The organism is Candidatus Woesearchaeota archaeon (genome assembly GCA_016188115.1).
Lineage (GTDB): Archaea > Nanobdellota > Nanobdellia > Woesearchaeales > GW2011-AR9 > JACPIK01.
In genome coordinates this window covers 975,380-1,033,050 of record JACPIK010000002.1, presented here as the reverse complement: position 1 = coordinate 1,033,050, position 57,671 = coordinate 975,380, and the positions used below count along the sequence as shown (strand labels likewise).

The 57,671-nt window shown below is 38.7% G+C and carries 59 protein-coding genes (2 of these 59 running past the window's edge); 29 read left to right on the top strand and 30 right to left on the bottom strand.

Annotated features, from left to right (window positions below; all coding sequences use genetic code 11):
* A protein-coding gene (locus tag HYV86_05495) for a diphthine--ammonia ligase (GenBank protein MBI2573290.1) crosses the window boundary here: on the top strand, positions 1-460 show its 3' portion. Its footprint begins 1,673 nt before the window's first position; the window shows 460 of its 2,133 coding nt (coding positions 1,674-2,133); the start codon falls outside the window, past its left edge; the stop codon is at positions 458-460.
* Between the two features lie 167 nt (positions 461-627).
* Here the strand turns inward: HYV86_05495 and HYV86_05490 are convergent, their stop codons facing one another.
* The 6 genes from HYV86_05490 to HYV86_05465 all read right to left on the bottom strand — a co-directional run bounded on the left by HYV86_05490 (position 628) and on the right by HYV86_05465 (position 11,100).
* Entirely contained in the window at positions 628-1,230 is a 603-nt protein-coding gene (locus tag HYV86_05490) for a hypothetical protein (GenBank protein MBI2573289.1), read from the bottom strand.
* Positions 1,231-1,293: 63 nt separating this feature from the next.
* The gene (locus HYV86_05485; protein MBI2573288.1) at positions 1,294-1,836 is read right to left on the bottom strand and encodes a hypothetical protein; all 543 of its coding nucleotides are present in this window, start codon (positions 1,834-1,836) and stop codon (positions 1,294-1,296) included.
* Between the two features lie 93 nt (positions 1,837-1,929).
* Positions 1,930-3,054, bottom strand: coding sequence for a hypothetical protein (locus HYV86_05480; GenBank protein MBI2573287.1), 1,125 nt, complete (start codon positions 3,052-3,054; stop codon positions 1,930-1,932).
* 40 nt (positions 3,055-3,094) lie between these two features.
* On the bottom strand, positions 3,095-3,640 hold the full coding sequence (locus HYV86_05475; protein ID MBI2573286.1) for a hypothetical protein: 546 nt from the start codon (positions 3,638-3,640) through the stop codon (positions 3,095-3,097).
* A gap of 29 nt (positions 3,641-3,669) precedes the next feature.
* On the bottom strand, positions 3,670-9,957 hold the full coding sequence (locus HYV86_05470; protein MBI2573285.1) for a carboxypeptidase regulatory-like domain-containing protein: 6,288 nt from the start codon (positions 9,955-9,957) through the stop codon (positions 3,670-3,672).
* 78 nt (positions 9,958-10,035) lie between these two features.
* Positions 10,036-11,100, bottom strand: a complete 1,065-nt coding sequence (locus HYV86_05465) for a hypothetical protein (GenBank protein ID MBI2573284.1) — start codon at positions 11,098-11,100, stop codon at positions 10,036-10,038.
* A gap of 361 nt (positions 11,101-11,461) precedes the next feature.
* On the opposite strand from HYV86_05465, the gene HYV86_05460 reads away from it, so the two are divergent.
* Together HYV86_05460 and HYV86_05455 are read left to right on the top strand one after the other, a co-directional pair.
* Positions 11,462-12,184, top strand: a complete 723-nt coding sequence (locus tag HYV86_05460; protein MBI2573283.1) for an AAA family ATPase — start codon at positions 11,462-11,464, stop codon at positions 12,182-12,184.
* The gene (locus tag HYV86_05455; GenBank protein MBI2573282.1) at positions 12,181-12,687 is read left to right on the top strand and encodes a hypothetical protein; all 507 of its coding nucleotides are present in this window, start codon (positions 12,181-12,183) and stop codon (positions 12,685-12,687) included. The genes HYV86_05460 and HYV86_05455 overlap by 4 nt, the downstream gene beginning before the upstream one ends.
* 165 nt (positions 12,688-12,852) lie before the next feature.
* Here the strand turns inward: HYV86_05455 and HYV86_05450 are convergent, their stop codons facing one another.
* Positions 12,853-13,554 (bottom strand): hypothetical protein, encoded by a 702-nt coding sequence (locus HYV86_05450; GenBank protein MBI2573281.1) that lies wholly within the window; start codon positions 13,552-13,554, stop codon positions 12,853-12,855.
* 96 nt (positions 13,555-13,650) lie between these two features.
* Between HYV86_05450 and HYV86_05445 the strand changes: the two genes are divergently transcribed.
* Together HYV86_05445 and HYV86_05440 are read left to right on the top strand one after the other, a co-directional pair.
* Positions 13,651-14,403: a hypothetical protein gene (locus HYV86_05445; protein MBI2573280.1), complete on the top strand. Its 753-nt coding sequence runs from the start codon at positions 13,651-13,653 to the stop codon at positions 14,401-14,403.
* A gap of 26 nt (positions 14,404-14,429) precedes the next feature.
* Positions 14,430-15,101 carry an HAD family phosphatase gene (locus tag HYV86_05440; protein ID MBI2573279.1) on the top strand — a complete coding sequence of 224 codons (672 nt, stop codon included), beginning with the start codon at positions 14,430-14,432 and terminating at the stop codon, positions 15,099-15,101.
* Here HYV86_05440 and HYV86_05435 read toward each other — a convergent pair.
* From HYV86_05435 to HYV86_05415, 5 genes are all read right to left on the bottom strand, one after another.
* Positions 15,098-15,439, bottom strand: coding sequence for an EamA family transporter (locus HYV86_05435; GenBank protein ID MBI2573278.1), 342 nt, complete (start codon positions 15,437-15,439; stop codon positions 15,098-15,100). The genes HYV86_05440 and HYV86_05435 overlap by 4 nt on opposite strands.
* The gene (locus HYV86_05430) at positions 15,432-15,785 is read right to left on the bottom strand and encodes an EamA/RhaT family transporter (GenBank protein ID MBI2573277.1); all 354 of its coding nucleotides are present in this window, start codon (positions 15,783-15,785) and stop codon (positions 15,432-15,434) included. Before HYV86_05430 ends, HYV86_05435 begins: the two co-directional genes overlap by 8 nt.
* Positions 15,786-15,811: 26 nt before the next feature.
* On the bottom strand, positions 15,812-17,401 hold the full coding sequence (locus HYV86_05425; GenBank protein MBI2573276.1) for a hypothetical protein: 1,590 nt from the start codon (positions 17,399-17,401) through the stop codon (positions 15,812-15,814).
* Positions 17,394-18,299, bottom strand: coding sequence for a hypothetical protein (locus HYV86_05420; protein MBI2573275.1), 906 nt, complete (start codon positions 18,297-18,299; stop codon positions 17,394-17,396). The genes HYV86_05425 and HYV86_05420 overlap by 8 nt, the downstream gene beginning before the upstream one ends.
* A 158-nt stretch (positions 18,300-18,457) precedes the next feature.
* Positions 18,458-18,928, bottom strand: a complete 471-nt coding sequence (locus tag HYV86_05415) for a hypothetical protein (protein MBI2573274.1) — start codon at positions 18,926-18,928, stop codon at positions 18,458-18,460.
* A 199-nt stretch (positions 18,929-19,127) separates the two neighbouring features.
* On the opposite strand from HYV86_05415, the gene HYV86_05410 reads away from it, so the two are divergent.
* The 6 genes from HYV86_05410 to HYV86_05385 all read left to right on the top strand — a co-directional run bounded on the left by HYV86_05410 (position 19,128) and on the right by HYV86_05385 (position 26,815).
* Entirely contained in the window at positions 19,128-20,816 is a 1,689-nt protein-coding gene (locus HYV86_05410; protein MBI2573273.1) for a CTP synthase, read from the top strand.
* Between the two features lie 2 nt (positions 20,817-20,818).
* Positions 20,819-21,685: a hypothetical protein gene (locus tag HYV86_05405; protein MBI2573272.1), complete on the top strand. Its 867-nt coding sequence runs from the start codon at positions 20,819-20,821 to the stop codon at positions 21,683-21,685.
* Positions 21,686-21,785: 100 nt separating this feature from the next.
* On the top strand, positions 21,786-22,724 hold the full coding sequence (locus HYV86_05400; GenBank protein ID MBI2573271.1) for an ABC transporter ATP-binding protein: 939 nt from the start codon (positions 21,786-21,788) through the stop codon (positions 22,722-22,724).
* A gap of 84 nt (positions 22,725-22,808) precedes the next feature.
* Positions 22,809-24,533 carry an ABC transporter permease gene (locus HYV86_05395; GenBank protein MBI2573270.1) on the top strand — a complete coding sequence of 575 codons (1,725 nt, stop codon included), beginning with the start codon at positions 22,809-22,811 and terminating at the stop codon, positions 24,531-24,533.
* 118 nt (positions 24,534-24,651) lie between these two features.
* The gene (locus HYV86_05390) at positions 24,652-25,137 is read left to right on the top strand and encodes an AAA family ATPase (GenBank protein MBI2573269.1); all 486 of its coding nucleotides are present in this window, start codon (positions 24,652-24,654) and stop codon (positions 25,135-25,137) included.
* 106 nt (positions 25,138-25,243) lie between these two features.
* Positions 25,244-26,815, top strand: a complete 1,572-nt coding sequence (locus HYV86_05385) for a LamG domain-containing protein (protein MBI2573268.1) — start codon at positions 25,244-25,246, stop codon at positions 26,813-26,815.
* 21 nt (positions 26,816-26,836) lie between these two features.
* Here HYV86_05385 and HYV86_05380 read toward each other — a convergent pair whose 3' ends face one another.
* Positions 26,837-27,883: a hypothetical protein gene (locus tag HYV86_05380; GenBank protein MBI2573267.1), complete on the bottom strand. Its 1,047-nt coding sequence runs from the start codon at positions 27,881-27,883 to the stop codon at positions 26,837-26,839.
* 163 nt (positions 27,884-28,046) lie between these two features.
* Between HYV86_05380 and HYV86_05375 the strand changes: the two genes are divergently transcribed.
* The 5 genes from HYV86_05375 (at position 28,047) to HYV86_05355 (ending at position 36,178) form a co-directional block, all read left to right on the top strand.
* Complete coding sequence (locus tag HYV86_05375; protein ID MBI2573266.1) at positions 28,047-29,153, top strand: peptide chain release factor aRF-1; 1,107 nt, start codon at positions 28,047-28,049, stop codon at positions 29,151-29,153.
* A 48-nt stretch (positions 29,154-29,201) separates the two neighbouring features.
* Positions 29,202-29,738: a hypothetical protein gene (locus tag HYV86_05370; protein ID MBI2573265.1), complete on the top strand. Its 537-nt coding sequence runs from the start codon at positions 29,202-29,204 to the stop codon at positions 29,736-29,738.
* 63 nt (positions 29,739-29,801) lie between these two features.
* Entirely contained in the window at positions 29,802-33,134 is a 3,333-nt protein-coding gene (locus HYV86_05365) for a hypothetical protein (protein ID MBI2573264.1), read from the top strand.
* 16 nt (positions 33,135-33,150) lie between these two features.
* Positions 33,151-33,585, top strand: coding sequence for a hypothetical protein (locus HYV86_05360; protein MBI2573263.1), 435 nt, complete (start codon positions 33,151-33,153; stop codon positions 33,583-33,585).
* 73 nt (positions 33,586-33,658) lie between these two features.
* Positions 33,659-36,178 carry a putative metal-binding motif-containing protein gene (locus HYV86_05355; protein MBI2573262.1) on the top strand — a complete coding sequence of 840 codons (2,520 nt, stop codon included), beginning with the start codon at positions 33,659-33,661 and terminating at the stop codon, positions 36,176-36,178.
* 91 nt (positions 36,179-36,269) lie between these two features.
* Here the strand turns inward: HYV86_05355 and HYV86_05350 are convergent, their stop codons facing one another.
* The 5 genes from HYV86_05350 to HYV86_05330 form a co-directional block, all read right to left on the bottom strand.
* The gene (locus HYV86_05350) at positions 36,270-36,941 is read right to left on the bottom strand and encodes a CADD family putative folate metabolism protein (protein ID MBI2573261.1); all 672 of its coding nucleotides are present in this window, start codon (positions 36,939-36,941) and stop codon (positions 36,270-36,272) included.
* 49 nt (positions 36,942-36,990) lie between these two features.
* Positions 36,991-37,521, bottom strand: coding sequence for a VOC family protein (locus tag HYV86_05345; GenBank protein ID MBI2573260.1), 531 nt, complete (start codon positions 37,519-37,521; stop codon positions 36,991-36,993).
* Between the two features lie 3 nt (positions 37,522-37,524).
* Entirely contained in the window at positions 37,525-38,010 is a 486-nt protein-coding gene (locus HYV86_05340) for a hypothetical protein (protein MBI2573259.1), read from the bottom strand.
* 61 nt (positions 38,011-38,071) lie between these two features.
* Positions 38,072-38,548: a hypothetical protein gene (locus tag HYV86_05335; GenBank protein MBI2573258.1), complete on the bottom strand. Its 477-nt coding sequence runs from the start codon at positions 38,546-38,548 to the stop codon at positions 38,072-38,074.
* Between the two features lie 12 nt (positions 38,549-38,560).
* Positions 38,561-38,911: a nascent polypeptide-associated complex protein gene (locus tag HYV86_05330; GenBank protein ID MBI2573257.1), complete on the bottom strand. Its 351-nt coding sequence runs from the start codon at positions 38,909-38,911 to the stop codon at positions 38,561-38,563.
* Between the two features lie 53 nt (positions 38,912-38,964).
* Here HYV86_05330 and HYV86_05325 point away from each other — a divergent pair, with 53 nt between their 5' ends.
* Both HYV86_05325 and HYV86_05320 read left to right on the top strand, forming a co-directional pair.
* Complete coding sequence (locus tag HYV86_05325; protein ID MBI2573256.1) at positions 38,965-39,834, top strand: hypothetical protein; 870 nt, start codon at positions 38,965-38,967, stop codon at positions 39,832-39,834.
* Positions 39,831-40,835 carry a hypothetical protein gene (locus HYV86_05320; protein ID MBI2573255.1) on the top strand — a complete coding sequence of 335 codons (1,005 nt, stop codon included), beginning with the start codon at positions 39,831-39,833 and terminating at the stop codon, positions 40,833-40,835. Before HYV86_05325 ends, HYV86_05320 begins: the two co-directional genes overlap by 4 nt.
* 14 nt (positions 40,836-40,849) lie before the next feature.
* Here HYV86_05320 and HYV86_05315 read toward each other — a convergent pair whose 3' ends face one another.
* The 3 genes from HYV86_05315 to HYV86_05305 form a co-directional block, all read right to left on the bottom strand.
* Positions 40,850-41,017 carry a preprotein translocase subunit Sec61beta gene (locus HYV86_05315; GenBank protein MBI2573254.1) on the bottom strand — a complete coding sequence of 56 codons (168 nt, stop codon included), beginning with the start codon at positions 41,015-41,017 and terminating at the stop codon, positions 40,850-40,852.
* 598 nt (positions 41,018-41,615) lie between these two features.
* On the bottom strand, positions 41,616-42,236 hold the full coding sequence (locus HYV86_05310; protein MBI2573253.1) for a hypothetical protein: 621 nt from the start codon (positions 42,234-42,236) through the stop codon (positions 41,616-41,618).
* A gap of 58 nt (positions 42,237-42,294) precedes the next feature.
* Entirely contained in the window at positions 42,295-42,981 is a 687-nt protein-coding gene (locus tag HYV86_05305) for a TraB/GumN family protein (GenBank protein MBI2573252.1), read from the bottom strand.
* A gap of 160 nt (positions 42,982-43,141) precedes the next feature.
* Here HYV86_05305 and HYV86_05300 point away from each other — a divergent pair, with 160 nt between their 5' ends.
* A complete protein-coding gene (locus HYV86_05300; protein MBI2573251.1) occupies positions 43,142-43,504 on the top strand; it encodes a hypothetical protein in 363 nt (120 codons plus the stop codon).
* An 18-nt stretch (positions 43,505-43,522) separates the two neighbouring features.
* Here HYV86_05300 and HYV86_05295 read toward each other — a convergent pair whose 3' ends face one another.
* Positions 43,523-44,806 (bottom strand): hypothetical protein, encoded by a 1,284-nt coding sequence (locus HYV86_05295; GenBank protein MBI2573250.1) that lies wholly within the window; start codon positions 44,804-44,806, stop codon positions 43,523-43,525.
* Between the two features lie 391 nt (positions 44,807-45,197).
* Between HYV86_05295 and HYV86_05290 the strand changes: the two genes are divergently transcribed.
* The 5 genes from HYV86_05290 to HYV86_05270 all read left to right on the top strand — a co-directional run bounded on the left by HYV86_05290 (position 45,198) and on the right by HYV86_05270 (position 48,758).
* Positions 45,198-45,473: a PRC-barrel domain-containing protein gene (locus tag HYV86_05290; GenBank protein MBI2573249.1), complete on the top strand. Its 276-nt coding sequence runs from the start codon at positions 45,198-45,200 to the stop codon at positions 45,471-45,473.
* A 69-nt stretch (positions 45,474-45,542) separates the two neighbouring features.
* The gene (locus HYV86_05285) at positions 45,543-46,667 is read left to right on the top strand and encodes a mechanosensitive ion channel family protein (protein ID MBI2573248.1); all 1,125 of its coding nucleotides are present in this window, start codon (positions 45,543-45,545) and stop codon (positions 46,665-46,667) included.
* A 21-nt stretch (positions 46,668-46,688) separates the two neighbouring features.
* A complete protein-coding gene (locus HYV86_05280; protein ID MBI2573247.1) occupies positions 46,689-46,868 on the top strand; it encodes a hypothetical protein in 180 nt (59 codons plus the stop codon).
* A 69-nt stretch (positions 46,869-46,937) separates the two neighbouring features.
* Positions 46,938-47,894, top strand: coding sequence for a replication factor C small subunit (locus HYV86_05275; GenBank protein MBI2573246.1), 957 nt, complete (start codon positions 46,938-46,940; stop codon positions 47,892-47,894).
* A 48-nt stretch (positions 47,895-47,942) separates the two neighbouring features.
* A complete protein-coding gene (locus HYV86_05270) occupies positions 47,943-48,758 on the top strand; it encodes an alpha/beta fold hydrolase (protein ID MBI2573245.1) in 816 nt (271 codons plus the stop codon).
* Here the strand turns inward: HYV86_05270 and HYV86_05265 are convergent.
* Both HYV86_05265 and HYV86_05260 read right to left on the bottom strand, forming a co-directional pair.
* Positions 48,755-49,654: a hypothetical protein gene (locus HYV86_05265; protein MBI2573244.1), complete on the bottom strand. Its 900-nt coding sequence runs from the start codon at positions 49,652-49,654 to the stop codon at positions 48,755-48,757. The genes HYV86_05270 and HYV86_05265 overlap by 4 nt on opposite strands.
* A 113-nt stretch (positions 49,655-49,767) precedes the next feature.
* A complete protein-coding gene (locus HYV86_05260; GenBank protein ID MBI2573243.1) occupies positions 49,768-50,727 on the bottom strand; it encodes a hypothetical protein in 960 nt (319 codons plus the stop codon).
* A gap of 143 nt (positions 50,728-50,870) precedes the next feature.
* Here HYV86_05260 and HYV86_05255 point away from each other — a divergent pair, with 143 nt between their 5' ends.
* Positions 50,871-51,149 (top strand): ferredoxin, encoded by a 279-nt coding sequence (locus tag HYV86_05255; protein MBI2573242.1) that lies wholly within the window; start codon positions 50,871-50,873, stop codon positions 51,147-51,149.
* Positions 51,150-51,184: 35 nt separating this feature from the next.
* On the opposite strand, the gene HYV86_05250 is transcribed toward HYV86_05255, so the two are convergent.
* Genes HYV86_05250 through HYV86_05230 form a run of 5 tightly spaced genes read right to left on the bottom strand, consistent with a single transcriptional unit; the run spans position 51,185 to position 55,579 of the window.
* A complete protein-coding gene (locus HYV86_05250; protein MBI2573241.1) occupies positions 51,185-51,466 on the bottom strand; it encodes a hypothetical protein in 282 nt (93 codons plus the stop codon).
* A 23-nt stretch (positions 51,467-51,489) separates the two neighbouring features.
* Positions 51,490-53,166, bottom strand: coding sequence for a M20/M25/M40 family metallo-hydrolase (locus tag HYV86_05245; protein ID MBI2573240.1), 1,677 nt, complete (start codon positions 53,164-53,166; stop codon positions 51,490-51,492).
* A gap of 51 nt (positions 53,167-53,217) precedes the next feature.
* Positions 53,218-54,225 (bottom strand): fibrillarin-like rRNA/tRNA 2'-O-methyltransferase, encoded by a 1,008-nt coding sequence (locus tag HYV86_05240; protein ID MBI2573239.1) that lies wholly within the window; start codon positions 54,223-54,225, stop codon positions 53,218-53,220.
* Positions 54,226-54,228: 3 nt separating this feature from the next.
* Positions 54,229-54,657, bottom strand: coding sequence for a hypothetical protein (locus HYV86_05235; GenBank protein ID MBI2573238.1), 429 nt, complete (start codon positions 54,655-54,657; stop codon positions 54,229-54,231).
* Positions 54,650-55,579 (bottom strand): NOP58 family protein, encoded by a 930-nt coding sequence (locus HYV86_05230; GenBank protein MBI2573237.1) that lies wholly within the window; start codon positions 55,577-55,579, stop codon positions 54,650-54,652. Before HYV86_05230 ends, HYV86_05235 begins: the two co-directional genes overlap by 8 nt.
* A gap of 52 nt (positions 55,580-55,631) precedes the next feature.
* Between HYV86_05230 and HYV86_05225 the strand changes: the two genes are divergently transcribed.
* Both HYV86_05225 and bcp read left to right on the top strand, forming a co-directional pair.
* Entirely contained in the window at positions 55,632-55,913 is a 282-nt protein-coding gene (locus HYV86_05225; protein ID MBI2573236.1) for a hypothetical protein, read from the top strand.
* A gap of 116 nt (positions 55,914-56,029) precedes the next feature.
* Complete coding sequence (gene bcp / locus HYV86_05220) at positions 56,030-56,503, top strand: thioredoxin-dependent thiol peroxidase (protein ID MBI2573235.1); 474 nt, start codon at positions 56,030-56,032, stop codon at positions 56,501-56,503.
* Positions 56,504-56,507: 4 nt separating this feature from the next.
* Here the strand turns inward: bcp and HYV86_05215 are convergent, their stop codons facing one another.
* Positions 56,508-56,729: a hypothetical protein gene (locus HYV86_05215; GenBank protein ID MBI2573234.1), complete on the bottom strand. Its 222-nt coding sequence runs from the start codon at positions 56,727-56,729 to the stop codon at positions 56,508-56,510.
* A gap of 120 nt (positions 56,730-56,849) precedes the next feature.
* On the opposite strand from HYV86_05215, the gene HYV86_05210 reads away from it, so the two are divergent.
* Both HYV86_05210 and HYV86_05205 read left to right on the top strand, forming a co-directional pair.
* On the top strand, positions 56,850-57,353 hold the full coding sequence (locus tag HYV86_05210) for a hypothetical protein (protein ID MBI2573233.1): 504 nt from the start codon (positions 56,850-56,852) through the stop codon (positions 57,351-57,353).
* A 248-nt stretch (positions 57,354-57,601) separates the two neighbouring features.
* Positions 57,602-57,671, top strand: partial view of a 50S ribosomal protein L3 gene (locus HYV86_05205; GenBank protein ID MBI2573232.1) — the start only. The gene runs 890 nt beyond the window's last position; only the first 70 of its 960 coding nucleotides appear in the window; its start codon is at positions 57,602-57,604; its stop codon lies off the right edge, out of view.

Below are 57,671 nucleotides of genomic sequence, written 5' to 3'. Positions count from 1 at the left end.
GCGTCTGGCACTTTTGCGGTCACAACAGGAGTATCACATTAAAGGTATCATCACAGGGGCTGTTTTTTCTACCTATCAACGCGACCGTATTGAGAGGATTTGTGAAGAACTTGGGCTTAAAGTGTTCTCGCCTTTATGGCATAAAAGTCAAGAGCAAGAGATGAATGAACTTTTTGACCATGGATTCACGTTCATGCTTACAGCAGTAGCTGCAGAGGGATTAGATGCTTCATGGTTGGGTCGACCTTTGATTCTATCTGATCTTTCTCGTCTTAAAAAACTTCAGGATAAAATCGGTCTTAACATGAACGGAGAAGGGGGAGAGTTTGAATCTTTAGTGCTTGATTGTCCACTTTTTGAGAGTCGAGTTGAAGTAGTTGATTTTCGTATTGAAACTTCTTCTTCATGTTCTGCTCGACTAGAAATCATATCTGCTCGTCTGGTTCCAAAGAAAAATTAGGAAAAAACGAAATTTTACAAAATTTCTCATTAATAGATTTTTGTGGATTTTTTGTGACGTGAGGATTATATAGAAATCCAACAAAATAATTCGGCAAATGTGTTGGATTTCTAATAGGAAACCAACCTACAGCACCGAAGAACTTAGTTGGTTTCCTATATTATGGATTAATCACAGATGTATAATTCAGCTTGAACAATACCTATGCCTTCTACTTGCAACGGAAATGGTTTTGAACTGTCACGGTCTTTTCCCGCACTACTTTTTGGACAACCTCCTCTTAGGGAGAGGATTGGATCTATTGGTGTGAAAACCTGTCTGCCTTCTGCTTGTATTACTGTTATTTTCATCTCATAGCGTTTATGCAAACTCTCTGGCGTTGCTTGTCCTAGTGATTGATCCAGTAGCGTGGTTACTGTTTGTTCGAAAAAGGCACAACTGTGTTGGGGTAGCCCATCTGCTCCTTGGCAATTATAATCAGAACTGCTTGGGGGACTGTGAAGAACACAATCTTCAAGTATTTTTTCTCCTAATGGCAATGGGACTCTATTTCGATCTGCAGCATCATAACAACTTTCATCAGTAATTGTGGTTTTTAAGATTGCGGCGAGGGTGCTTGTTGCCAACTCTTTACGTGTAAAAATCTTTTTATCGTCTGCGGTTTTAAGCGCAAAAATAGCCATAAAGATCATGCCTAATGAAATTAATAATACAATCACTACTAATCCAATGACTTCCATTTGTCCAAGTTTATGGGTTGTTCTTCTCATGGTGCAAGTATTTCTAATCTTTTCTAATTTGGTATTATTATTGTAATTATATTGTTGGATTATTTAGGAATATACTTCGACATGTACAATTCCAAAGCGATGCATACCTCGTTGGGTAGTTTCGTCACGTAGCGTCACGACGAAATCAGTTTTCTCTTTATTGACTGATGGTTCTTGTGTGTTAGGGTCAATTTTTATTTTGTTATAAATAGTCCATTGTTGAAATGTAGGAGGATTGCCTGTTCCAGGATACAATTCTTGTACGGTGATGGTGGCGTAACCAAACATTTGAAAATAGTAATTCATGTTGTTTTTTGTGATATCTTCAATGTGTTTGAGTTTAGGCACATCAAAACAGAATGTATCGGTCTCGGCGTTGCCTTTGGTGCATATTAATTCTGGTAAAAAGAGCGCGCGGGTTGTTACTTCGATAGCTTGACGTTGATCTAGCTCTCGTTCCTTTTCTTTTATTGCTCCTTCTTGATAGCGTGCATAAAAGACAATACCAAAAATAAGTAGAATTAAGAAGATTAAAAGAACTGCAATAGTTTCAGTCATATTTACTTGTCCACGTTTTGAGTTTATTCTTTGCTCTTGTTTTTCCATTTTTGTTTTCGTGTTTTTTTCTGATTATTGTTTTGAGCCTATCATTAAGTTTTGTTTTGAAATTTTAATTATTGATATTGTGTTTATTATTATCTAATAGAGTGTTAAACAACCATTTCGTGAAAGGATCGTATTTTGTTCCTGAATTTTTGCTGCATTGGTGATAAGTCCTCCAAAATCACAGGTTGGTTCCTGTTTACATTGAGATGCTGTATTTGCCATAAAATCAAGAGGCGCCTGGAGCGCTTTGAGAAATTCCAAACAAGGTAAAGTTGGATCTGCTGCTTGATAATACTGAATCATTTCTGCCAATTTTCCAGTATCTTGCTTTGAGTAAATCTGACTGACATATTCAAGACGTTCGAACGCTTTTTGCATATTACAACGATATAGTTCTTCACTTCCGGAGAAAATAGCTGCGTATTTTGTAGCGTCACGTTGAGATGCTACTGAGATAATTGACATCCCTTCAGGACGAGACCCTCTGCTTAAAACCCAAGTCTCGCCCTTTTTCTGATAGAATTTTACGTTGTTTGCTCCAAAGCTAACAGCGCTGACTCGATTATCAGCAAGGGATTTGATTTTAAGCGGAGGAGGCGTTGTGGGTATTGTTTTTCCATCTAGATCGATAAATCTTACTTGATAATTATTTTGAGGATCGGCAAGTGCATAGGCAGCAGGATCACTCAGAATTTGTTTGTTAATTTGGTTGCGCGGATCACTGTCTTTGGTTGCTTTATCAAATTCGTTGATGAATTCTATTGAAGAAGGTGTTGAGCCTATTACAAAATATTTGGTATTAGGAGAGGTTACAAATAAAAAGTCAATTACTTTGAATGGAAACTTATAAGGCAAGCTCCAAAGAATTAAACGAGGGGTTTGTAATTCATATGGTGAGAAAATTGGTGCAATCGCGGCATCTTCTTTGGCTATTGTATCTTTTATGGAATACGTTGTGACGCGTTCATCACACTCAAATTGAAGAGTATATTCTGTAAGACCACTGGTATCAATAGGAGTTTTGGTATTTTCTGATGCTTGCGCTCCGGTAAAAATGGAATCTAAAATGGTAATGACATCAAAACTGAGTTGCTGTTCTGCAGTAGCTTTTGATTTTACAATGAGTCCAGCGAAAAAAAGGAGAATTACTGCGCCGGCAATTGCTACATAAATCCAGTTAAATGTGATGGAAATTTCTCCTTTACGGTGGCGTGTCATGATGGTTTTGGTAAGTTATAGTTTAATTTCAAGCGTTAATTTAATTCTCGTGTGGAAGATAGGGTGAAACTTCAGTATGATCTCCTTTCCCTTCAAGAATGATCGAAAATGAGCCCCGTGTAATGGTTTGACAGAGAAAACCAGTGGGTTGGTCATCTTTGTCAAGTAAGCTAATCTGATGCACTTTTATAGGAATTGAGACTTGCGGGGTGAGAAAGACGTTTTGATCAATAGTGTCATAGGCAGTGTTACTTCCTTTTTCGTCTTGCGCTGTTTTCCACGCATCGCAGGCAATTTGGTTTTCTGCGCATAATCTATCTAATTGATCTTGATCATATCCTTCATAATCTAAATTAATAAAACAGATTTTTGTGAATTCTGAACCTGGGTTAAAATCTTCTTTACGAACTGAGCCGTATTCGGTATATATTTTTTTTATTGATCCTTCAAGATCGTTTTTGAATTGGACAAATTGAACTTGTTCACCACTATCCATGAAACTTACTATTGCTTTAAATCCAAAAATAGCAATTAATGCAAATGTAATAGCGGCAACGATAAAGACAAAGACTTGTCCGACACCCATGGCTTTTTTGTCGATTCTTATATTTATCATCATTTCTTTCTCTCTTTTGCTAGTTTTTGCAATTTACCAAATAGATCATTGGCTTCTTGTTTGCTGACTACTTGTCCGATATTTTTCTCTTTGGTTTGCTTTGCAATTTGCTCGATTTTGTTAAAGATATCTTTTTCTTCTTTGCGAAGTCCTGGTTTGATTTCGTCTTTGTGATCTACATAGGTTTGAGCAACTTTCTGTAATGCAGGAAGTGTAGCACTTTTACCTACTAGTTTTTCTATATGGGGTATTTGTTTTGAATTTTGGGAAAATGAATCAAAGACTCCTGCACGTTGACGTTCTTTGCTACGTTGTGAGCTTTGATATCGCATTTCTTGAAGTTTTGAACGAAGACCACCTAAGAGACCAGTTTCTGCTGTCGCTCCTGATGAAGTAGAGGTGGCATTACGTGATATATTTTCTACTTTTCCCGATCCAGTGGCACCGCCTTTTTTATAGAAATATATGAGGAATGCAGCAGAACTTATCATCATGACTAGTCCAATTATCATGAATACTAAAGGTAATGAATCAGTCTGTGTTGGTTCAGGAAGGATATCATCTATAATTGAAGGTTCCTCTTTTTCGGGGTTTTCTTCAAGGGGATTAGGAGGTATCACGTCGGCAATACAGGGATCACTTAGAGCAACAAACTCTTGATAATTGGTATATCCATCGTCATCGTAATCCTCAAGGTTATCTGAAATTCCGTTAGCGTCACTATCTTGTTCTTCTGCATTAAGAAGACATAGTTGCGAATTAAAACGTTTTTCCCAGGCATCAGGCAACTGATCGCTATCCGTGTCTGTTTTTGCTTGTTCTTCATCTACTTGTTCATCACTACACCCTTGCATGTCAACAATTGCTCCGGCTTGGGTTTGACTACAACGGTCGCATTGTGTTGTATCAATACGTCCATCTCCGTCGTTATCTATTAAGCTAATTTGGCGTGAAGATCGTACGCTGTTTCCTACATAGTCTTGAGCACTATAACAGATGTATCCTGGTTGCGTGAAAAGAACATTTTGTCCATTATAAGAAAGATTGGCAACACAATTGTTTGATGGACTTACTCCGTAGGTAAAGTTTCGGCAATCCTCACCAGGACATAATAGAGTTACTGTTGCACCATGGCATAATGTTGAATTTACTGCTACTTGTATATCGGGGGGTGTTGTGTCATCTACGCATACTGAATAATCAGCGGGAGTGATGGTAAAACCATTACTTTCAAAAGGTGGTCCACGATTTAGCGCTGCATCTGTTGCTTGTACTCGTACGCTGTATTTGTGATACGGTGTTAGGTTGGAGAGGGGAACATTAAACGGATTTATAGCAGGGATGGTAAGATTTGAGACTAAGATATGTGTAGGGGCAGGGAGAGTTGGATTAACCCGTGAAGAATTATTTATTCCAATCCCCCTATTCCCTGTTTGGTTGGTATTATTGTTTGTACTATTAGAATTATTTATGGGAGTAGGAGGAATAATTGTTTGACCTAGATCATAGATTTCGTACGTGTACTGTGTTAGATTTTCTTCTTGGCTATATACTTGAACTGCGATATCGGCTTGACCACAGGTGATGTTACCGTCACTAATATTGGTAATTGTAGGTGCAGTTTGATCAATGGTAAAACTCATGAGGTTTTCAACAACGTGATTTCCTGCCATAGTACAACGGATAGGATATTGGTAGTGTCCATCTTGAAGTCGTTCTAATGGAAGAGTATGGAGTAGTTTGCCGCCTGTTACACTAAATGGTAGATATTCAACATCTTGACGATATTCGCATAATGCATTCTTGGATGTTTCAACTTCGGCAAGTATAGTATTAAAATTAAAATATTCTCCAAAAGGAAAAATTCGCAAGATATTACCTAGTTGTGCATAATCAATTATTAATGGTACTGTTTGAGGTTCTGAGAGAGCATCAGCGCCGTTCTTACAAATCGTGGTAAGAGGAATGGTCGTACTTAATCCTTGAAAACGTATAGGGTAGGAAACATTGTGGTGAGTATCAAGTACTTTTTCATTACGCGCTGCTCCTGGAAAGAGATAGCGCATAGTTTCAAACGTGGTGATGCCTTCTCGATCATCAAATTTACAAATAGTTTGGTCATCAGTTCGCACAAAAAATGTTGTTTTTGCTCCTTCAAAGATAGGGTTAGGGAGGGCAATGGCTTCTTTAATTTGCGGTGCGGAAGGGTCATAGACAAGAGTCATTTTCTTTTGAGGGCTTATACGGTTGTGATCGTCTTCACATTGTACAAAGAGATCATATTGTCCCCCTTCTTGTGGGTAGGCTGCGGTTCCAGCAGAAATGGGGAATCGATCAAGACGATATTTCGATGCGCCTTCTGCTTGTAAAATTCGAACTGGTGGTATATCCTCATATTCAAAATCAGGTACAAAATCAAAACGACAACTCGTGCTTGGTAGGCGGGTGCTAAAACGCCATTCAAATTCAGGTTGGGAGCTTACTCCTATAATTTCTGATTTATAGGTATAGGGTTGAGGATTTTCAAGTGTAATACCAAATCCATCAATAGATGCAGTTCCACATTCAATTATTAATGGGAGATTGTTAGGTTGATCTTTAGCGTAATAACAAATAGTGGACGAGTTTTGTATTTTGAATGGGGTTGTGAATGTTTGATAGGTTGTAGGGTCAGCTCCTCGGCAGGAAAAATCTTTTTCTGGTCCTATGCAGTAGTGTAAACTAGCGCAAGGAAATCCATGGTCCTGCGTGCCACATGTTAAGCGTATGTCTGCCGAGGCAAAATAAATTCTTTCCCAGTTGTTTGCAACTATTTCTTCTTGTTCTCCATCTTCACCGATAAATAAAGTTGCTACGGGAGCAATTTGATCAATACTAAATGAGAAAATATCTTGGTATTCTTCTCCGGCTAATTGGTCTTGACAAGAGATTACAAAGTTTGTACTTTCATGGTAGCGTCCAGGATAATAAGGTGTGATATCAAGATCAGGAATAGTATGGCTTTTTCCATCTGGCGATGCAGTAAAATCAGTGATGTATTGGTATTGAGGAATACCATTGGACAGGGTGACAAAATGAAGTTGACAGACGGCAAGATCTTGCGTTCTTGCTTCGAATGTATGTTGTTTTGTTGCAAATAGACCTTGAGGGGAGATGATATCGATGCGCGTTTCGCGATCAAGGACAAATTCTTCACTTTGGTTAAATTGATTTTCATATTGATCTAAACATGATGCGGTTAGGTTATATCTCATTGCGTCAAGATTTTCAAATGTCGTTTCAATTCCAGTTTCTAAAAGGGGTTTTGAAGCAGTGATCAATTCACCTTGAGGAAGAAGGGGATCAAGTTCAAAGTTACATTGAATTGGTTCAGAAATATCTTCTAGATGAACTACTAGAGTTGATTTCGGAGGAGTTGCTGCTCTATTTTGAGGGTTAACTTGATTTTCTTCATCTTGGATGGAAGGTGTTTGAATTTGAGTTTTAAGTGTGAAATGGGGTTTCTTGATGTCCATAAAGAAAAAGAGTTCTTGCACATTTTCTTGGTTTTTGTAGATGTCTTTTGAGAAAAAGAGTAGTTTGAAATTTTGTGTTTGCGGAAGATTCTCAAGATCAAGATGTTCAAAAATATCGATTTGTTGAGTTTGTTCGAGTTTGCGATTGGTGAAAGTATGTTCTTGGAATTCTTCGAATGCAGTGCACGTATCGGGAAGATTTTCTTGTAATGGGTTTATACAAGTGTAGATCGAGCCAACAGCATTTTCATTATCTGTTATAGTGAGAGTAAAGTTATGGTCAGCAAGAGATACGGAAGGTGTGTTTTGATCGTTACTTTCTGCTATAGTAATAGGGGGAGTAATATCACGTTTGCATGCTGATCGTAATCCTCCACGTAAATCTTCACTGTTTGGTTCGTCACAGTCTCCTATGCCATCTCCATCTCCATCTTTCACACATTGGCCGTCTTCTTGATTGCCTAGCCACGTACAGCGATTCCATTTACATTGATCCTGTGAGAGAAGAAGGTTTGGTCCATTTTCACGTTGAGTGTTTTGCCCTCCCGTACATTCAAGAGGAGATTGATAAGTGTAACAATTTGCTGCGTCGGTTGGTTTTTCTCCACAGGTTTCACATGAGGTGAGGGCATTGCCGCTTTGCGCTGAATTAGAAAAACAACGACCTAATGCTGAGCAGACTTCTGCGGTGCAATAATAATTTTCAAATAAGACTGAAGATTGTAGTGCGGAGGGGTTAGTTGGTCCGCATAGCGAGCATTTGTCTGCTTTGTCATAATTTTCTTCTACGCAGTATCCTGCTCCGGTTTCTGGAGTGACTAATCCTGGGATGTTGAGGTTAGCATAGTCTAATAACGGTTGGGTATTTGATGCAGCGTCAACCCATTTACAAAGAGTGCCAAGGCAGTTATTTTGGACACATGCATCTTTACTTTGGTATTCAAAACAACTATCAATGTTAAGGCAGCTTTGACAGCTGTTAACAATACTTGACGATGAATCATAATAACAGAAGGTGGGTACTTGTTCACCTTGATCATCAGTGGTAGAATAACAACTTTCTTTAGTGTAATATAATCCGAAAGGGTCTCCTGATGCTAAACATTGAGCCTGACTGCGACAACTCGCTGTTCTTTCTCCTTCTCGAGCACAGAAATAGCGAACTCCGTTTTCAAGATCGTTAAATGTAGAACAATCTGTCGAATCTACTTGGTTCTCATCTGTACAAGTGTAACGAATCTCACGTTCATTTTCTGGACTGGAAGGATCATTGGCTAAACAGAATTGCGCCCACCCTGTTTGTGTATCATAACGATCTTCACAGAGCTTGTCTCCAAGAGTGATTTCGGTTGGTCTTGGGTTAAGAGATTGGTGAATTGGAGGAGGATAGTTTGCTACAATGGTATAGGTGTAGGCTGTTTGCCATTCAAGCGTTGAGTCATCATCAATAAAAATGCTGGCAGTTGCGGGCAGTACTTCGAATGCTTTTACTGTTTGATCAGGATTAATTCTCTTGAGTGTGTACCCAATTACTTCTTGACAGGGTTTTGACCAACTCAATCGTACTTTTTTCTCACCGGGGACATGTTGGGCATTAAAAATTTCAACATCTTTTTGTGGTGTAGCTCCATTTACTCCACATTCACTTGCTGTTTTTGTAAGAATTACATCATTGAGGACTTTAGGTTGGTTTTCAATGATAAATGGTTCACTCGTGTACTCATAATCTTGGAATCTGGCAATAAGAATATGTTCTCCTGGGTTTAGGCGGATCTCAAATCGTCCGTCTGGGTAGAGTGATTTTGCTCGAAAGATATTGTTGATAAAGATATCTGCGCCATAAAATGGCATTATTGTTCCATCTGGATTAACTTTACGAGTAACACCGCTGACAACTCGGTTGAGTTCAATTTCAAGTTGTAAAGTAATCTCGTCAGGTTGCTGACCTTCAACAATTGTGATCTGTTGTTGGGCTTGTCGGCGGTTAATTTTGGTAGCAGTGAGGGTGTAGGATCCGCTAGGAAGATTAGCAAATGAAAATTCTCCCTGCCGATCTGTTTGTATAGATACTGAAGTAGGTCCTTGAAGAAATACGGTTGCAGATTCTAATGGGGCATTAGGAGCATTAGCGTCACGCACAACCCCATGGATTACTCCTGTCCCGGCTTGTTGATCTTCTTGTACTGGTTCATTTGGTTGAGGCGCAGCTATATTTCCACATTGCGCGCGACATTCTTCTTCGTTTATTCCCGGTTGAAAGCGAGCTCCACTCATATCTCCCCAAAGTTGTAGAGCAGTGACGTCACAACTAAATTTGGTAGAAGTCATTTGACACGTTGGAGCATTGGCATTTCGAGGGTTATCAATTTGGCAGCATCCAAGACCGCATTGCCGGATCTCGTCTACTACTTGTTCTCCTTGTAAGGGGGAGGGTAAGTTGCTTGTGGCTTGGCTTGCTTGTACTTTACACAGGGCTAAAGGTTGAAATTCACAATCAACATTACATAAGATTTCTTCACAGGCTGGAACTTGATTGCAGCGTTGTCCTTCTACAAAAAAGGTGGTTATGTCATTACATCCTTCTGGTGCATTCTCTAGACAATCTTGTTGTGCTGTGGCAAAAGTTACGTCTTCTTGACAGAATAATCCTGAATCACTGGGGAAAATGTAACATCCTAATGCGTCGGCTTCGGGTGCGAGAGCAAGAGGTGAAACTAGGGCAAGAAAAATAGCTAGAACTATAACTACCATACCTCTTTTTTTTACGTTCATGGAACAGTAATAATGATTGTTTTATGATTTATAAACCTTCCGAGGTGAAAGAATTGTCTAAATTGTCTTTTTCGGCTGTTATTTTTGTTCTTTCTTTTTGCTTAATGAACGAAGTTGGTCAAAAGTATTAGGTTGGGAAGATGAAGTCTGCTTTTTTTGATGGGTTTTTACTAAACGATCAAGAGTTTTTAGTGGCCCAGATAGCTTTTTTTGAGGTGTTCCGAAAGCAAAGTATAATTGGGTTTTCTCTTTCTCTCTTTCTTGTTTGGGTGTGGGAAGTTTAGTTGTGGGGAAACTGGGATCAGGAAATTGAGCTGGAATAGACCATTTTAGATTGTTATCTTCCGTTTCTTCTTCATTTTCGGTTTTCGAAGTTGGTTGTAGGGTCTCAGATTTGATTTTTTTTTGTCGGAGACGACTAAATACAAAAAAAGCTATTCCCGCTAGGCTTATGACGATTAAGGGAATAATCACATTTGACGATGTCTTTTTTGATTTTTTAATTGAGTTTGATGAGTCTGCTGTTATGTTGTTATGTTCTTCTTGGGTAAGAGGTATGGCAGAGACACTTTCATCTTTGGTTTCTTCTTGTTTTCTATTTACTGTTTCTTTAGTTGTTGATACTTCTTCTGAGGGTAAATGCTCAAATGGGTTGGCACTTAATGCGCGCAGCGGGGCGCAATAATTCTCACAAGATGTTCGGTCCATTTGTGAATCGTAGTTAAATGCACTTGTTTGCCAGGTGGCAGCTTCTGTTTCACATAGACCTTTATTAGGAAGGAAAGTGCAGACGTTCCCTCCGTTATAATGAATCCGGCAGCACCCCGGAGTGCACCATGCATTTTGTTCTGATTCTATGATTGCGCCACTACTGCATTGATCTGCAAATAATTCTGTACAGGTTGTTTTACAAAGAATCCTCTCACATTGAGATTTGCTCTTACAAGGTGAGTCTGGTGAGAATACATCGTTAAGATTACAACTTTCAATACCCTCACATTCTTGTTGGGCTTGGGTTTCATCGAGATCTTGGCAGTAATAGGCACTTTCTGATTCCAGAAAACAACCGGTTGCTGCATACGTGAATGGAATGGCAATTATTGTTATTATCCAGACAAGACCTAAATTCCACCATGTTTTCATAAAAGGAGAAGAGATGTTGACCTTTATAAAAATCACCTGTGGTCTGTTCTTTTGGGCTCTCTAGAAAATGTCTCGCTCAGCCCCTCGCAGACCTGTTTTCTCGCTAGAAAATAGAATGTTTTTATGGAAAGCGAGGGCACAAGAAATCAAGCCCACAACAAAGAAACTACTTTGTTGGGGCACAAATGAGATCGCTATCTCATTTTGTGTAAAGACTTGATTTCTGTGCTGAAATCTGATAGTTTTCAAATTTCATGCATAGTTGTGGACAAAAGTGTCGGCTTCGCTGGCCACATGGCGACATTTTCTACTGGTCTGTTCTTGGGAAAACCTTATTAAACTTCATCTCTTATGTGGGGTTATGACTAAATTTATTGCTTTAGCTTCGGGAAAAGGGGGAGTCGGAAAAACAACTACAACCATTTCATTAGGGTACGCTTTAGAAAAGTTGGGGAAAGACGTTTTGATTGTCGATGGCAACTTAGTTACGCCTAATGTGGCAACTCATCTAGGTATGCCAAACCCTCAAGCGACGTTAAATAAGTTCTTACGTAAAGAAAAAGGCCTTAAAGACATTATTCATACTCATGAATCGGGGTTACGAATTATTCCTGCGTCGCCTTCGTTTGCGGAATTTCAAAAGACTAATGTGGGTCAACTTAATAAGCTCTTTTTTGCGTTGGATAATGTTGCGGATATTATTCTTATTGATGCACCAAGTGGTTTAGGGTATGATGTTGAACAAATTTTCAAAAATAGCGATGAAGTACTCGTTATTGTTAACCCTACTTTGCCTTCAGTAATGGATGCTCTTAAGACAATGCAGCTAGCCCAAGCTCATAATAATACTATCGCGGGTGTTATTCTTAATATGACACACAATGATCGTCATGAATTAAAACAACAACAAGTGGAAGAAATTCTTGGCCAAAAAGTGATTGCAAGGATATCTTTTCATAAGAAAGTACGTCGTGCATTGCATAAAGGCATGCCTCTTGCTGCTCTTTTCCCACGTTGTAAACCCTCTCGTGAGTTTAATACTGCAGCAAAATATTTAACATTTGAGTCTGAATCTACATTATGAAACTTCACACCAAACTAGCATTACGACAAAAAGGATGGAACTCTCGTGAAATTACTCGAGCGGAAGAAATTATTGCTCATGCAACACAAAAAAATATTGGTGTAAGTAAAGTGCTTTTTTGGAGCGCATTGATTCTTATTGTCATTGCGAATGCGGCAATTATTGCTGTGTTTATACCTTTTCTACTTTTCTTTCCATCTACTATTTTGTATGGATTGATTGCATTTTTAGGTTTGATGATGGGATTAGTGTATAATTTCTTGCTTAATGATATGGCGCATATTAACACAGGTCATCATATTCTTGCATTTTTATTGATTCCTACGTTAGGGGTTGCAAATATTTTTGCGATTACTTTTGCTGTTACACATTTATATCCTACTTTAGAAAGTAGTTATAATTCATGGATTCTGGGTGTTGTCTTTGCTGGCGCCTTTCTTGTGCCTTATCTGATAGGGCGGGTGCGGATGATGTTTAGATCAAGAAAAGCATTGGTTGAGTAGAAACTAAAAACTATTTTTTCACAAATTTCCATACCTGCCACTCAACTGCAAGAATTCGTAGGTATAAATACATTGAATTAACGTATCTTTATACTAAAATTGTAATGAGTAAAGAACTAGAGATGCTGGAGAAGAAAACGATTGGAGTTAGATGAAAAGAAGATCTTATTCAAACTTACACTCATCAACCACAACAGGCAAATGTTCTGGTCCAATATTAGAAACCATATACTCCCTGACAGTTTCAACCATTAAAGCCGCCCAAGGAATATGTTGTGCATGTTCCTCTGTAAAATTATACAAAATACCCTCTAACCGGTTTATCATCTTAGAAACACCATTGGCAGCAGCAAACTGACAGGTGAAAACATAATAGGGATCTCGTATAGGTCTTACACAGAGTAAACCTGCGTCTTCAAGTGTTTTGATTAATGCGGGGTCGGTATCTTGGGAGAGTGAATAGTGGATATCTGCTACTTTGAAAACTTCTTTTCCTTCACCGCGTAAATAACGTTGGCTCATATGAAATGGTAGATGGGCTTCTCTTACAGACTCGACAACCACTGTCTCCTCACGTTGATAATCCCAATGTTTTGTCACTTTTTCAAGCTCGACATATCCTTTATAATCAAATCGCGTAGCAGCGCTACGAAGTTTTTCCAAATCGCTAGAAGCGTTAACTCGTTGAGATAACCCGTATTTTTTGGTCATGTGATACAATGGTTCTCCCCGCCCTCGGCGCTCAAATGTTGCATCTTCAAAACCGATCTCTCGTGCAAGCTCTTTGAATGGTTCATTGTTATGTACTTTACCATCAATATGGAGATGGTACTCAGGAACAGGTTTTGAAATACGAAAATCATCCATGTCCGGTTGGTTTAACTTCTAAGATATAACAATTACTTCCCCTAAGGTGAGGAGTAATAAGAAAATTTTAAAAAGTAGCAGCATCTTAAACCAAAAATGGACATTTCAATCCTCAAAAAAGTAGGCTTTACTGACGGCGAAATCAAAATTTATCTCGCGCTGTTGGAACTTGGTGAGACGACGACGGGTCCTATCATTGATAAAGCACATATCTCCAGCTCAAAAGTCTATGAAATTCTCGAAAAGCTCACTCAAAAAGGACTTGTAAGTCATGTTCAGAAGTCAGGCATGAAATATTTTCAGCCATCATCTCCACAACGTCTGCTTGACTACATTCAGCAGGAAAAAAGAGCTTTTGAAGAATCAGAAAAAGAACTTGAAAAAATAATTCCTTTACTTGAACAAAGACAAAAATTATCACAAGAAGCCCAAACCTGTTCGGTGTACGAGGGTTTTGAAGGAATTAAGACAGTATTCAACCGCATACTTGAGACACTTAAGAAGGGAGAAGAGTATTATGTTTTTACCGTAGATGAAGAAATTACCTCCCCAGAACTAAAACTATTTTTTCTAAACTATCATCTCAAAAGAATTGAAAAAGGGATAAGAGTGAAACTTCTCTCAAAGATTATACATAAAAATAAAATAACTAAACTTTACCCTCAATACAAATTATCACAACGACGATTTATTGATCACGCTTTTCCCACAGGCGTGTTCATCTTCAAAGGTTATGTAATGCATTTTATTTATTCACCAACTCCTACACTTTTTGTCATCCAAAGTGAGCAGACTTATTCTAATTATGAACGATTCTTTGAAGAAATGTGGAATAAAGCAAAACCATAAAAACATTCATCTTCGTCCTATTTGTCATGGTTCGTGCTTTAATCTTTGATATGGATGGCGTGCTCATTAACTCTACCCCCTACAGCTGGGAAGCATTCCGCCTTGTTTTACAGGAAGAAAATATTCCTTTCTCAACAAAGGTTGCTGATGTGAAAGGTTATTTGGGAATGTCATTGCCTGATCTTGTCAAGGTCTGGAAACGAGATTTCAACATTACTATCCCCTATGATCTTAACACGCTATCGCAAAAGATAGGTAAAATTGAACTAGAATTGTTCAAACAAAATATCCGGCCTAATTCACATCTTCACGATCTTCTTCAACAAGCTAAAGATGCTAAAATTAAACGAGCTGTAGCTACTTCGAGTTTTCATTGGCGTACACAAAATATTCTTCGTCTGCTTAAGATCCATAATCAGTTTGATGCTATTGTCAATGCAGAAGATGTAGTTAAGCACAAACCTCATCCCGATGTATTTTTGAAAGCTGCAAGCAAAGTCCAAGAGCAACCGAAAGATTGCATTGTTTTTGAAGATGCGGTCTTTGGTATCCAAGCTGCTCGACGTGCTAAGATGAAATGCATTGCGATAAAAACTCCCTATTATACTCGCAAAGAATTGTCTGCTGCAGATAAGATTATTCAAAATTTCTCACAAATCAATCTATCAAAGATCAATAGCATTTTGTTTAAAAATTAACTTCCTATACCTACTAATAAAACACCGAGAAGAATTCCTCCTAAACCTATCCATTTTAACAGATTCATTTTTTCTTTCATTATGCTTACTGCAAGAACCGTACTAAAGAGATAGACCATGGCAGAGAGGGGAAAAGCTACACTTAATGGGGTTTCTCGCAATGCCAGAATATAAAGCACTGCTGACGCAACGTATAAGAAAATTCCTAGATCTACGCGCCAGCTTTTCCATAGTAAGTACCAAGGATACGAGCTTGCGCCTTTTTTGAGGAGAAATGCAGCTGTAGCGGCAATAGCTGATCCAACAGCAATCAGAATTACAGAGAATGTACTAACCATGTGGACTCACCTGTTCATGGGTACTGCCAATACTTAATAAAATTACAGAGATTATAATTGTACCTACCCCTGCTATTTTCCAGGCATTTAAGACGTCATTAGGAAAAACAATAACGGAGAGTATCGTTACCCAGATATATGAAGTTGCGAGAAGAGGATGAACAAAACTAAGATCGCCACTGCGTAACGCAAGGATCATTAACAATGCGCCAATACCATAAAATATGAAACCTACAAATAACCAAACATAATCTAAAGGGTCAGCACCGTATTTCCATAATAATTGTCCTAGAGAAGTACATAATGTACAAATTAACGCCAATATCAGAGCTGATTTTTGTCGCATAGGAGAGGAAATGTTCGGATTAGGATTTAATCATTAAGGATGATTTCAACTATAGCTGCATAGGCAGGACGCGCTACTAAAACTCCAAAAGATGCGCCAACGATGGTCATTAATGCAAATCCTTTAAGGAGTCCTGCTCCTGCGAAGAGTAGAGGAATTAAACCTGCGAAATTAACTAAATACGCACCAAAGACAATATACATTGCATTTTTAATCCTTGTTTTCCAATCAAGATCAACTGCTTCTTTACCTAATGTGCCGTCAGTAATGATAATGAGATGGTTCACGCCGCTGCCAATGACAATAATTATTCCCGCAATAGCAGCGAGATCTAAGTTTGTTCCGATTAGCGCAGAAAATCCAAGAATTAAAATTATTTCTGAGATTAACGTAAGCACCATTGGGACGACAACTTTGATTTTTCTATAGCGTATAATAATCACTGTAGAGACGGCTGCGAGCGCACAAAATCCTACAAAAAATACATTAGAGAGGAATTCTTTTCCGAGTGAGGGAGAGATGGTGTCGAGTTTGACAACACTAAGAGTGACGGGTAAACTTCCTGTGATGATAACAGTCTGGAGTTTTTTCATGTTTTCAAGAGTGTTGGTTATTGCTTCTTCTTGCGTTCGACCAATTCCTGAACCAGAAATTTGAATGTTAGTTACAGCGCGACCTTTGAGATCAGCGCCAATGCGTAGTGAATCTACTTGTGTATCATCAAGATATAATTTAAGATCTTCACTAAGATAACGTTGTCCGTTTTCTGTGATGAGAGGAAGCGACTTGGTTAAGTCAGATTGACGTTGTGCTGCTTCTGGGCTAAGGGTGATGCCAAAAAAGAATGAGCAAGCGTATCCATCGCCATTTCGAGCACAGCCACGGTTAGGATCAATTCCTGAACAATCAGCGCTGCGACAGACGTAAGTGATGTCTTTTTCACCACCTAGAAAGACGCTTTCATTGGCAATTTTTGCTTCAAATTTTCCTTGTTTTGATAATAATTCTTTTACTTCATCTTCTGTAACGCCCGCAATTTCTACAAGGATAAAATCATCTCCTCCTAGATCGCGTGCGGTGCGCACAACGACGTCGCTTAATCCATAGACATTGAGTCGTTCACGTAGACTTGCAGTGGTAATTTCAAGAGTGTCAGCAGAGACTTTTTCTGCAGGTTTTAATAAAACTCGTGTCCCTCCTTCAAGGTCTAATCCTTTGCGTAAATTTGAGGTAGGGGAGTCGTATACTTTGAGTCCTAAATCTATGTTGTTTCCTATTCTATTAGCAATTAGGGTATAGGTTTGTTTATTAGTCTCAATACGCACGGTGCTATTTTCAATGAGTTGTGTTTCTTGGGAATAATAATCAACTGCGGAAGTTATTTTCTCGCCATTTACAGAAATAATCCTTTCTTTTTGAAGAGGGGTGAGTTTCGCTGATGGGTTAGGCATACCTGCAAGAGCTGCCGATGAGTTCTGGTCAATACTACGAATCGTTGCGCCAGAATCCCAAAAGTGAGGAGTAAATCCTCCATTTAACGCAAGATAGGAACATAATAGGAAGAAAATGAGCATTAATACTCTCCAATTTGTGAATATTTTTTTGAACTTAACCATGGTGTTTCTTCTCGTGTTTTTCTCGATTTTCAATATGCCAACGGAATACTCCTACATTGAGAATCCAACTATTTATCATATCCACAAGCATGCCAATAAAGAGAATTAACATGATTTGGTGGACGGTTTCGTTGTTAACAAAAATTAATCCAACAAAGACAACAACTAATACAGTTATAGTCATGGTCATTCCAGTGCTAATTGCACTATAAATTTGATTCATGAATGCGCTGGCACGTTGTTTGATTACTTTAGAATTGATTAACATCTCTGTATCAACAGAATATCCTATTAACATCAAAAATGCAGCAACGCCACCTGTACCTAGTTTACTTCCAGTGAGGTTAAATATCGCGAGGGTAACAACAATATCAGAGAATGCAACTAAGATAACGGAGAGGGAAGGAACAAGCATACGAAAATAGATAAAGACGACAATAGCCATAAAGATAAAAGCGACCACTAATGCCCATGCTGTTTGGTAGAAGAAGCTTGAACCAAGTGAAGAATCAACAATTTCGATGCTATAATCTTCTTTACTCGTGCCTAACTGAGTACTTAATTGCGTGATGATTGGGTCAATTTGCGCTTTATCTTGCAGGTTTGTTTCGATGATTAACCCTAATATTGCATTTGTTGAAGATAATGTCCTGATGCTAATGTCTGCAGTTGGGAATTTTTCTTGTAATTGTGTTTCTAATTCAGGAAGAGATTGAGTAATTTGGTGGTTTAGGGTGATAGTTGAGCCCCCCTTTAGAGAAACACCTTTTTGGACAAAATCTCCTGTAGTTGAATATTGATAGCCAATTTGAGCTAATGCTAATATGAGTAGGAGGATGGGGATTATGAGAAGTACTTTGTATTTTGTTTCGTAGATATGCTTTAATTTATCTAACATATGTTCACATCATGTATTGTTTATTTGTTAATTAAGTTCACTTTGGATGGTGGTTTCTATTTAAAGGTTATGATGGCACAGAATAGGTTGGCGAGCAGCGGAAAGAAATAAAAAATAAAATGAAGAAATAAGATAATAAGTTTCTCATTGTCCTGATTTTAACTGTCTTGATTTTGTCGGAGAAATTTAGTGTGTTCGTCGTTATATTGATCATAATGATCTGAGCAGATGTGACGTCCTCCCCATGTTTTTGTAGCACGGATACTGCATCGGGGTTCTTCACATTCAATTTCTTCTTTTTCGCCAGAGCAACGGTGGAGAGAGATTTGATGTGGCTTTAAAGAAAGTTGAGAGATAAGATAGTTTTGAATATTAGCAATGTTGGGATTTAAATTATGACAGTTAATGATGACTTCTTTACGGCGAATATATGTTTCAAGGATGATTGTGCCATTGCTACTGGCGCAGAATCCAACTTGTCCTATTCCTTCGCGTTGGACTAGATGGGGGCTTTCTATCAACTTTTCTCCGATTTGTGTGCTGAAATTTTTGAGAAATAAACCTAAGGTGAGTTGGTCGGATAGTATTCCAGAGATACAAGGGCTAATTGTGAGAGTTATATGGTTCATGGTTTTTAATAGTATAATATCGGATGAAGTATAAAATGAGGTGTTCTATAAATTAGTTAGGGTAGATTGTGGTGAAATTGGTTAAGAAATGGTCAGAAAAAAATAGTGTCTGATGGTTTCTTTTCGTTTTTCTTTTACTTTCCATTTGCTCATTCTGCTTTACAATAAAATTTAAATAATGGGGTCTGGTCCTATGTCTATGCACAAACAAGATTCTATTGGTCCTGCCTATGTTTTTGTATCAGGCGGTGTTATTTCTGGTATTGGTAAAGGTGTCTGCGCAGCATCTCTTGCGCTTCTGCTTAAGAAACGAGGTTTTCGTGTTAGCAGCATTAAATGTGAGAATTATCTTAATGTTGATTCTGGGACAATTAATCCTATTGAGCATGGTGATCCGTTTTTGTGTAATGATGGGCTCGAAGCTGATATGGATCTGGGAACTTATGAACGATTTTTAGGCGATGAGATGGGTCATGCCAATTTCACAACCATGGGCCAGATCTATAAAACTGTTATTGATCGTGAGCGTTCGATGGGGTATGAAGGTGAAGATGTCGAAGCTATTCCTCACGTTTCTGATGAAATTATCCGTCGCATTAAAGAGGCTGGTAAAGATAAAGACATTGTTATTGTTGAGCTTGGTGGCACTGCAGGGGAATATCAAAATATGCTTTATTATGAAGCATGCAGAATCATGAAAGTTACGATGCCTGGCAAAGTCATTAATGTCCATGTATCATATCTTCCTCTCCCTCATCATCTTGGTGAACCTAAGACAAAACCTACACAGATGTCTGTAACGACGTTGATGAGTATGGGTATTCATCCTGAATTTTTAGTATTACGCGGTGAAGTAGGGTTAGACCAACGTCGTCGTTATATCTTAGGGTTACGTACGAGTATTCCTGGCGAGAATGTTATGGTTGCGCCTGATGTCGAAACTATTTATGAAGTTCCACTTCTCTTTGCTGAGCAAGAGTTTGATGCTAAGATTCTTCATCATTTAGGTTTGGTTGCTCATAAACAAGATCTTGCTGATTGGCGAAAACTTGTTGAGAATATTAAATGCAAAAAGGACAAGAGTATTACTATTGCTGTTGCGGGAAAATATCTTAGTAAGAATAAAGGGGACTATGAACTTGTTGATGTCTATAATTCTTTAATTGAATCGATTAAACACGCTGGCTGGAATACCAATGTCCAAACTAATATTAAGTTTGTTAGTACTTTAGAGATTGAGGATGTTGGCGCGGCTGCATGTCTACGCGACGTTGATGCGATTATTGTTCCCATTGGTTGGGGCAAACGCGGGGCAGAGGGAAAAATTCAAGCCGTCCAGTATGCTCGTGAAAATAAAATACCTTATCTGGGGTTATGTTATGGTATGCAACTTGCGTCAATTGAATTTGCGCGAAATGTGGTTGGTTTTAGTGATGCAGACACAGAGGAAAATGCGCCAAATTCTTCTCATAAGATCATTCATAGCATTCCGTTTAATCCGCAATATCAAACCATTAAAGGTGAAGGAACGTCGATGCGTCTTGGAGCATTTGATTGCATTGTCAAACCCGGAACATTAGCATATCAAGTGTATGATACACATCATGCTTGGAAGAATGGTCAGAAAGGGTTAATCTCTGAACGTCATCGTCATCGGTATGAGTTTAATAATGAATACCGCCGAGTGCTAGAAGAGAAAGGGTTTGTGATTTCGGGAACTTCGCCCGATGACTTTTTTGTAGAGATTATTGAGTTGCCTAAATCAATGCATCCGTATTTTATTGCAACCCAACCGCATCCTGAATATAAATCACAACCACTTAAACCACATCCGTTATTTGTGGAATTGGTAAATGCAGCTGTGGAGTATAAACAGAAACGGTGGTAACTATGGGTTTATTCTCACGTCCTGGTGTCGATGAGATCGTCGCACGAGTTTTTGATGGGAATGTAGAAGTAGAAGTAACTAAGCAGTATTTAGTGGGGGTATTTAGAGCTCACGCATTTTCTGGGGATTATACTCACAATCCACAAATCCCTTTTCGATCAGAAGTTCCAGAATATTTGTATCGACATCCTCCTGGATTAGATCGAAGTTATGAACCAGATCGCAGTTGGACTGTTCATACGCCGCTTCGTCTTGATGTGGCTTGCCTTGAAGCCATGATGGTATGGGAAGGTTATTTTAGAACTCTACAACTAGATCAAGAAAAGCATACGTTTGTAGCGTCACTTTCTACAATCAGAACAAGAACAGGGGTGGGTGGCTGGCAATTTGGTTATGAACCTAATATCATAGAAGAAGCAAATATCATGGAAGAGGCAGCGGCAATTGGTGATGGGGTTTATCATGTTGGGTCAGATTTTCAAAAAAGAAAATTATTAGAACCAGAAAGTTCTTTCAAACATGATTCCGATACTTCTCATTCTCTCACAACTTCATGGGAAAGATGGGGTCGTGAAGAGGAACTTTATCAGGCAGTTGCCGCGCGAGTCATTGAGTCTGTTCAGCAACGACTTCTTGTCACAGAGAGGGATCGTCAAATTCAAACGGGAAGACTTAATCTAGATCATCCTAAAGTGAATGAGTTACATTGGGTGGCTAATTCTCTTATTACAAATTTTATGGAAAGAGGAAGAGATCGTTATAGGGCAAGATTAAACAAAGAGCTTCAATCTCAAAGAATGGGTGTTAAACTTCTACCGGTAACATTATATGAACAGATTAGTGAAGTATCAGAACCAGATTCGGCTTGATAATTTCTTCCTGATTTTTGTCAATGGGCGTTAATAGGTCCTGTTTTTCGTATTTTTGCCCTCAATAACATTTATAAACGTCTTTTGTCTCGTACCAGTTGTGGAATTTATCCAAGTAAAAGGGGTGTCTAAAGAGTACGCTAAGAAGCCAGTGTTACATGATGTTTCACTCAATATTCAAGAAGGAGATATCATTGGTATTGTGGGGCAGTCTGGCAGTGGTAAGACGACGTTGCTCAATTTGATTTCTGGTTTTATTGAGCCTACACAAGGTGAAGTCGTTTATTTTTCGAAAGTAGATCAAAAACCAAAAAATTTACATGACAATTTCTTTAAGATTAAACGGCATATTGGTTTTACACCGCAGCATTCTTCGGTCTATTCTAAACTAAGTATTAAAGAAAATATTCTTCATTTTGGACATTTGTATGATATCCCTAAAGAGACATTGATTACGAATGCCAAGGCGTTATTGCAATTTACAGGACTTTATGATGATCGAGAGAAACTCGCAGAACATCTTTCAGGAGGAATGCGTAAACGCTTGGATATTTCCTGCAGTCTTATTCACAAACCGAAAATATTATTTTTAGACGAACCTACGGCAAATCTTGATCCGGTTACTGAAAGGGAAGTGGTTAAACTTATTCAGGAAGTAAACAAGCAGGGAGTAACAGTTATTATTGCTTCTCATCACCTTGAGAGTATAGAAAATATTTGCACAAAATTGGCAATTATCAAGAATGGTACGCTTCAGAGTTATGGGGAGATAGATGATTTACGAAAACCATTTTTGAAACCTAATCTTACTATTAATATCAGGACTGGTAAAGATAAAGAAAAAATTATAGCTCTTGTTAAGAAGTTACCCGTGAGTAAAATTATTGATCAAGGTGACCAATTAGTCTTGTATCCTCTTGATGATGAGAAGGCGATTGGTCTTTTAGTTAGCCGTCTTAAAGAAGAAGGGTTAATGATGAGTGATATCGATGTTCATCAGCCAAGTTTACGGGATATGTTTACTAAATTAACACAATAAATATTAGGAAAATTACATTGTTGATTTATAGGTCCTGAAAAATAGATCAAGAAAATAAAAAAATAGAAAAAAGAGAGTGAAGGAATGAATACGCTTTGGTTGCTAACAAAAAAGAACTTACAAGTCTTAGTACGAGCAAAGAGTTCTGCGTTGATTGTTATTTTTGCTCCCCTCTTAATTATTCTCTTACTTGGTCTTTCTTACAATACTGATGAGCAATATGCGGTAAAAATAGGGATCTATGCTTCTACGTTTAGTGATGATGTTCTTGCATTTACGAATCTGCTTGAAGAGCAAAATTTTACTGTAATTAAATACGAGTCTGAGATTGCGCCTTGTTTAGAAGATATAAAAAGTGGATATGTTCATACGTGTATTTCTCTTCCAGAGACGTTTAAAATAGAATCAAATACCCCTCGAGAAGTTACATTTTATATCGATCCTACTCGGATTAATTTAGTGTGGATGATTCAAGAAACTGTGGGTAAAAAATTCGAGTTACGGGGAAATGAGATTTCGCAGCAGTTAACCCAAGAAGTTTTGACAAGGGTTGAAGATTCTCGCAAACTTGTTACGCAAGAAAAAGCTGACCTCAACATGGTCAAAGAAAAAGCGAATGGGGCATCTAGTGCGACAAACCAAGCACAGCAAAATCTCAAAACCGTTGATCTTATCTTTACTCCGCATGAAGCTAATTCTGGATCTTTAGACCAACTCAAGAGTCAATTGGCAACGACAAGCAGTAAACTGGGTGAAATTTCGGTTCAAGTGAATAGGTTAAATATTACTAGTTCGGATAAAACAAGAATTACCTCTTTGGTTGGTGAGGCTGGTATTGCCGTTAATAGCAGTGTTTTGCTTATTGAAGGAAATGATACCGGTTCGCTTGCAGCGCTTATTAGTCAATTTGAGCAAGATATTGCTCTTGCAAAACAAAAAATCACCACTGCTTCAGAAAAAGTTCAACAGACATCTTCTAATCTTGATAGCAGCAAAACCTCAATGCAGGAGACTATTAGTGCGCTAGAAAGTGTTGCTACTGATCTAGTGGTAATAGAATCAAAACTTGCAGCGCAAAAAATTACTCAAGCAGAAACAATCACGTCTCCTCTGCGAACCCGTATTGAGAAAATAAGTCCTGATGGAACGTATTTGAGTTATCTCTTTCCGGCCATTTTGATTTTAGTTATTATGTTTAGTTCTCTGGCGTTGGGAACAACACTTGTTATGATTGAAAAAAATAGTCCAGCATATTTTCGTAATTTCTTCTTACCTATTCGTAAAGTTACTTTCATCACTTCTATCTATTTAACTAATTTAATTCTGACTGTTGTGCAAATTGTTGTTGTTTTAGGTATTGCGTTATTTTTCCTTCAAGATTCGTACACGGCATTTCCTTTAGTAGCGTTGATATTGTTTATTGCGGCATCAGTATTTACATTCATCGGCATGGTTGTAGGATATATGTTTAATTCTGAAGAAACAGCTATCCTCGCGTCGATCTCGGTAGGAAGTTTGTGTTTATTTGTTTCCGGTGTTATTCTTCCTTTGGAAGCAATTAACCCTTTGGTTGAGGAAGTGGTTTCGTTTAATCCGTTTGTGATTAGTGAAAAATTAGTTCGTGAAGTGTTTATCTTTCAAGCTCCGTTCACACAAATTTGGATGGATTTACTGGTCTTGTTAAGCTATGCGGTGTTGTTATTTTTAGCAATTCTGCTTATTGAATCATTGTTTCATGAGCATTTGGTAAGTCGATTTATGAAACATCATCATCCTAAACATAAAGAGGAAGAGAAGAAGGAGAATTAAATGGTGTTGCGTTTAGTTTGGGTCGGTTTGATGTGTTACGTTTTGAGAGAGATTTAATTTAGATATGTACTGTTGATCATCATTGTTGATATCATCATTAGGGTTTATAGGGTTTAATATGGCTTCCAAAAAAATCAAGAAAGGAAAGGTTAAGAATAATTTAGAAAAAAGTTCTACACAAAAATTGGTTATTATTACAGGAACACCCGGCACTGGGAAGTCTACTTTAGCTGCGCAGTTTGAGAAAAAAGGATACTTTCGTTTAGATTTACATGTGCATTATAAAGAGATTTCAACAGGGTATGATCGATCTAAACGCTGTTATGTCATTGATCCAAGAAAGTTTGAGGCATTGGTTAAGAAGGTTAGCAAAGAACATCTTAAAGTGGTTATTGATTCTCATATTTCTCATTTACTTTCTGCTAGTATGGTTGATTTATGCATTGTAATGGTGTGCCCTGATCTTGCCGTTTTGAAGAGACGTCTTGAGAAAAGGGGGTACCATAAAGCGAAGGTGCGAGAAAATCTGGATTGTGAGATTTTTCAGGTTTGTTTGGAAGAAGCACGAGAACGAGGGCATAAAATTAAGATAGTAAAGACTTAGTTTTCTATATTTCCTTTTTTAGTTAATTATTCGTTAATTAATATTCTATCTTGACAATGATCGTTTCCTAAAGTATTTTAAACTATATTTTTAATCTATAATCAATATGAAAAAAAAGGCGATGTGGGTAGTTTTAACTGTAGGTTTCGTCCTGTTTTCTATGCTTATCATGGCAGCTTCTCCTCTGATTACACAAATTTCTCTTACATCTACGAATCCTATCACGAATGACACTAATCAAAATATTTCTGCAGTCATTGTTACGAGCGATTCAGATTCTGATCCTGTTAAAGTAATTTATTCATGGTACAAAAACTCGAATACACTTACTTCTCTGATTATGCCCTTTGAAGGAGGAAGTACTACGACTTTTACTAAAGATTATTCTTCTTATCGTAATAATGGGTCAGTAATTAATGCTACCTGGAATAGCACAGGGGGATTTGATGGTTTTGGTGCTTATCGTTTTGATGGCAACAATGATTCTATTACTATCCTGGATGCAACGTCGCTGGATTTATCTGTGTTTACACTCACGAGCTGGGTTAATCCTACTGACAAGGGATATATTATTTCGAAATGGAAAGATGATATTGCAAATGAGTCTTATTACTTGAGTTATGGGGTTGCTGATATTATTCCTAATGAGAATGCGTACAATGCGACAGATGGCTGGACTAAGAGAAAAAATGGCAGTTGTGGTTTTGATTCTTCTTATATTTTTTCCAATAGTTCTTCTTTTTTTGGGGCAGAGCCGAGTTCTTTTAATGTTTTAGAGCAGAGTGATATGTATTCTTCAGCAGTTTGTCGTTATGGTTTTTTCCACGAGGTGGCTGTTCCTAATCCAGTCCCTGCGACTTTTAACTTATCTTTTTATTATCGCGCGGCGTCATCCACTTCTCTTAGCACGGTTACAAATGCTAATGTGGCAATTTATAGTTCCGATTGGTCTATCCCGATTATTGATTGGGAGTTGTGCAGTGGCGGCTCTTCTTGCGGCAATAAAAATTATAGCATTAATATTACGGGAAACATTTCTAGCTATGCAGGTCAAAATGTGAATGTGTGGTTTTATATTACCGATGCGTGGGCTACAGATTATAATCAGCAAATTTGGATTGATGATGTTACGTTTATTGCTCCTTATAATTTTGTGTTGGCGTTGCGTAATGATAGTAATAACAATCAAACGGTTTTAGTCACTAATTCATCTTATTTGCCTAATGCGTGGTATTTTTTGAGCGCAACGTATAATGGTTCGTATGCAGCACTTTATGTAAATGGGACAAAGATTGTGAACTCTACTTACTCTAGTGGCGTTACAGCATCTTCCACTCCTGTAACCATTGCAGACAGGATGCAATCTTCTCCCAAATATTTTTTTAATGGTGTTCTTGATGATTTTTCAATTTATAATCGAGTTCTTTCTGATTCGCAGATCTATGCTCTCTTTACAAATCAAACTAATGTTATCACGTCCGCTGAAACAGAAACAGGGGAATTATGGCACGTGGTTGCTACGGCAACGGATAATTCTAGCGAAGGAGATACTAATACGTCTAGTACTATGCTCATTGGCGGGTCTTCGGCAGTGCCAGAGTGGAATGATTATGCTCTTGTCTTAATTCTTCTTGTGAGTATTTGTGGTTATTTTTTACGAGTGCAGAAAGACATGTAACATTAACTGTGACCTGTGTGTTTATTTATACTGAAAATCAAGATCAAAAAGATCAGTAGTGTGTCGGTCAAGAGGCATTCTTACAATGTTTACCATTTTTTTAAGAAGATCTTGTATTCTGATTTGCGGTAAGTCACCCCATGCAGTTCTATAACTTGCACCATTCATTGTTAAACGGGATGTTGTTTCTTCATTTATCTCACTGCTTTTTTGAACACTAATTATGCCTGCTCCTCTTCCATGATTTTCCCGTCCAAGGCAGTATGCACCAAGCGGTTCAAATCCACTGATTCTGCCGTCATAGTGGGTTGGTTTACCTAAAAATCCCCAAGAGGAGAATGCTGATCCCTCTCGAGCAAACATGAAATATCCGTGCGGAATAGGGCCGTTGAGGTTTGCAACATTTTTTGGTGTGAGATCAAAATCCCAATCGTTATTGTTGTCTAACCATGAGAAATTAATATTGGTTCCTTTGTTATGCAACCAATATTGGATTTGACAAAATGCAGGACTAAAGTCTGCTTGGTTAAGACCCATTGTTACTCGAATTGTTGCTGCGCGATGATTTTGAGCGATAGTTCGTTCAACTGAACTATGAACTAAAGGAGCTCCTCCTTGATCATTTGGTACAACCGTAAAGCTATTATGGAACGGGCGAAAAGTGTATCCTGCTCGTTTGGTATCAAAAGGAGTAGTGTCAGCAAAACCAGAGATAAAAAGTTTATTCATCTCTTCTTGTCCCGGTTGTATTTCAGTTATTCGTTCTAGATCGTAAAAGAACGTACTCAAGTCAGTCAATTTTGAGTTAAATCTCATAGGTTTAGGAAGAACAAAACCGTGGGCATTTTGTGCTACAACATAGGGTATTCCTGCTTGTGTAGTGTATGAGGCTAGAGTTGCCTCTTGTCCTCCGGCGATTTTTATGAGTTGTTCAGGAGTGCGTTGCGCAGGAAGAGTTGCGCGTATAGCTTTATAATTTAAAAGAGGAGGATACACATAGAACTTTCGACCTGAGTCCATACTTGGGGCAGTGTCTCTGGTAAGAATTTGTTCTATTGGGGAGGGCATAGTTGTCCTAAATAACGGGGTTTTAAATATTTTACTCCTTTTGAAGAGCAACATAGTAGTGTTATGTTATTGTGAAGTGTTTGAGATGGGTTAGGGGCGGTTTGGTTGAAACTGGTCTCTGATTTTGAGAACTTTTATAAAAACGTCCAAGAATTGTTCTTCTATGGCTATTAGTGCTCAAGATAAGCTCAAAGTAAAGAAATTAATTCGTGAACTTAAAACTCATCGTGCTCCACATACTGAGTTAGTTTCGGTGTATGTTCCAGCAGGTTATGAACTCACAAAAATTACCCAACATTTAGGCGAGGAGTTAGGCACTGCGGCAAACATTAAATCAGCGACTACACGCAAAAATGTTCAAGGTGCTCTAGAGAAGATGATCACACATCTTCGCCAATATCCTCGTACTCCTGAAAAAGGATTAGTTGCATTTAGCGGGAATATCGCGGCAGCAGAAGGGAAGACTGATTTTCGGTCTTGGGCAGTTGAACCGCCTATGCCTCTTAATACGCGTATTTATCGCTGTGATAAAATGTTTGTGACCGATATTCTTGAGGAAATGCTTCTTGACCATCATGTTTATGGCTTAGTGGTTTTAGATAACCGTGACGCAACACTTGCATTGCTTAAAGGTAAGACGTTTACTATCCTACAAAAAACACATTCTGAAGTTCCGGGGAAAATGAGGGCTGGCGGGCAATCTGCTCATCGGTTTGATCAAAATCGTAAGAATGCGATTGTTCAACATTACAAAAAAATCTGTGAGTATATGAAAGAGCAATTTCTTTCATTGGGCAATAATCTTAAGGGTATTATTATTGGTGGTCCTGGCGTTACAATTAATGATTTTTTGAATCACGAGTATCTTACTGGAGATTTGCAAAAGAAGGTTTTAGGAACGAAAGACCTTTCATATACTGATGAATTTGGTGTCCAAGAACTTGTTGACAAATGTGATGATTTGTTAAGTGAAGAAGCGATTGCTGATGAAAAGAAAGCGATGAACGAATTTTTCATGGTGTTTCGTGATAATCCTAAAAAAATCACATATGGGGAGAAAGAAACATTACGTGCATTGGAAATGAATGCGGTTGATGTGCTGTTATTATCTGAAGCACTTCCTGAAGAAATGGTTTTTTCATTAAGTGAAAAAGCTGAATTGGGAGGGACTACGGTGAGAGTTATTTCGACTGAAACACGCGAGGGAGTACAGTTACGAGATTTAGGTGGAATAGCCGCGATTCTGCGATTTGAGATTGAACAAGGATAGTTTTTTCTGTTACAAAATTATATAAAATGCCTCTCTTTTATTCATTTTATGGATAATTACGTTTTGCTTGCGTATACAAAAGAACTTGAAGAGAAAAGTATAAAATTAGGATTTACGAGGGTTCTTTTTCTTGGTCGAGATTTGGTAGTCAGTAAAGCTACTACGCCCAAAGATTTATTGTCAGATTGTCAGAAGGCGCATCAACAAAAGAAAAAGTTAATCTATTTCGTGCCTAAACCAGAACTTCTTCGTTTTGCGATTGAAAAAGCTCCAGTGGATTTGATTTTAGGAATTGAAGAGTTGTATCCTCATGATAGTCTTCATTATCCTAAAGCAGGCATGGATCAAGTGTTAGGGCCGTTAGCAAAACAGAAGAAAAGAATAGTTGGGTTTTCATTTTCTTCGTTGTTGCATACTTCTCATCGTGCGAGAATGATGATGCGGATTGCATTCAACGCTAAAGTGTGTAAGAAATACGGCGTTGATATGGTTTGGAGTACGTTTGCAGGTAATCCTACTGATCTACGAAGCGTTAAGGATTTGGAGATGTTGTGGAGATTTTTGACTACACAGATTTTGAAATAAGAGAAAACATCATTTTTCTTAGTCGCTAGATTTATATACCTTCTATCCATCCATTCTTCTTAGATGTACACAAAAAGAGGTATTGTTTGGATAGTGCTAGTTCTGGCTTTGATTACGTCTGTTGTTGGGTCGTTGCCGCTTACTGGAACTGAACCGGGAAGTGCTTGGCCGGAAAGAGAATACATTGATGAAGCAACTGGATTGAAATACGCTTGGGCTTTAGGCGTTGGTGGCATTGATGACGATGCAAAAGAGGGTTGTACTCCAGGAGAAAGTGTTGAATTTGGAATTCCGTATAGCAATGTTCATGAAGGGTACTTTAATGTTAGATTTCCGAATCATGCAGATAGTGTGGAAGGAAATGATTGTGATACCACCATGGCTTGTGACTTCACATATACTTGGGATCAAGCCATTTGTCATTTTCAAAATCTTCCTAAAAAAGTGAATGAAGGGTGTTACTTTCTCTCTGCAGAATATGATTATGGCATAGACGCAGATGATAGTGACGATGATGATGATAAGAAAAAGGCAGAATATAGGGATGATTGTGCTGGTTGGTTTATTCCTATAGAAAGAGTTGTTGATTCGCAGCCAATAAATGGTTTAAATTTTTTTGGAGACGGAGCTGCACAGTCAGTTGAGGGTGGAGCACCTCAAGATAGGGGGAACTCTATAATTTCTATGATTCAAAATTTTATAGGAAATGATTACATTGCATCAGAAGCTGATAAACCCTCGGTAGATGATATCCAATCAGGAATGAATGCTCTCTGCCCATTTGAAAAATATCCTTTTAGCACTGCTGGTCAAGAACGAGCATTTGTCTGTCTTCCTAACAAGCAGGAAGAAAATCTCTGGTATATTTGTGATGAGCAGCATGTTGGCAAATTTATCCCTTATACAGAGGAGCAAGATCCTTCAAATCCTGATAATATAATTCATACTAATTTTGGTGATACTCAGAAAGCGACTCATGCGTGGTTTTGTGAGAAAAGTGGTGATGAATATACTTGGATTTCAAATGAATTGAGTTGTGATCTCGGCGGTAAATGCGATCAAAATAAAGATCAATGCGAATCTGATGAAAATGGTTATGCGTGGTTAGATAATGCTGGTGAACAACAAGAGGTCGGCGCAGTCAATTGTTGTGGAAATAATGGTATTGATGATGTTGGTCGTATTGCAACAGTAGGGTCGGATAGTGACGCGTTTATCTGTGTTAACAAACAGATGGTGGGTGCTGCAGGGGGAAGTGGATCTCTTTGCGAAGGAGAATGGTGTTGGTTGCAAGCAGGACTTAACTCATTCAAAATTTTAACTATACATAAGCCTGGCAGCGAACCCTATGATGTTGTTTCTAATGTTGATTCATTTGTTGCGTGTGGTGCTTCCAATGTGGGTGAATCTCTTAAATTAGGTAATGTTGATCTTGCAAGTGATCTTGCTAAATCTGCAGGATTTCTCTGTTATAAAGAGGGAAATCGATATAGTTGGGCGCAATGTTCTATCGATGGTTCACATGTTGAGAATACGGTTAAAACACGTATTCGGGGAGAAGGAGTATATTCCTTGCCTTTGGATGAGCAAGTTGAGGGGCAAACCAGTACTCAGATTCGTTTGAATGACAATTATGAACAATTTTATGGTCCTAATCCTGCTGGATTTGATTTTACTGGGTATGAATTGCTTGATTTTTATCTTACGTTTACAGGTGAGGTACCTGAGCAAACACAGCTGATCATGACTATTTCTGGTAAACACGGCACTTATTTTCAGGGAAACATTTTACCTTATGTTACAAATGGAATTACTCTAGAGTCTAGCGAATCAGGTAGTGTGACACCAATGCATGTACAAATTCCGGTAGGTAATTGGCTTGATGTTGAAAAAATCTTATTTCTCCCTACTTTGGAGTCAGTTTCTTTTACAATTACAAGTCCGCGTCTTGTTGACACTGATCGTAATGTGAAAAATCCAATTTGTGTTGGCACAGCTCATCGTACGTTTGCGTGGCTTGATGATGTTGACCAAGTACAACGTGCTGCGGGAGTTCGCGGTGATGAGATTTGTAATGCAAATTTAGGAGAACATGCGTGGATTGAAAATACAGAGGAAGGTGCTCTTGCTGATCCCGTGATGTGTTGTGGTGATGATAGTGGGGAATATTCTGCAGGCAATGGCGAATCTGGTTGTTGGAACTCACAAAAGATTGCTGCAGGGGAGACTACATCATTAGTGCAATATAGAGTTATATCAGGGATAAGTATATGGAGGTATGAACCTAAAACGTATCAAGTTTCTGCTACTATAACTGGAGAAGGGGTTGGTTTTGAGCCAATATTAATTGATTGGACGTCAATTTCTACAGATACCTCTCCTTATCTTCTTACATCGATTCGTATTGATCCTCGTTTTGTTTCTGCAAAAGTAACGAGTAAAACTGTTAATTGGGATGGAAATCCCTCTTCTTATTCGGCAGATGTTTATTTTTCTATTCCTGCTGCTGGTGAAAATCCTGCTCTTGTGAAAAGAAGTATTACGAAAGCTGATGTTGAAGGTGTTAAAGAAGTGTATGTTATGGCAAATGTTGATGATATAGGTCGAGAGCATCATTATATTGCAGATTATAATAATGGTGGAATCATTACACAAGCGTGTACATCAGAGAAATGTGTCTATGCGTTGCCTGGTGAACCTCCTTATACTATCACTAATCTTCATCCTACACAGTATAATTTGTATTATGTACGTTTGCTTGATGGTGATGATGGTAATGAAAGAATGGAGATTTTAATTGATAAACCAACTCCGGTGTATGGTAAAGGTGGCTGGCTTGAAGCACGGCAAGTTAAACAAAATATTTTGTATCAGAAAGGTGAGTTTTATACTTGCGGAGAAGCTATAATCCCTGAAATCTCTGCTGAGATGGTTGTGCCAATTCAACAAAATGAGGCAGAGAATATGTGTCGTGTGGTGAGTCTTACTGAGAATGAAGTCGAGGAAGGTGAAGTGTTTGAAGCGTATTTCTGCGGCACTGATGGCAGTTGGCACGATCAACCTTTGCCTGGGTTTACGTATACTACTGATCCTCAAAGTAAAGAAATGACGTTTAAGAGGGAAGGGGAAGTTAGTCCATCCCAGCGTCGTTATACCAGTACGGTTGTGCCTGGTCGCAATTTACTTTATAATGCTCATTTAGAGAAACGATTTAACAGACGAGCAACGGTAGATCTGGAGAATGTTGATGACGCAGAAGCTCAACAAGAAGCAGAGGTGTCACAAGAACAACCTCCTGCCGAACCCGTACCAGAATCTCCTCCAGAAGAAGAACCTGCTGCTCAACCTCCTGCTGAAAATCAAGAACCTGCTGCGGATGCGGCAGCTCCTCAATAAATATGAAGGTGATATCATGAAACTTGAAATAAATATTACAAAAGGAAAGTTTTGGACATTGGTTGTATTGGCTATTGCTATCGTGGGTGTTTTTGTTTTTGCAGATAGTCATTTGCCAAGTAATCCCGGTCATTCAATTGGTCAAATTGATGGGTTAGATGAGAGGGTAAATGGTTTAATAACAGAACGAATAGATGGTATGGAAATCGTAAAGATACCAGCACCTCCTAATAGTGTTGATGACCAAGATTATGGGGGTAGGGAGTCATTTTCTAGTAATTGTCGTGAAAGCAAGGTTGCTATTGGTTGCTCTATCATGAAAGAAAGAGTCTGGGAAGAGGAAGATGTAGGATTTTGTAATGTTAATAATGATAAGAAAGGGTGTACATTTCTTTGGGATGTAGATAGTACATTCGATGGAGATGTGACTGCCTACTGTTATTGTATTTAATTATATGAATTATTAAACTATGAGGATATACACAACATTGCTGCTGGTACTGGTTTTGGTTCTCTCCCTTAGTGTGAACGCTCAACTTCAGTGTGAAGTTAAAGAGTCGTGTGAACCTGATGTTGAAACGCTGGTGTTGTGTCTTTCTGATCAAACGAATGCACATGCAGAGATGCCAACACAGTCTATCGAAGGATCTCGTTGTGAAAATTATGATTACAAGGTGTGTTGCAGTGATAAAACTGAGGACGGTGTTGTTCTTTCCCAACTTTCTAATCAATGCAGTGGTAAATTTTCACCCGTGGCGTATTTGCATGCGATGACGAATTCTCATGGGGCAAGACCAAAGTATGGGGTAAATCCCATAGTGAGTGCTGATCCTGCTTATACGATTCCTGTGTGTCTTAGCGCTATTCAAGAATCAAAGTGCGAATTTAAACAAAGCAAAGATGAGGGATGCGTTTTAGCAATGTCAGGAGTAGGAGACAATTCTCACTTTTCAAGTTGTGAAGATGCAACAGAGGAGTACGAATCTTTTATTTCCTGTAAAGTTACTTCCGACATAGATGGCGATCTGTATGCTGCGGATCAGGATTGTGATGATACTATTCGGGAGATTAATCCTGGTGCAACGGAAGTGGGTGATGGTATCGACAATGATTGTGATGGCACTATTGATGGCGATGATACCCAATTACAGGGGGATGCAGAGTTGCCTGATGGATGGTATCAACTTTCCGATGTTCTTGACGGCGATCAGTTTAGTGGTTTTGATGCTGAAGGTATAACTACTATTACGCAAGATACGGGGGAGAGAGTATTTCAAACAACACGACGAGGGACACGTGCATTGGTCTCAAAGAAAATTGCTCTTGCACCACGTCTTGAAGGCAGACCGGCACCAAACTATATTGCCAGTGTTAAAAGTACCTGCGACATCAATAATGTTAATGTTTTAATTGCATTTGATAATGAAAAATCAGATAATAGGGAAGTTTTAGGCCAATGGGGTTTTATTACTCAAGAAATTCTGGATAGTGAACAAGTTGATACTGCTCCAGACGTGCCAGAAGGAATAATTCGCACTTTACCTCAAGAAGCTAAAGCAGATGACAAATGGGTCTCAATAATTATTATTACAGATGAGGTTAATTGTTTTGTAAGTCAGCCTCTTTTAGAACTTAAAGGAGCAATGAGTCCTACTGAGTATAATGATATTCATACGCCTCGCGAATTCGATCAAGAGTTCGGTGTTACATTAATGCAGGCGTCTTCTTGTTGTCCTGAAGGGTCATGTTGGAATGGGTTTGCGTGTATTTCCAATATGCGCACAGACACGTTTACAAAAGAAGGGATTGCCGGTGAGGCAGAGTATCGTTGTATTGATGGTAATTGGGTCTTTAGCAAAATGCTCTATGATTGGAATCATCAAGAGCAAGGGTCCTGTCCTGATGCAGATCAATGTTTTGTTCTGAATTCATTAGGTGAAACAAGTCTTGAAACTCCTCAAGAAGGAGAGGAACTTAGTGTTATTGACCAATTCTATCAAGGGAAGACACCTTTATGTGTAAACAATGGCGATTCACTTTTTGATCACTATTGTCTTAAAGGGAATTGGACATCGAGAACGCGGTTTTTAGCACAAAAGCTGGTAGAAGTAGCTGGTGAAAATCCGTACACTATTTCGTGTGGTTCGTATCGTGATCTTTTCCTTGATGAAGGTGATAAACCAGGTTTGCTTGGTGGCACTCAGGACCAAGCCTCTGGTCAACGGGCACAAGGTCCAGGTCGGCAACAGCCAGATGCCGGTCGTTCGGTGTGTTTTAACGAAGTAAACAATCCTACTTTAATTGCTGATGAGGAGAATACTTGTATTAACAATGTATGTGTTTTGAAATACACCGTTGATGATGGTGAAAAAGTTGCTTTTGCTACGTCGCTTAATCGTGATCTTGCTGATGTGAATTCGTTTTTACAAACCCTTAATGTTCCGGCGGATAAAGTGAATCAAGTTTGTCCTGATCAAAATCCGGAAAATCCCTCTGATTTTGTTCGCTGTGATGGAATCGAGGAATTTGCGCCTGGCGCGCGGTTATGGTATTCTGCTGCTTTGAATGCAGTGATCTATGGTCCTGATGGAGTATTGGTTAATCCTACTCGTTGGGAGAGTTTTCTTGATGATCCGTTTGGGACAATTCTTTCACTCTTTGAAGATGAGCCGGAACTTTCTGAAAATAGTAAATTTGTTCAAAATGCGCAAAATTTATATCAAGTTTACTTGCTTGAACAAGAAGATCGACGAGTACGAGCAGTTCTAGAAAAACAGGGCATTGATAATGCCAAAGAAGCGTTGGTTGCTGAATTTGAAGGTTTCTCAACGCCAATTTGTGAATACTTGCGACCAGATCGTATGGACTTTCCGTCTGCGGCAAAAGTTGATGCGTTTGAAGCTGTTGCGGGTGAATCTCCGTTCGTCTGTACTGCCACAGATGATTTGCGTGTTCAACGTATTGAAGCAGTTGGTGGAGGAAAAGAATTCTGGCCACAACTTACCAATCGGTTACGAATAAATGTGACTGATGGACAAGAATAAATGTAGAAATAAATTTAACGAGAAATTAACACTTGTTTTTTTTTATCTTTGTGGTTTTTTGGAATAAAACTTTGTTAATTTGTTGGGATTTTCAACAAACTGTTTTAATGTCCATAGGTACAAATTCAGCATACATGGCGTCAAACATTTTCCATAAACCTTCGGACACAGCACGAGCAGCATTTTCTTCTGGCATAGGATTTGTGGTTTGTTGCGCAAAATGTTTCCAAACATTGCCGTGTTTAATGTCGGCAGTTTTGTGGACTTCAAAGAAACGTAAGGCTTTCGGTGAACTTAATTCATAGTGTTGTTGAAGGGCAACTAATTTTTCTTGAGCTATCTGCGGCACTTGCGATTCGTAAGCATAGAGTGCCGCTGCACCTTCACTTAAAGAATGGTGACAATAGGCATAAATAAGTTCAATGACTTGTTTTGTTTCAGGTAGAAGAATGGTGGAGTGGATTTCATGGTCGCCTACACCCATTTCTTGGGCAAAATCAAGCCAGAGTTGCGAGTGAGATGTGCCTCCATTGTTTTCGCCCAATTCTTCTTCCATGAGGTTAATTAAGAGAATTTTACGGGTATATTCGTTATTACAATGAGAATGAAGCGTACTAATAAACCGCGGTAGATGGTCTACAAGTTGAAAATATTGTTGAGTATATTTTTGCAATGCTTCTTTAGGAAGACGTCCGGCTAGCCAAAGCCGATAAAATGGGTGTTGGAGAAGTGATTTACGTTCAACGATTTGTTTCAAATCCATCTGTCTAGGTAGAGAAAAGGATTATAAAAAGGTTATTGTGGGGTATTGTCTAGGTTGGTCTTTTTTCTAGAATTTGTGCTAATTCACGTTGTATTACTACTTCTAATGGTTGTTCATGAAATTTTGCTACGAACCAATCAAGATCTAAGCTTAGCGTAAGATTATTCCCACCAGGATTATCTGTTTTGAATGTATGCTGGGGATACATTTGAGCAAATCTATCTGCTGAAGGTACCACAAATTCAGCATGTTCAAAACCTTGCGCATGAGTCCTGCCTGTTTTGGGAGCAGGGAGTTCAATACAGGGAATGGTAAAGCCGGAAGGGTTATCATACTGAACTGGGGCTGTAAGTTTATAGGTTGAAATCGGTCGTCCATTAATAGGTGTCTCAACAAGAAGTGTTCCTTGCTTTGCAAGAAATTCTTTCATATCACCATATTCTTCTACGCTAGGAACACGATAACAAATGTGGTCAATGGGAAATTCATCAACACGAATACCTATTCCTTCTAACTTTGTCACTAGCTCGTTTGCAAATTGTATTGCTTGTCGGTAAAAGTCGAGAGTTGTAATAACCATAACTTACAAATCATCTTCATCTTTTTCAGGTTTGCCGGTGATCTGAATCCAAGCATAGTTTAAGAATGCGTGCACATATTTTTCTGCATTGGTGAGATTATCAATTTTTATTTCGGTTGTGGAGTTTTCCATAATTACAATCAGAGTTACATGCCGACGGTATTCTTCACGTTTTTCATGAGGGAGATTAAGAATTGTTTTAAGATAGGTATAGAATTGGAGATATTTTTGAAGTTGTATGTCGTTTTCAAAAAGTTCTCCTGCTTTTTTGGCGCGTAAAGCGGGACTTTTTGGTAGTGCGTCAATACGACCTTCCTCACGCGCTTTTTCCAGAAATGCTTCAACGATAAGGTCATAGGTTCCTACCATTCGATTAAGGGCATTGAGAATAACATCGACTGTACGGGTATACTTGAGGCTTACGTAAATAATGTGTTCGAGTCGTTTTAATTCTTCACGTGCTTCTTGTAAATACTCGTTCTCATTCATGGCTGGCAGTAACCCCTGATAAGTAGAGAAGAAAGGAACTGCCCTTTTTATGTGTTTCGCTTTAACTGCTCTTATGATGGCAAATTGAGCTGGCAATGGCAAGATATTTTTCAGTCATTTCTAGATATTTTCGCAGATCTTCAATGCTTAAAGTTTTGAGATCAAACTCTTTACTGCAAATGACAAATTTACCATTACGAGAGAATTCAACTGGGCTTTTGGCGTGGAGCTCTTTAAGCTCAGCAAGATCTCTGGTTAAAGTCAGAATGTTTGGTGGTATTTTATTTTTTGAAGGGGAAAATGTTTGGATCATGGAGATTTTTTGATTAAGAGTGATTGGAAGAACTTTGATTAAGCCTTGTTGATATTCATAATTTAGAATCGCTGTAGAGCATTGTTCAAGGCAATTTAGAATGTTTGCGCAAATCCCCATGAGCAGTTTAGTATCTTTCATCAAAGGATAAGTAACTTCGAGAAGATGGGCTGCGATGCGATATTGTTCTTGAGCTTTTTGATAATAAGGGGCGTAGTTATTCATGAATTAGCTCACTTACTCTTTCTCACTACTTAAGTCCATAATTGCTTGGGCTAGATCGCCTTCTGCGTCTTTTATTGCTTGAAGCGCTGTTTCTCTGGAGACTTTTGCTTGTTCCATGACTGTTTTAATGTCGTCTTCTGCAATTGTTGGCGTGGCAGACGATTCACGTTCTATAACTTCTCCGGTTAATTGATAGGTTTGTTGTCCCATCATATTTATTTTTGAAACAGAAGGATTTGGAAAAACAAGTTCTTTGCCGTTTTCAAGTTTCATGATGACTTGGGTTACTTCAAGCTCAGCTTGGTTTATTCCCATGCGTTTCATCATCTGTTGCATTTGTCGAGGGTTCATTCCGGGCATCATATCTAGGGACAAATCAGGTTATTTTTATAAACTTAGTTGTTCTTATTCGTATTATGAAGAAAAAGGGGCAGATCAGTGTTTTTATGGTTCTTGGTCTTGTTGTTTTACTTGTTATGTTCATTTTCATTGGGGCGATTCAACAAAAGCATTCTCCCGTTAACTCTGATCAGCAGGTTCAACTTGCGTATGATACTGCTTTGGTTGAGCAAACTGTCTCGAATTGTGTTGAAGATGTTGCTGCGCGTTCTCTGATTACTGTGGGTTATTACGGCGGCAAAGATCGTCTTGTTGGACCCTATTATGATGATGTGTTATTTGATAGTAATTATTTATTTTATAATGACACTTCTCTTATGCCTAATGCTACGCAGGTTGAAGACACATTGGAGCTTATGGTTCAAAAACGAGTTGTTGATTGCATTCATTTTGTCTCTAATTCTTCTTCTTCTTCCTCTTCATTCTCTCGAAATACTTCTGATTCTTCTCCTAATTCTCGTTCTGTTGAGACGACATCTCTCTTAGATTATAATTCTCTTTTTGAAGGAATAGAGGTTACTCCTCTTGATCCACCTACTGTAGATGTAAATTTGGCAGAAGAGCACGTTTTGTTTACAGTTAACTGGCCAGTTGAAGTACGTCATGGAGAGATGGCAAGAGAAATCTCCGATTTTTCTCCCTCTCCTTTTATGCTTCATTTTAAATCCATGATCGATGCGGCATCACTTTTTGTTTCACAACTTGCCGTCAATAACGGCACACTTGATGCTCTTTCGTTAGTTGAGCAAAATGTTACTTATGATATCTCTCTTTTGGGAAATGATACTTATTTGGTTTTAATTACAGACAACTCTTCTTTGATTAATTATCGTCCATTGGGATTTCTGTTTGCGGGTCAATTTAATGCGGGGGAGATACAACAATGAATCTTAAACAATTGGTGGTATTATTAGGTATATTGCTTTTGTCTTTTGGTTCATTTGTATTTGGCGATGATGTTGAACCAATTGTTCCTGCTCCCGATTCTGCTGATTCCACCCAGGCTCTTTCAGAGAATTTTATTGATCAATATGGATTTAGCGCTGCAACTTTTGATGAGCAAACAACATATGGTTCGGGGGTCTTACGCCATGGATCTGTAGGGATAGATATGAATGTTAATTCACTCGAAGGTTCAAGTATTATTTCCCGTTCTGATGGTTTTGAACTTACGGTTGCTCATGCTTCAACATTTGCGCATGAAGGCAAAACTCTTGATGTTAATTCAGGGGATAAGATCTTTTTGCTCGAAGGGGGAGTTATTCGTGTAGAACGAGTAGGATCATCTTTAGTCCCCGTCGATGTTGAGGTGGGAAGTCGCGCAATAATTCAAGGAGATATTCAAATGCAACAAGCATCCACGCAATTTCGATCTTCTGATCCAAGATCACAAGTAGAAGTAGCACCAGGCATGATGAAAATTAAACAAGGGGTTCTTGATGTTACAGAGTTTACTTTTGAAGATGAATCGATTCGGGGTTCTGCTCAAAGTGGTCGTGTTAGTGATAATGCTGATACACTTGATTCTTCAGTTCCAACTCATTTTACTCGCGTCGAGGATACGGCTATTGCTCTTGTTCCTCAAGAAACATCATTACAAACCGTGGTGGAAGGGCTAGTTCCTAGTCTTACTATTCGTGAGAATGCAGTCGTTGTTACTCCTTTTGATGCGGTTTCTTTAGCATATGTTACTGGTGAAGGAGATATTCAATTAGAGGTTGGCGGGATAAACTTGTTTTATCGTGTGAAAGAACCTGATGATGCGGTGCTTGCCAAGGGAACACTGACTACTGATATTGTTGGTTCAAATGGGGCTGTGCGTGTAGGGGTAGGCGACTTTGGAAAAACAGTAGTAGGCGTCGTTGATATTACAAAAATCTTTAATTAAGAAAATTCTTGAATTTAGGTAAATATTTTCATGCCAAAGACATTAAGTAAGATTATAATCGCCATGATTAAAATAGCAATGGCTACGATAGTTGCGGGACTAAATTTGAGTTTAGTTGTTGATTCTTCAGTGTAACGAACTAAACCACCTTGGCCTGAAGGCATACGGACTGGGTCTGACATATTCTGTTTGTAGGGGTGGTGTTTTATATATCTTTTGGCAGAGAAGGTTAGCAGAAAAGAAAAAGGTGGTAGAATGGCGTAAGCCGCCTTGTGTTATGCCCAAACAAACTTCATTGAGTTTGCGATGGCATTGGAAGCATTCTACTAACGCGTGCATACGCACTTGCACCAGCCAAAGTCCTCAAAGGACAAGTCCTTTGGGACTTTCCAAAGATCAGGTCTTTGGGAAAGTTTCGCCGTTTCATCGGTCCCTACGAAGACGTCGACAGGTTATCTAGGGTCTTGTCGCCAAGTCCGTCGCTATCTCATTCCATGGTTCGTAGGACGTGTCGTTTCTGGTCCAGAGCTAGGGGATTTCCCCCTCTGCTTTGCAGCAAGTGGCTTTTTGATGGTGGACGGACTTTCCTCACAAACTTTTACGTTCGTAAAAGTTTGATCAAAAATTACATTCAAGTGAGGTTTCGCATTGATGCTCAACCTCACGACATGGTTTCTAATCACTTTTTACGAACAGTCTGCGTAAGCTTCCTGCCATTACTACCAAGTGCTTAAAATGGGCTGTTTTTTATAAGAATTTGGACTATTTTGTGTTGGTTTGTTAACAAATTGTTCGGATGTTTGCTATTGGTGGTTCTTCTCCTAAATCTAACTCTCCAAACTCATCTTCAACAGGAGAAAGAGGCGTAGGTGAATTGGTATGTTGGTACAATCTTAGAATACTTTTTAGAAGATGAACTTGAGCTATTCCATATTGGGTAATCTCTTCTTGGCAACGTGTGATAAGTGTTAGTGGTTGTAATCCTTGTATTGGTGTTTTTTCACCTTTTCCAGATTCTTGAACTCTCAAATCGAGTTCATCGGGTGCTTTATACCCGTTTACTGTTCGAATTCGAAAAGTTGCAATTCGTTCACTTTCTCCAAAAATAGTTGATTTAAAGAGATATAAATCGCCATATTTGTAATCTTGGTTAATAGGAAATTCAAATTCAAGACTAATACCTTCTAGTCTGCCGCACTCTTTGTAATTTTGAGAAGGGAGATATCCAGCATTTTTAGTAGGTATTAATCCAAATGCCAATGTTGCTTTTTCTACTTCCCGAGGAGTAAGTTCATCTCCTAATGCTATTTTTCGTTCGAGTGCTGGAACGAGGTCTTGCGTCATTGGTGTGAATGTATAGATTCCAAATCCACTGCCCTTGAGAAGATGTAGTAATTCCATATTAAGAGTGGCAAGACCCTCACTTTTAAGCTTTAGTGTTGAATTGATAGATTTAGAATTATGTTATGATCTCAATCTTGAGCAAAAGTTCTTTCATGCCTTTGAGATGTCCTGCTCCCACGATTACGAGAACCTTTTTTTCAGGATGTGTTCGCAGGATCTTGACTAATGCTTTAACCATGTAGTGGTTGCGGTCGTCGATAAGTACTTTGTATAATGAAGGGTAACGTACACGAAGATGCTCGATCATTTTTTCAATGAATTCTTGTTGAGGTACTTTACGCAAATCGATGTCTTTAAAGCCAGATTTTTCGAGTTCTTTTTCTGGTGAGATAATTCCTTTGATGATATCCATTGCGAAGCGACCTTTTTCTTTCCAGGTTAATGTTTTAGAGAAATTTTTGAGAGTAATACGGATAGGTTGGTCGATTAAAGCAACATTTTTCTTTTGTTCTTTGGCAAGAGTGAGTGCGGTCTTCATTTCGCTTCCTGGCGCAATGCCAATGCTTTTGCCGAGCTTTTGTTGAACGGTGTGGGCAATCTTGGCAAAGAGATAGCCGCGCACGCCGATGACACGTATGGCGGAGAGAGGGATGTTCGTTTCGGCGTTGGTGAGTAAGGAGTGGGCACGTTCTTTGTCGAGTTCTACGGCGATGATATCTGGCTGGAACGAGTCTACTGCGTGTTTAATCTCATCGATACTTTGTTGCGCGATGTGGGACGTTCCTAGGAGAAGGTAGGGCATGGGGATGTTTGAGGAATAGAAGGTTATAAGAGTTGTGGAGGTTGATAGTTAATTTAGAATGGTAGTTGCGACTTGTTTGGGATAGAAGAATATTTAAGATAGAAGAATATTTAAGATAGAAGAATATTTAAGATAGAAGAATAGAAGAGGTGAAGATTAGATGGGATTTTTTTCTCGCGATGATTTAAAAGGTGCTGTAAAAAAGTTTGAGTTAGGCAAACTCCAAGAGGGAGTAGATGTTCTTCAAAAACAAATGGGAAAAGCTGGGGAAATTCATGATGATCTCGCTGGTCTTCAAGATTTAATGCGTCAGTATGAAGGGAAGTTGGTAGAAATTAAACAGTGTGAAACGAAATATCGTTTTCCTCAAAGGGTAGGTCCACGAATGATGCCAGTTGCCAGAGCTAACAATAAAGCAGTAATTGCTGAACTACATAGACTCGAAAAGGAAGAGTTGAGTTTACGACAGAAAATTCGCGCTCTTACACGAAAATTATATCTTGATGAACGGGGAATTCAATAAATTTTCTTTCATTTCTTTTTATTCAAATCCTTTTCTCTTTCTCAATGCTTTTCGTTGTGTAAGATAATTATCAATGGCAAGCTGGCGTAATCCTAACATGCGCTTTGTGGTCATGACTTTATATTCTTCTTTTGTTATACCAAGAACTTGACAGGCTTTTTCATATTCTTCAATAAATCCTTCGGGTGTGAGAGATTGAATTTTTGCGATGGCAGTGTCAATGAGTTGTGTAGAAACATTTGTAACATAGATGGTTTTGTAGGTGGAAAGTAGTTCGTTCCAATTTGCTTTGTTGGCGTTTTCGTACGGTCTTTTTCTGGTCCACATCACGACTTGAAGCTTGTAGGGTATATTTGTTATTCTGGCTATTGCGAGCATAATACATAGGCACATTTGTCTTCCACTGGTTAGTTCTCCTCCAGCAGTGAGATTATATGCAACTTTATCTCCATAGAAACTTTCGGCGTCTTGTACTTTTGTTTTTAATGTGAGATTAATCAAATTCTCATTATACTCTTTGAGTGCACTTCGTTCAATATTAAAAGTCCCAGATACACGTCGTACGTTGAAGTCAGCGATACCCTCAATTCGTAAATTGAAAATAGATTGATAGATGAAAGGAACTGCTGGAACAGTACAGTAACGAGTGTACTTCTTTACGAATTCTGCTTGGCCATAGAGAAGCTTTGGACCTAGTATTTTTGGTTCTTTGGCTTTTTGAGCGGCTTGAATTCTGGCTACCTGCTGGTTTGAGAAATCATAGTGATGAGTAAGTTCGTGGAGGTAATATCGATAAATGTATTCAAAATCAATTTTCTTAAGATAAAACCATGGTGCTGCGATAGTTTGCAGTAGCCATAATCCAGAGATATCAAACAAAGCGTGTTCTATGTCTGATCCTTCGTCACTTTTCTTTTCAGCGACTTTGTGTTCATGGTAATACCCTCGATCTTTGATGTGTATAATTCTAAATTCCATTACTAATTGTTCCCCTACAATGAAATAGGGGTTTTGTTCGATGATATTGAAGAGTACTTTGGGAAAGAAACTGGTGACATGTTCAATAAAATTCTGATAAGGGATAGGAACCCAATTTTTAACATTAAGCCAACGAAGATCTAGTTCTTCTTTTTCGAGTGCATTATTAAGTACTTTGCCAATTCGCTGAGCACCTTGTTTTTGTTGAAGTACTTTAAGTTCTTCAAGATCAGCTGTAAGGTGGTGGGCTTTGTATTTTTTAAAGATAAAAGTGATTGTAACATTCTTGCCAGCTATTACTTTGGTTTGGGTGAGATTAGGCACGTATTTTCATTCTTTTCTGGTTCTTATTAACTTCTCTCACCCCTTATTAGTACTCCTCTCCTGCCTTTACTTAGGTTACAAGAAATGTGATTCTGGTCACATTTCTGTACAGAAAACAAGTCGTTGCTTGTTTTCAGGTAGCATCTTTCGGAGTTTTTGTCGTGTTCTTCGCTGTACCGGTCGACCCCCTAGGGGTGGTCCCCCCGACCTCTTTCGAGGGTTATTTACTCAACCCTCACCTGATGCAAGAAATGAAGCTAGCTTCATTTCTGCACAGAAATAGAGTACTGCTCTATTTCTTGTGATGCTAACCTTTTAGTAAAGTCTCCAGCAGCAAAAACTATTTAAACGTCAGGTTCTCTCATCATGCTATTAGTTTGAGGTGATTATTATGTTAAAGATGAAGAGGGTGAGTGAGACGTACGATCTTAAGGTGTTTACTGATGCTGGTGACTATTTCGGAGATATCGAAGATGGTCTTGTTCAAGGCAATAAAATTTCTGGCTGGCGTATCCGTGCAACGAAGAATTCATTCTTAAGCCGAGTTTTAGGAAATGCAAAAGGCGTTATCGTTCCTCATCAATTGGTTAAAGCTGTAGGAGATGTTCTGGTTATTTCTCGTAATGCTGTTCCAACTGGTAATGTTGATGACGGCGGCGCAGAATAAGTGTTTTTCAAGAATCTGACACCACAACTTATTTAAATTTCTTCTTTTATCTTCTTTTTGATATATTCTATGATGGATACTGTTTTAGCATGGGTAGGTACGTTGCCTTATGGTACATTTCTTACAAATCCCTATGTTTTTGGTGTTTTGATTATTCTTACGTTTGCACTGCTGGCTAATCTTGTGTTTTGGGGCTTTGCGTTGTATCTAAAAGTGTTTGCAAAGAAAACAGAAACTCTTTTCGATGATTTGTTTGTTGAGAAGACTAGACGGCCGATTTTCCTTTTCCTGTTTACTTCTGGTTTTGAACTGGCGTTACGTCATGTTGGTGTGTTGAGTTGGGTACTTTTAGTTACGGATGCTTTGCTTGCAATCTTTTTTCTCTTTTTCTTGTCACGATTGTTAGACACGATTGTGCAAACTTGGGGTCATCAACTTGCTCTTAAAACGGAAACCAAAATTGATGAGGTTTTGCTGCCTCTTCTTCACAAAGTTACAAAAGTTATCTTTATTCTCATAGGATTTTTGTGGATTTTACATATTTGGCATATTGACATTACGCCTTACCTTGCAGGGGTAGGTATTAGCGGAGTTATTCTTGGTCTTGCTCTGCAAGATTCGTTGAAGAATCTCTTTGGAGGTGTTAGTCTCCTGCTTGATGAGACGTATCACATTGGAGATAAAGTACGTCTTGAAAGTGGAGATTTGGGCACAATTATTGACATTGGTTTACGCAGTACAAAAATGGTTACATTTGATAATGAAGTAATCTATATTCCTAATGGGTATTTAGCGAATTCACGTGTTCGTAACTATGCTAGACCTGATACAAAAGTTCGAGTTAAAGTTATGTTTGGTGTAGAATATGGCAGTGATCCTGCAAAAGTGCGTAAAACAATCTTTGATGTCGTGTCGAAGACATTGGGCGTGCTTAAAGATCCCGTACCGCAAGTCCAATTTATGGAGATGGGGGATTTTGCACTTAAATTTCGCTTAACATTTTGGATTCCTCATTGGGATCAAGAGCATGCGAAGAAAATTGAGATGACAGAGAAAGTGTATACGGCATTGAATAAAGCAGGAATCGTAATTGCGTTCCCGACACAAATTGTCCATCTGATGAATGAGCCTGTAAAGAAGGACAACAGTCGGAAAATCGAAGGGAACCTCAAGGGGAGACAAAGAAATAAATAGAGATCTCATTTTTAGACTTCTATGGATCCATTTTCGTTAGTAGGTATTATTATTTTGATTATTTTGCTGTATTTCTTTGGCAGAATATTTTCATTTCTCGTTAAGGTTGCGATTATCGCATTTTTGGTTATGCTTGTGGTGGTGTTTTTGTTTGATATTTCTTGGGGAACGATTTGGCACTGGATTACGGGATGGTTTTGAGTTGCTTTTTATGAGAACTACTTTTCCCTTTCCACAATTCTTTTAAACTGTCTGTCGTTTGCGTGTTGTATGGATTCTACTATCTGGACTGAGAAATATCGACCGCATACGTTTGCGCAGATTCGTGGGCAAAAAGATATTGTTGAGAAAGTATCAGCTCTAGTCAAATCAGGTAATATGCCTCATTTGTTGTTCTCTGGTCCTGCTGGCGTTGGTAAGACTACAATGGCGTTAGTGATTGCACACGAACTTTTTGGTGATAGCTGGCGCGAGAACACGTTGGAATTAAACGCGTCGGATGAACGTGGTATTGATGTAGTTCGTGTCAAAGTGAAAGATTTTGCTCGTACCAAAGCAATTGGTAATGTCCCATTCAAAATAATTTATCTTGATGAAAGTGATGCGTTGACGCGCGAAGCGCAGCAGGCGTTGCGTCGTACGATGGAAAATTATACTAAGACGTGTCGTTTTATTTTATCTTGTAATTATAGTTCTAAAATTATTGATCCTATTCAGAGCCGTTGTGCAGTATTTCGTTTCAAGCCTCTATCAGAGCAAGAGATTATCGAAGTTGTGGAAACTGTTGCTAAAAATGAAGGGCTTGTGTTAACTGCTGATACTAAAAAAGCTCTCTTTGATGTGAGTGATGGCGATTGTCGCCGCTTAGAGAATGTGATGCAGAGTTGTGCTGTGCTGGGAAAATCGCTTACGCCAGAACTGATTTATTCCATGGCAAGTGTGGCTAAACCTAAAGAAGTGAATGCTATTTTAGCAACTGCGATTGCTGGCAATTTTACAGAAGCGCGTAAAAAATTGTTGGAGTTGATGCTGGAGTATGGGTTATCTGGCACAGATGTAATTAAACAGATTCACAAAGAAATTTGGCATTTAGCGATTCCTGATCGCAAGAAAGTTGAGCTGGTTGACAAATGTGGTGAGATTGAGTTTCGCATGGTTGAAGGCAGCGATGAATATTTGCAGCTTGAGGCATTGCTGGCAAGCGTGATGTTGGCGGGAATGAAATAGAGTTTTGTCTGAGGTAACATTTTTAATTCTGGGTTATTTCTTTGGATTATGAAACAGACTCCGGTATCTTTTCCGTTTGGTTCTCATACGATTGGTGGTATTCTTTATACTCCTGCTGGAAAAGGTCCATTTCCTGCGGTTTTGTATGTTCCTGGATTTTCTGGTGGGATACGAGAAGAGAGAAATGTAGCACTAGCTAAAACATTGGCTGAACAGAAATTTATTATTTTATTATTTGATTTTTATGATTTTCCAGATAAGTGTAGTGCTATTTCCAAAAGTGACATGACTATCTCTCTTCAATGTACAATAATTCGCGCAGCGCTAGACTATTTAGGGTCTCTATCTTGTGTCGATTCTTCTCGAATGAGTTTAGTTGGACATTCATTAGGAGCCATGACTTGTTTAGTTTATGCACCAACCGATACAAGAATAAGTTCGATCGTAGCTCAATCGCCAGTGGTGAACTTCAAAACTTGTCAGCGAGAGGGATTTATGCTTGATGATTCTTGGAAAAAGACCGGTCTTAAAAAGATTACAAATCGATATGGCTCATTTGAGTTAAAGTCGGAATTTGTTGTTGATGGTATGAAATATAATTCTTGTGCTGCTTTGCAAAAGATTTCTTGCCCCGTTCTCCTTATTTATGGTGATCGGGACACTCTTATTTCTCTGGATGTAGCACACACATTAGTCCCTTTTTTGAACAAGCTGAGTCGTTTTGAGATTGTGAACGGTGCGGATCACATTTATCATGGAAAAGAAAAAGAGGTAGTAGAACTTACCGTTACGTTTCTGAAAGAAAAGATGCAAACATTGCGTATAAAAAAGATTAAAAAAATAAAAAGTAAATCAAAATCCTAATTTGCGCTTTCTTTGATTCTCAAACTTTGTTTAACCAATTCGCGGTAGCGAAAGTCAAAGGTTAAGCGTACTTGTTTAGTAGAAAGTTCGTCTGCGTCAAGAGGGTTTTTGAGTTTACACAATAATTCTGCTTGACCGTTGTAGAGGCGGGCTTCGTTGACTTTTCCTGCAGATTTACATTCCCAATCAGCGTCATCAATGGAAAATGCAAGTTCTTCACGGGTTTCGTCAAATTCGCTGCCAACTTTGGTTACGTCACCAGTACCGGTATTCTTGATTTTGATTTTAAGAGCCATAACTCCTTTTCCTGCAGTGTCTTGTTCTACAGATTCAACGGTAATGGGTGATCCAGATACAAAGAACGATTTTTTCTCGTTAACATTACATACACGATCATCAGTGAGGTCTTCTTTAAGGCACACTTCAGGAATAACAAGGTAGGTTTTGTAATTATATTCTAAATTTGCAAACCAATCACGATCAAGATAATTGGTAACTTCTCCGTTAAATCTTGCATCTGATGCAAATGCAATGGTTTCTTCTCCGCCTTCAGGTGAGAGATCAGAAATTTCTTCAAGTTCATCTTGATTTGCAAGAGTGCGAGATGCAATTCCTTGAAATTCTTCCGTTGAAGGTCCAAGAAGTTCTACATCAATGTCTGCTGGTTGAATTTTATATTCCCCTTTGTTATTTACGGTAACTTCAATAGGGAATGCTTCAGAATCAAATATTGATTGAATACCGCTTTCTTCGACACCAAATGGCTCGAAGTGGGCAAGGACGCCTTGCGATCCTCCTTTAAATACGCTGCCTGTTTGCGCTTGCGGATCAGAAGTTCCACAAGAGACAATAAGCATGCTTAGAACGAAAAGTACTGTTATAATTGCGCGTTTCATCATCAACCCTCTTTACTCTTTTTAGGTGGAATGAAGAGGATAGCGTATTTAAAGTTTACTGGACTAAAGAAGGTTGATTGATCTGTACTTCGATTTATTTTATTTATTACTGCTTATTTAGGGGTTGCTACAATGCGGACAGGGCGTGTTTGTGATTGCATATAACTGTATTGTAATGTGATCTGAAGAGGAGTTTGGTAGGCAATAGTTCCTGGAATATTGAATGTGCAGATGATTTTTGCTTGATTATTGTAAAGACGAACGGTGCGATCTTTCGGTTTACATTCAATAGGACTTTGTCCGGCGATGGACACGTCAAAATTAACAAAGTTAAGATCATTTCGTTCTAGAATCCCTTGGCCGCAATTTTGGATTCCTGTTGAGGGGCTAAGAACTTGACCTCCTCCTTGGTTTGAAATACTAATCTCAAAGACGGCACGATTTTTGCCAACCATATCTACATTGACACTATTAATTGCTACTGGGGCACCTTGACCACCACCCATGCCTACATTGGCTGGACGACAGGTTTTTTGTTCAGGTGTGACTTGATAGAAAAGGGGGTCTACACAGACTACAGGGCTTGCTTTTGTTTCGTAGTTATAACATGTAACATAATTAAGAGTAGGAGTATATTCAATAACATCGGTAGGAAGTGTAATTGAAGGCGCGTTGAACTCAACTTGGTTTATGCTTCCTTGAACATTGTAAATACTTTTTCCTTCAAGTGTTCCAAGGCTCTCCCCACAGGATCGTGGAATGCCAAATCCTCCGCGAATAATATTTGGATCAAATCCGGTTACTTGGACAAAACAGTCACTGGGTTCAAGATTAAAATTTCCTCGATTTTGAATTTCAACAATAGAGATGAGCTCATTATCATCATAGATTGTTGCAGGAGGAAAATTAGCAAGCACGGTTAATGCGACCCCTTGTGTTCCTGATTGTACTTGTTTGAGTAGACCCGCTGTATCTTGAGGGGTGCTTCCACCCGGCACTTTATTACAACTTGTGAGGAGAACTAATGAAAAGAGAATAAGTATTATAACCACAAAACTGTCTCTTTTTTGCATTTGGGAAGGTAGCTTTTTTTGCGTTATAAGCTTTTTGGTAGACCTTTTCTACGGAGCTGTTGGTTCTCTTTCTTATCTTGTCGATCTTTTTTACCTAAAGACACCATAAACTTCTTAAAGAAACCCCTGTTCGTCTCTTTGATATGGCGAAAAATATAGTATTCCATCTGAAAAAGGATTGTATTAGCTGCGGTGCATGCGCAGCAATCGCGCCACAATTTTGGGAGATGGATCAGGAAGGTCTTGCTCATCTCAAAGGTTCAAAGGAAGTCAAAGGAATTAAAGATTCCAAAGATGCTCTTCTTAAAGAAGATCATTGGCAATTAGATATTTCTACTGAAGAAGATCGTGCGACGAATCAAGAAGCAGCAGATGTATGTCCTGTCAACATTATTCATGTCAAGCCGAAGAAAGAGAATTAAATTTCTTGATTTTTGTCGATAGGCAATGTTGTTTTCTATGTTAATTTGGTTTCATCTCTTAAAGAATGCGCAAAGGCAACTTGGTGACGTTGTATTTTTCGTAGAATTTCATTATGTTTTTCTGCCAATTTACGTACTTTTGCGGTGGCGTCAGTATGTTTTACGTAATGTTTTTGTTTGTCTTCATGACGTGTAGCTTTAGTGTGGTCATCAAAATGTTCACGCGCTTTTTGTGCATGTTTGCGGATTTTTTTATTTACACTCATCAGATCTTTGGAGAGAACATAGAGATATCCAGCTTCGTTGAGAAGTGACATATTTTACATGAAGAAAAAGAAGTTTATAATCCTTTTGTGGCGATCTCATGTAAATAGTGTGCTATTACATTCATCCCTTTTGCTGCCTGCGCAAGTTCGTAACATTCATTAGGGGCATGATATCCATCAGACATTTTGCTTAATGCGAGAAATACAATGGGGGTGTTAGGGAAGGTGTTGGCAAATGGCGGCATGGAGCCGATCGTTCCTCCTCCTCCAACAAATAATGTTTTTTTACCAAAGTGTTTGGTGCAGGTTTTGGCAGCAATATTGATGTAGGAGTTTTCCACTTCTGTCATAATAGCGGGTGTTCCCATGTGGTGTGTACAGTGAGCTTGGGAGATGATGGTGCGGGTGTGTTGTTCAATGAGCTGAAGAATTTTGTGTGGATTTTGTTTTCCAACGAGACGTGAGGTCACTTTGAGACGTACATGTTGTTTTTCTTTATCAATCACAAAACCATGTAACTCTAAAGTTGGCTGATACCATGCACGTATGCGCGCTTCGACTCCATCTTTGGTATAGAGTTGTGTAAGATCAATGCCTTCATGCTGAAGATCATGAAAGAGATTAACAGCTTTGGCAGTTGCTTGAAGATGGGAACGAAGTTTAGGGGTAATCTGTGGTGTGTCTTTGTAGAACTGTGCGATTTTGATTTTTCCAGTCTTGAATTCAACTGTTTTGGCAATGAAAGTGCAGAGCTGAGTGAGTGAATTTTGCTGTGCGGGGGGGATTTGCAATTGTGTTGTGGCATATGAACCGGCTATATGGCAAAGAGTGGTTAGAGGGTTTCTTACAATTCCTCCAAACACACCAGAGTGAATATCTTTGGTTCCCACTTTTGCTGTGATGGTGACGAGATTTTCGTGTTGTGTGATCTTAAAGCGAGGATAATTTTTTTTGGCATAGTGTACGAAGTAACTGGGGTTGTCTGATCGTACCTTCACGGTGGCTTGAGGTGGGATTTTGGTAGCAACACCTTCTTTTCGCTGATCCCCTCCGATGATGTCAATTACTTCGAAAGGCGGGTTATCACTTTTTTTGTGTTCCGATTTTAATGGGACAATGATTTCTGTTTTTGCGAGTCCACGTAAACTGCAGGTAATTGAGGGGTGGTCACCTTCAAAGATAGTGTCTGTTACAAGTATGGCGTTAGGTTTTTTGAGCAGTTTTTTATTTTCTTGCAGAAATGCTGTGAAATGATTACTCCCACTTTCTTCTTCTGTTTCATAGATAATTTGGATCGTTGGATGAGGCAAGTTCAATTTTTGGAGTGCGTTAAGAGCATGGAGTGCTGTGAGTGCTGGACCTTTATCATCCGTAGCTCCTCGTCCTCTGATTATACCATTTTTTTCTTTGGCATCGAAGGGGTGTTTCATTGCGTATTTTTGTAGTTGCCAATCCTTGGCGTCTGCGGGTTGGACATCAAGATGATTGTAGAGTGTGATAGTTTGATTGCTCTTTTTTGCAGGGATGGTAGCGATGAGAATAGGATAGCCATGATTTGGGATGATCTGGTATTTTATGTCCATCTCTTGCATGATCTTGCCTATTGCTTGCAGAATTTTTGGGAGATTTTTACGTTGGGCTGGATCTTGACTTTCCGAACGAATGTTGATAAGATGTTGAAGTTGTTTGGAAAACGTGGGGAGAATTTGTTTTGCGTACTGTTCTATCTGGTGTTGAGCCTCTTTTTGCATGGAAGAAGTATATTTTGCGTGTTTAAATTTGTTTGTTTTTAGTGTTTTTTCTTACTTCTTTACAATGATCATACAATGATCTTTTTCAAATGGTTCAAGAATGCGAAAGTCAATGACGGTAAAGATTTTTTCTAACTGAAGTCGAATTTCGTTAAAGAGATCTTTGGGTTTACGTCGAATATCAATGCTGCGCGCTTTCACGGCAAGTAAGCCATAGCCTCCTGGTTTGAGAAAGATATTACAATTATTAATGAAGATGTCAGCCTGATTGCGTTGGGCAATATCTTGAAAGACAATGTCTGCTTGACATATTTTTCCAATATATTCTTCGGGGTGATTAGCATCAGCAAGAAGGGGAATGATGTTGGTTCTTTTTTGTGATAGAAATATTGCATCACGAATAACACGAGGGGCAGGATCAACACCAAAAACGATTCCTTCTTTTCCTACCATGTCACTGACAAATGAAGCCGTGTATCCGTGACTAATTCCAAGATAAAGTACAACATCATTTTTGCGAATACCAATGTTGGTTGCCCCTTTCGCAACAGCAGCACCTAATTTGCTACGGCGTGGGTCAAGCTCACGATATTCACCATCGCTTTGTCGTATTAGTTTTTCGTCAAATGGCGCAAATCCTGGAAGGATGCTTTTAGTATAAAGATAGCGTCCACTTTCATAAAGTTCAAAAACTTTATGGGGAGTGACTTTGCTTGTTGCGCTGTCTCTTGATCTAAATCCTATGTTGGATGACTCTTTATTTTCTTGTGGTTGATCGGGCATACGATTTTGAATGAATGGGAGTGGTTTGACAAACTGATTTGAGGGTTTGGTTTGCGATACTGGTTTTATTGTCGATGTTGGCGTCTCTTGTCGAGCTCGAAAAGGAGTTGGAGATTGTCCGGTTACTCGAGATTTTTCATAGGGGTTGAGAGACGCATTTTTTGTTGTAGCAGAGGGGGCACGTACTTTATTCTCCGGGATGTCACTGGTGTCCATACTAAATTTTTTGAATTTAGGCTGTTTTTGTCCCATGTAGGTTTTTTTCTCAGTGGCCATTTCCTATTCTCCTTGCTCTAATTTTTGTTTTGCTTTTGCCTCGTGCCAAACTCGTGATTCTTCCTCTCGACTTACTTTTCTATTTTCAATAAGGAATGGTTTTCTCTCGGCAAATTTTGTGTGAATATGTGCTAGGACTTCCTGCATTTTGAAAAGTCCTTCATGTTCTGCACGCGAAATTGTGCCAAGACAATCCCATAATACGTCTCCTAACTCATCTTTGATACGTTGTGTATTAGGTTGAGCACGATTTATTTCTGTGAGAAGTTCTTCAACTTCTTCTTGCATTTGAATTGCACGTTGTTTGAGAGTATTTTCTTGTGCCCATTCGGAGAGAACTAAGTTGCGTCGCTGCAATTCCATTAGTGTGGCAAGTAGTTCTGTTTCACTATTCTTCTTACTCCTCGTGGTTGTTGGTTTGATCTTACTCATGTTTAAATTTTTCTTCTAACTCTGCTTTAAACGCAGGTGCTTTGAATTCACCTTTGAAATAATCTAGACGGGCGCATAATGAAAGTTTGTCAGCAAGTAAACGTGCGGCTTTTCCTTTGTCGTCTTTTTTGGTATTTTGCACTAATGGATGATTGATAATAATGCCATATTTTGGTGATCTTGCACCAGTTGCGATGTGGCGAAAGAGGGCTTTTTCTGCTCCAAAGAGTTGAATGGTTGATGCTGGTAAGAGCGCAAGATTTTTGAGACCTTTAGCCATTACTATTAATTTTGCGCCAATCGTTGCTCCTGCAAGTTCAAGTAGATTTGGGCAGTGGGTTTTCATGGTTTCTTTAAGGTAAAATTCATATTGTTGTCGTAGGGTATAAAGATTTGAAATTTGAGATGCGAGTAAGATAATTTGCGCAAGATCGATGTCTAGAAGTGGCGCTCCAAGAGTTTTGGTAATCTTTTTTTGATCGATGAGCTCTTGACGCGAGTGTTGCGCTACTAATTGCGTGAAATGTTCATGGTTAGAGATTAGTTCTCCAATTTCAGGTAGAGTCAGTGCATGCCATTCGCGTAGTCGTTTGGTGAGAAGATTTGTAACCTTGTCGATTTCTTCGATAGCACTTACGGTTTGCACTAATAATGAGTCTGTTCCAACGCTATCTCGCAGTGCTTGCGCACTGAATTCTTTGTTGCTTTCACGAAATAAAGAATAATATCTACTGTTATGTAGATGTGAAAGAGCAAATGGTGCTTTTTCCGGTGGAATAGCTTTGAGGGATTTATATTTCGATTCTAACTTTTGCAGTGATTCTTTGTAGGCAGGATTGGTGTCTTGGCAGAGTATTTCTTCTACCCAATTCCCTTTTTCATCAAAAATAAAATGACCTATACTGTTAGAAAAAAGATACATATCCCTTTTTTATCGCAGAAATTATATAAAGTTTGGGGTCAATTTTATGTGAATGCCACAACTCCCTAAAGAAGCACAATGGTTAATGTGTCTTTATTGTCACGAACATTTTGATGGTGTGGAATGGAATTCGATGTGGGTGGGAAGTATTCATTATAAAACTCATGATTGTGGGTGCGGTGTCCAAGCGCGTTGTCGCGTCGATTTTATAGGTTCTGGCCATGATGCATTTCGAAAAGAGACTGGGAAATTAGAATCCATGCTTAAGCCGCATTCGGGTATCCCTAGTGATTTTCCCAAAGTTCCATTTCCTCTGCCACGATTAGGGTTGTAGGTTAGTCTTGTGGAAAAGTATTTTATTTTTTAGACCATACAAAACTTCATCTATTTGTTCGTTGAGATGTCACAATTAACAATAACTATAAAAACTTCTTTTGTATTGATCTTAACATGCCAATACCTACTCTTAATTCCAAAGCTGTCGATTTTTCTGTTCCTGACCAAACTGGTAAGCTCACATCACTTAAAGATGCCAAAGGCAAATGGCTCGTGTTCTATTTTTATCCTAAAGATGATACGCCTGGTTGTACGATTGAAGCAATCGATTTCACCAAATTGAATAGGGAATTAGAGAAAGAAAGTGCATTAATTTGGGGTGTGAGTCCGGATAATGGGAAGTCACATTGTAAGTTCATTGAGAAACATGCATTGTCAATTACATTGCTTTCTGATACAGAAAAGCAACTTGCAGAATTATATGGCGTGTGGGCTAAGAAGAAATTTATGGGAAGAGAGTATATGGGTGTGGTTCGCTCAACATTTTTGATTGATCCGAAAGGAATCGTGCGTCACGTCTGGAGTCCGGTGGAAGTGAAAGGGCATGCACAGGCGGTGTTGGAGAAGGTTAGGGAGTTGAAAAAGTAAATTCTTAGTAGCTAATATTATCCATTTTTTTCTTTATATAAAATAAAGTTAAAATACCGATAGCAACCATAATCCCGACTCGAATTACTATATTTAGGATTAACCAAAGAACCCCTTCGAACACTCCAGATTTAAGAATAACTGTTTGAAATAGGAGTTCGGTGACGATCCAACCAAAGATTAGTGCTGCGATTCGCATGAAATATCTTTTATCAACTGCTTCCATCAATAAACATAAACCAAACCTGTTATATAATATTTTGGCTCAGTAGATTTGTCAAGTCCTTCTTGTCCGTTCACTTTTACGTCACAACTTTTTTAAATGGCCTATTAGCGCCGCATAAGTATGTTTATTACCCATTTTCCTGATCGGGCAGCTACTGCGAGTATTGATGATTTGTACTCAACTGCAGTTAGATGTACTACTCAATTGTATACTTTAACGCAACCGCGTCTTGCTCACTTTCTTGATTCTCGATATGGTTCACTCTCTTTTGATGGAAGAGGACGAGAGCAAGTTGGCAATGAAGATATTATTACTGCACGGCTTCATCTTCCTGATCGTCTAGTAAATGGGGATATCGGGCTACATAGTGATGTGAATATTTTTGTAGAACGAATTTCTTATCTTGCGTTTTCAAGTTATATCGGTTTTTATTTTTCAAAAGTTCAAGCTAGTTCGGGTGAGATAAAAGTAACTGCCCAAGAACTTACACTTTTGAATAAGTTTGGTCACGCGCGAGAAGTGTTTTGGTATCTTGCAGACGAGTGGGATAGTCGTAATGGGAAAGGTGGCAAACTTGCAAAAGCACCGCATAGGCTTCTTCAAACCCCTGATCTATCTTTCTAGTTTTAATCTTTTTTACATTCTTGAATGTAGAAACATTTATAAATAACCGCTTTTCCCAACAAACCACTTTCAACGCTTATCGTACACTGACCGACTAGATCGGTTCAATATGATGGGTGTGCTGGCCTGAAAAGGTAACCATCGCAGTTTCTGGGATGGCACCATGTATAGGCTGTTTGCATGCGATATCTTTGTGATATCTGGTTGGGAACCAAGAGCTTATGCTCAATTAATAGGTTTAACTTAAAATGCCAAAAAATCATCATCCTCGTCGCGGAAGTATGCAGTTCTGGCCTCGTAAGAGATCACGCCACACAT

Bases quoted from the DNA above. Each gene is read 5' to 3' on its own strand.
- HYV86_05490 (MBI2573289.1), bottom strand. From the start codon at position 1,230: ATGAGAAGAACAACCCATAAACTTGGACAAATGGAAGTCATTGGATTA.
- HYV86_05485 (MBI2573288.1), bottom strand. From the start codon at position 1,836: ATGGAAAAACAAGAGCAAAGAATAAACTCAAAACGTGGACAAGTAAAT.
- HYV86_05480 (MBI2573287.1), bottom strand. From the start codon at position 3,054: ATGACACGCCACCGTAAAGGAGAAATTTCCATCACATTTAACTGGATT.
- HYV86_05475 (MBI2573286.1), bottom strand. From the start codon at position 3,640: ATGGGTGTCGGACAAGTCTTTGTCTTTATCGTTGCCGCTATTACATTT.
- HYV86_05470 (MBI2573285.1), bottom strand. From the start codon at position 9,957: ATGAACGTAAAAAAAAGAGGTATGGTAGTTATAGTTCTAGCTATTTTT.
- HYV86_05465 (MBI2573284.1), bottom strand. From the start codon at position 11,100: ATGAAAACATGGTGGAATTTAGGTCTTGTCTGGATAATAACAATAATT.
- HYV86_05460 (MBI2573283.1), top strand. From the start codon at position 11,462: ATGACTAAATTTATTGCTTTAGCTTCGGGAAAAGGGGGAGTCGGAAAA.
- HYV86_05455 (MBI2573282.1), top strand. From the start codon at position 12,181: ATGAAACTTCACACCAAACTAGCATTACGACAAAAAGGATGGAACTCT.
- HYV86_05450 (MBI2573281.1), bottom strand. From the start codon at position 13,554: ATGGATGATTTTCGTATTTCAAAACCTGTTCCTGAGTACCATCTCCAT.
- HYV86_05445 (MBI2573280.1), top strand. From the start codon at position 13,651: ATGGACATTTCAATCCTCAAAAAAGTAGGCTTTACTGACGGCGAAATC.
- HYV86_05440 (MBI2573279.1), top strand. From the start codon at position 14,430: ATGGTTCGTGCTTTAATCTTTGATATGGATGGCGTGCTCATTAACTCT.
- HYV86_05435 (MBI2573278.1), bottom strand. From the start codon at position 15,439: ATGGTTAGTACATTCTCTGTAATTCTGATTGCTGTTGGATCAGCTATT.
- HYV86_05430 (MBI2573277.1), bottom strand. From the start codon at position 15,785: ATGCGACAAAAATCAGCTCTGATATTGGCGTTAATTTGTACATTATGT.
- HYV86_05425 (MBI2573276.1), bottom strand. From the start codon at position 17,401: ATGGTTAAGTTCAAAAAAATATTCACAAATTGGAGAGTATTAATGCTC.
- HYV86_05420 (MBI2573275.1), bottom strand. From the start codon at position 18,299: ATGTTAGATAAATTAAAGCATATCTACGAAACAAAATACAAAGTACTT.
- HYV86_05415 (MBI2573274.1), bottom strand. From the start codon at position 18,928: ATGAACCATATAACTCTCACAATTAGCCCTTGTATCTCTGGAATACTA.
- HYV86_05410 (MBI2573273.1), top strand. From the start codon at position 19,128: ATGCACAAACAAGATTCTATTGGTCCTGCCTATGTTTTTGTATCAGGC.
- HYV86_05405 (MBI2573272.1), top strand. From the start codon at position 20,819: ATGGGTTTATTCTCACGTCCTGGTGTCGATGAGATCGTCGCACGAGTT.
- HYV86_05395 (MBI2573270.1), top strand. From the start codon at position 22,809: ATGAATACGCTTTGGTTGCTAACAAAAAAGAACTTACAAGTCTTAGTA.
- HYV86_05390 (MBI2573269.1), top strand. From the start codon at position 24,652: ATGGCTTCCAAAAAAATCAAGAAAGGAAAGGTTAAGAATAATTTAGAA.
- HYV86_05385 (MBI2573268.1), top strand. From the start codon at position 25,244: ATGAAAAAAAAGGCGATGTGGGTAGTTTTAACTGTAGGTTTCGTCCTG.
- HYV86_05380 (MBI2573267.1), bottom strand. From the start codon at position 27,883: ATGCCCTCCCCAATAGAACAAATTCTTACCAGAGACACTGCCCCAAGT.
- HYV86_05375 (MBI2573266.1), top strand. From the start codon at position 28,047: ATGGCTATTAGTGCTCAAGATAAGCTCAAAGTAAAGAAATTAATTCGT.
- HYV86_05370 (MBI2573265.1), top strand. From the start codon at position 29,202: ATGGATAATTACGTTTTGCTTGCGTATACAAAAGAACTTGAAGAGAAA.
- HYV86_05365 (MBI2573264.1), top strand. From the start codon at position 29,802: ATGTACACAAAAAGAGGTATTGTTTGGATAGTGCTAGTTCTGGCTTTG.
- HYV86_05360 (MBI2573263.1), top strand. From the start codon at position 33,151: ATGAAACTTGAAATAAATATTACAAAAGGAAAGTTTTGGACATTGGTT.
- HYV86_05350 (MBI2573261.1), bottom strand. From the start codon at position 36,941: ATGGATTTGAAACAAATCGTTGAACGTAAATCACTTCTCCAACACCCA.
- HYV86_05345 (MBI2573260.1), bottom strand. From the start codon at position 37,521: ATGGTTATTACAACTCTCGACTTTTACCGACAAGCAATACAATTTGCA.
- HYV86_05340 (MBI2573259.1), bottom strand. From the start codon at position 38,010: ATGAATGAGAACGAGTATTTACAAGAAGCACGTGAAGAATTAAAACGA.
- HYV86_05335 (MBI2573258.1), bottom strand. From the start codon at position 38,548: ATGAATAACTACGCCCCTTATTATCAAAAAGCTCAAGAACAATATCGC.
- HYV86_05330 (MBI2573257.1), bottom strand. From the start codon at position 38,911: ATGATGCCCGGAATGAACCCTCGACAAATGCAACAGATGATGAAACGC.
- HYV86_05325 (MBI2573256.1), top strand. From the start codon at position 38,965: ATGAAGAAAAAGGGGCAGATCAGTGTTTTTATGGTTCTTGGTCTTGTT.
- HYV86_05320 (MBI2573255.1), top strand. From the start codon at position 39,831: ATGAATCTTAAACAATTGGTGGTATTATTAGGTATATTGCTTTTGTCT.
- HYV86_05315 (MBI2573254.1), bottom strand. From the start codon at position 41,017: ATGTCAGACCCAGTCCGTATGCCTTCAGGCCAAGGTGGTTTAGTTCGT.
- HYV86_05310 (MBI2573253.1), bottom strand. From the start codon at position 42,236: ATGGAATTACTACATCTTCTCAAGGGCAGTGGATTTGGAATCTATACA.
- HYV86_05305 (MBI2573252.1), bottom strand. From the start codon at position 42,981: ATGCCCTACCTTCTCCTAGGAACGTCCCACATCGCGCAACAAAGTATC.
- HYV86_05300 (MBI2573251.1), top strand. From the start codon at position 43,142: ATGGGATTTTTTTCTCGCGATGATTTAAAAGGTGCTGTAAAAAAGTTT.
- HYV86_05290 (MBI2573249.1), top strand. From the start codon at position 45,198: ATGTTAAAGATGAAGAGGGTGAGTGAGACGTACGATCTTAAGGTGTTT.
- HYV86_05285 (MBI2573248.1), top strand. From the start codon at position 45,543: ATGATGGATACTGTTTTAGCATGGGTAGGTACGTTGCCTTATGGTACA.
- HYV86_05280 (MBI2573247.1), top strand. From the start codon at position 46,689: ATGGATCCATTTTCGTTAGTAGGTATTATTATTTTGATTATTTTGCTG.
- HYV86_05275 (MBI2573246.1), top strand. From the start codon at position 46,938: ATGGATTCTACTATCTGGACTGAGAAATATCGACCGCATACGTTTGCG.
- HYV86_05270 (MBI2573245.1), top strand. From the start codon at position 47,943: ATGAAACAGACTCCGGTATCTTTTCCGTTTGGTTCTCATACGATTGGT.
- HYV86_05265 (MBI2573244.1), bottom strand. From the start codon at position 49,654: ATGAAACGCGCAATTATAACAGTACTTTTCGTTCTAAGCATGCTTATT.
- HYV86_05260 (MBI2573243.1), bottom strand. From the start codon at position 50,727: ATGCAAAAAAGAGACAGTTTTGTGGTTATAATACTTATTCTCTTTTCA.
- HYV86_05255 (MBI2573242.1), top strand. From the start codon at position 50,871: ATGGCGAAAAATATAGTATTCCATCTGAAAAAGGATTGTATTAGCTGC.
- HYV86_05250 (MBI2573241.1), bottom strand. From the start codon at position 51,466: ATGTCACTTCTCAACGAAGCTGGATATCTCTATGTTCTCTCCAAAGAT.
- HYV86_05245 (MBI2573240.1), bottom strand. From the start codon at position 53,166: ATGCAAAAAGAGGCTCAACACCAGATAGAACAGTACGCAAAACAAATT.
- HYV86_05240 (MBI2573239.1), bottom strand. From the start codon at position 54,225: ATGGCCACTGAGAAAAAAACCTACATGGGACAAAAACAGCCTAAATTC.
- HYV86_05235 (MBI2573238.1), bottom strand. From the start codon at position 54,657: ATGAGTAAGATCAAACCAACAACCACGAGGAGTAAGAAGAATAGTGAA.
- HYV86_05230 (MBI2573237.1), bottom strand. From the start codon at position 55,579: ATGTATCTTTTTTCTAACAGTATAGGTCATTTTATTTTTGATGAAAAA.
- HYV86_05225 (MBI2573236.1), top strand. From the start codon at position 55,632: ATGCCACAACTCCCTAAAGAAGCACAATGGTTAATGTGTCTTTATTGT.
- bcp (MBI2573235.1), top strand. From the start codon at position 56,030: ATGCCAATACCTACTCTTAATTCCAAAGCTGTCGATTTTTCTGTTCCT.
- HYV86_05215 (MBI2573234.1), bottom strand. From the start codon at position 56,729: ATGGAAGCAGTTGATAAAAGATATTTCATGCGAATCGCAGCACTAATC.
- HYV86_05210 (MBI2573233.1), top strand. From the start codon at position 56,850: ATGTTTATTACCCATTTTCCTGATCGGGCAGCTACTGCGAGTATTGAT.